This is a genomic window from Vibrio sp. T3Y01 (assembly GCF_013114525.1).
In the GTDB taxonomy this organism is placed as follows: Bacteria; Pseudomonadota; Gammaproteobacteria; order Enterobacterales; family Vibrionaceae; genus Vibrio; species Vibrio chagasii_B.
Window position 1 is genome coordinate 1 of the sequence record NZ_VTXJ01000020.1, and the last position, 57,671, is coordinate 57,671.

Here is a 57,671-nt window from a genome sequence, read left to right on the forward strand (position 1 = left end):
ATGAGTATCGATGTGTGAGGCAGTTGAACGATATGAATACTAGAATATAAAGGCATGACAGAATCGGTTGGTACTTATCCCGTCATGTTCCCTCAGTAATGACAGGTGTAGATCAACGTATGTGATCAACGTAACGCAGATCTGCCCCATTATCACTTTCGGTTATGACATTCACGTTCGTAGACAACCGGAATTTACCCAAATCATGCTCATGTACCGACAACAAGACTCATGCAGCAAAAATGATTTTCTATATCGGTAAGGTCGCTTCGGGAAAAAGCGAATTACTCCAACTATTTTAAACATTTGTGCTCCGAGATGTGTTACTACGTAGTTGGAGCAATTTTTAAACTTCAACTTTTCGCTGTACCTCTTTTAGGTTTTTTACCCTTTTTAAAACTAAGTATCTCATATATAGCATTTTATCTCCGGTGACTTATGTCACGAAACTTGAGTAGCCACTAAAGCTATCCTCTTCTAAACTTTATGCATATGAGAAAAAGAGGTGCTGGAAGGTGAATAAAACAAACGTATTGGTATGGGTAACATTAATTGTTTGGTTATTGATGGTTGCTTGCTTTTTTTATTATATTGAAAAAGAAAGCTTTATACCTGTTATCCATGAATTTCATCTGGAGGACTCAAGTGAATTATAAATACTCACAAAAGTTCAATGTTATGGAAGCTTTAATTGCGCTAGCAATAGGCATAACTCTCAGTTTTTTCTTTTCATTTAAAACTCAAAACTCCCTTCTAGAGGCCACTGAAAGCTCAATCGTTGCTCATTCTGCAAGCCTTGTCCACATGAGAAGCTATATACATTTAACTCAGAGAGAAGATGGTGACCACAAGATAAATAAACTACTTTCTGAAATACAAAAGCTAACCTCTGAGTTAAACACTTTAAAAGAAGCTAGCAACGACATTAACGTTAGATTTCCTCAAATGATTTGGGTAGGAAATCCCCTCCCTTCTGTAGTTGAGGAGTACGTAAAAACTGCGGATAAACAGTTGGTATTGCTTGATAAAATGCTTAAAGCAAAACAACAGATAGTACCAGAGGTTTCATTAATCGAATTAGAGAGGCAGGTGTTTTCAGAAGAGATGGATGAAGCAGCGGAACATGTTCATGAACGTTTGATGGATAACATCTTCTTAACCAGTAAAGCAGCCGTCTATACTTTAATACTATTCATTATTTTAATATTCTCTGCCGTTTTTCTTTATCTCAATCATTACATTATAGAGTTGAAGAAGACCAAGCTAGCATTACAGGTAGCTGTAAATAAGGCAGAGGAAGCCAACTTAGCTAAGTCTATGTTTTTAGCAACAATGAGTCATGAGATAAGAACTCCAATGAATGGTGTTATAGGAATGACACAGTTACTCATATCGGATAATAAAGATCCAAGTATTCAGACGCACTTAGATACGCTATTGGAGTCAGGTGAACACCTAATGGTGGTGATAAACGAAATTCTTGATTTTTCAAATCTAGAACAAGGAAGTTTAGTTTTTGTTCAGGAAGAATTTGAGCTAAGCAAACTATTGGTCCCTATAAAAAATTCTTTTCAACCACAGGCTTCTGAAAAAAAACTTCAGCTTATATTCGACACCAATAGCTTGCCTGAAGATCTAATTTTAGTCGGTGATAAAACTCGTATACGTCAAGTTATTTACAATTTAGTGGGTAATGCCATCAAGTTCACCTCTGATGGACAGGTTAAGGTTGTTTTAAAATATGAAAGTGATAAAAATGAGCTTTGTATTCAGGTATCTGATACCGGAATTGGCATACCATCCCATCGTTTAAAAGGCATTTTTAATGCGTTCGAACAAGCAGATGTTAGAACGATGCACGATTTTGGAGGTACAGGGTTAGGTTTATCCATCGTGAAAAAAATATGCTTATCAATGGGGGGGGATATTACTGTTACAAGTGAGTTAGGTTCAGGAAGCTGCTTTGTGGCAAAGGTGATAAGCCCAAGAGTAACCACCCTCCGAGATCAAAGAACGCTCTCAGGCGAAAAAGACTTTTCCGGTAAGTCAGTCCTTATCGTTGAGGATAACCGTGTTAATCAGCTTGTTGCTCAACGATTGTGTCAAAAGTTAGGGTTTACTACCTATATTGCATCTAATGGTATAGAAGCTGTTAAAAGGGTGCGCGAATGTTCTTTTGACGTAATCTTGATGGATCATCAAATGCCACAAATGGGGGGCATAGAAGCGACAAAATTAATACGAAATGAGCATGCTTTTCAGGGTATTATTCTTGGATGTACCGCTGATGTTACCAAAGATACAGCCATAGCATTCGTGGACGCTGGTGCCAATGGAGTAATAACAAAGCCCTTACAATTAGACTCTTTAGGGGAGTTAATAGCACGCAGCGTAACGCTGGCTTGTAATGCGAGTCGTGATCATCATGTCGTGTTGGAATAGATGTCAGTCCGACTCATATTGAATCAAGGAGTTGATTCTTTGAGTAAAAGAGATAGCCTCAATGCTAGAATGCGCTATTTTTTACGTCGTCTGTAGAGGGGAAATATCGGAACTGTTGTCTGAAGGGGGGATGCAGCTTAAATAGAATAAGGCAAAACATAGAACCTTGCCTATTAGTATTTATTCATTACTGATTTTCACATGTAGTGTGGGCTTGGCTGGTTCAGAATACATAAAGTAATGAATTGAGGGTTATTTAGACCATCGACCCTAAATGATTTCTGTCCAGAGGCTTCTCAGATTGAATTTTTTACCGTGGCACTTTCTAACATAGAAGTGCGCCATTGTGTTGTAGCTAGATTTTCAGCCGATAGTTATCGTCATCGATTCTTCATACATTTTTAATGCAAGTATTGGAAGAGAACTGAAAAAGTGTGTAAGAAATCTTGGTCGATTCAATAAGCGACTAAAGGTTTAGAAAACTAAAGTTCTAGATAAAAGAAAAGCCGTATATTCACTGAATATACGGCTTCTCGAATGTGGAGGTGGGGGGAGTTGAACCCCCGTCCAAAAATCATTCATCATTGGTACTACATGCTTAGTCGATCTTTAAATTCACCAAGTACCTGCGAACCGACACGCTAGTAAATGACTATCCTGAATTATATTTCGAACTTCATCTCTCAGGCGGGAGAATCCGATCTAGCTCGTTTGGGTTTGACTCTTTGTTGTTCCCCGTCTTACAAGCGGAAGCTAGGGCAAAGAGGCTCTCAGCAGGTTATTAAGCTGCTAGTGCGTAGTTTTCGTCGTTTGCGACTATTTTTTTGCGGCTTTTAACGTGGCCAACCGCCCCACGGCATGCACCTCAGACTTCAAAATTCCTGTCGAATCCTAAATCACCCCCGTTGTGTATAAATCGATTCGCAATTTATACGGTGCATTTTATGAATCTGAGGTTCATAAAACGACTTATTCGCTTACTAAAGTTATGAATAATATAATCATAACCAAGAATTTATGCAATGTTTTATGAAAAATACGATTACCAGATAAACTGTCGTTGAACCCTTACTCAGTAAGGCTTTTCATAAAAAGACACTAAAATTAAGACTTGATGGTAGAGTTGAACCCGCGTCCAAAAACTATTCATCATTGGTACTACATGCTTAGTCGATCTTTAAATTCACCAGCAACCTGCGAACCGACACGCTAGTTAAAGGCTAACCTGAATTATAATTCGCGCTTTTCCTCTCAGGTGGGAGAAGCCACGCTAGCTTGTTTGGGTTTGATCTCTTGTTGGTCCCCGTCTTACGAGCGGAAGCTAGGGCAAGAGAGCTCTGAGCAGGTTATTAAGCTGCTAGTGCGTAGTTTTCGTCGTTTGCGACTATTTTTTTGCGGCTTTTTACGTGGCCAACCGCCCCACGGCATGCACCTCAGACTTCAAAATTCCTGTCGAATCCTAAATCAGCCCCAAGTGTTCTCGCATAGTACCAGAAAAGCTTACTCTGTCTAGCACTGTGCGTTTAAGTGCTTAAAATTAGCGCAAATTACTCTTCATAATTCGTGCTTTATCTCTCGCCCAATCTTTTTCTTTCATATCAGTACGTTTATCGTGCAGCTTTTTACCCTTCGCTACGCCGATCTTAATCTTCGCCCAAGAGCGAGACCAGTAAAGTGCGGTTGCGACAAGTGTCATGCCTTCACGGTTAATACGACCGAATAGGTTGTCGAGCTCTTTTCTCGACATTAGGAGTTTACGGACACGTGTTGGGTTCGCCACGATATGAGTACTCGCTTGAGTAAGCGGAGTGATTGTCATACCACTAATGAATGCTTCGCCATCACGGATGTAAACGTAGCTTTCTGCGATATTCGTTTTGCCTTCACGTAGGGATTTTACTTCCCAGCCTTGTAGCTCAAGCCCCGCTTCTATCTCATCATCGATGAAATATTCGTGGCGAGCTTTCTTATTAAGCGCAATGGTATTGCTACCGGCTTTTGATTTTGATTTATTCTTTGCCATAATGGCCTCATTATACGGATTGCGCCCTAGTTGGGGAATCCTTTTTATTTGCGCTCTGGCCCAATACAATTAAAATTGCAGTTTGTGTTAATGTAACGCCGTCTTTAACAGGAGTCTATATGCCAAAGGTTACTCGTTCAGCATTAGTTTCATTTAGTGCCGACCAGATGTTTAGCTTGGTCAATGATGTTGCTCGTTATCCTGAGTTTTTGCCAGGGTGTTCTGGTTCTCGTGTGATCGAATCTTCAGATTCCGCTATGGTGGCTTCGGTTGATGTTTCTAAAGCCGGTATCAGCAAAACATTTACAACGTCTAACCGCTTAGCGGATGGCGCTGAGATCTTGATGGAGCTGGTGGACGGCCCGTTCAAGAAACTGCAAGGCGGTTGGTATTTTACCCCGTTGGATGATCAGGCCTGTAAGGTCGAGCTTAAGTTAGAGTTTGAATTCTCTAGCCGAATGATTGAAATGGCATTTGGTAAGATTTTCAATGAGCTAACGACCAACATGGTGAGCGCATTTACTCAACGAGCGAAACAGGTTTACTAAACCATGACTATTGAATCAGATATGATCCACGTAGAAGTTGTGTTTGCACTTCCGCATGAGCAGCGTGTGTTTACTTTGGTTGTGAACAAGAACGCGACCGTTGAAGAGATTATTGCGCAGTCTGGTGTTTTGGAACTTTACCTAGAGATCGACTTAGCGAAAAACAAGGTTGGCGTGTTCAGCCGCAACGTTAAGCTAGATGCAACGGTTCGTGATAAAGACCGAATTGAAATTTACCGTGCACTGCTGGCTGATCCAAAAGAGATTCGCCGTAAACGTGCCGAACAAGCAAAAGCCGCTGCTGCTAAATAGCATCGAAAAACGGATTGAATTCACAGAGAGCTCGCCACATTGGCGAGCTTTTTTATGTCTGTGAGTGAGATTCGGCGGGTTAATTTGTAAGCAAATATTAAAAAGCCTGCTCAGTGAGCAGGCTTTTAAGATTCTTACTTTGTCTACGGGTAGCTTTATCAGCTGAGAGCTTGTCTATTGAAAGCTAGCGAAGGCTTTCGAAGAACTCATCACTGGCTTCAAAATCACCGTTGATCGTAACTAGGGTGCCAGTAGCATCAAAGTTCACGACGAGGTTTTTCTGAATCGGGTCTTCATGACCTTTTTGGTGGTGGTAAATGTAGTACCACGTATCTGGGTAGCCATTTTCGATAAGCATAGGTGAGCCCATAACGTAACGAACTTGTGTTTTTGTCATGCCAAACTTGAGCTGGTCGACAGCTTCTTGTTCAACATAGTTACCCTGATTGATGTCAATTCGATAAACCAACTTCTCTAGTAGAGAGCAACCGGTCAACATTGTTAGTGCAAGTGGAACTGCAACTAACCACTTTTTAATTCGCATAGTTTGAGATCTTTCTTCGCTAAAATACTGCCTGATAATAAACAAGCTCCAGCAAGAAGTAAAAAGCTCCTTGCGCTTTGAGCTTGTTATGACTGGCAATTTTGAATTTAGTTGCAAAATTGCCAATATTTTTCGGTAAATTATCAGAAAGTTGCTGAAGATTTAATCTAAGCGGCGACTAATAACTCTTTTGCGTTGGCAAGAGTCGACTCGGTGATTTGGCTGCCACCAAGCAGTCGAGCCAGCTCTGAAACGCGCTGTTGCTCATCAAGTGTATGCATTTGAGTTTCGGTTTTACCTGATTTCGTGTTCTTTGCCACAAACAGCTGTTGGTGACCGCAACCGGCAACTTGAGGTAAGTGAGTCACACACATTACCTGAGTTGATTCACCTAGTTTACGTAGCATCTTGCCAACTACAGCGGCGGTTGGGCCACTGATACCCACATCCACTTCATCGAAAATCAGACTTGGTGTATCTACTTTTTGTGCAGTGATCACCTGAATCGCTAACGAGATACGTGATAGCTCACCACCGGACGCCACTTTAGCGATTGGCTGCATCGGTTGACCTGGGTTGGTAGAGACAATAAAGGTCACGTTATCCATACCCAATGGTGAAGGGTGAGTGTTGGTGTTGTTTACTTCAATCGCAAACTGCGCTTTTTCCATGCTCAGTTCATGCATGCTTTGCGTGATCAGCTTGTTTAGTTCTTTAGCGTAACGAACGCGAGATTTATGTAGCTTCTCAGATTTTGCTACGAATGATTGGTATTGGTTTTCAACGTCATTCGCTAACTCTTCGAGCTTCTCATCAGAGCAATCCAGCGCTTCTACTTGTTGTAGTAAGTCTTGGTGGTGTTTGTACAGCTCTTCAGGCAATACGTGATGTTTACGCGCCATCGACATCACTTTAGAGAAACGCTCTTCAACGTAAGCCATGCGAGCAGGGTCTACGTCGATGCTATCAAGGTAGGTTCTTAGCTCGCTGTTGGTCTCTTCAATCTGAATAATGGCTTCAGAAAGTAGGTTTGGTAATTCAGCAAGTCGCTCATCTAATTCTGCTAGTTGAATTAGGGAGTGATTGGCCGATTGCAGAATACCAAGCGCATTAACTTCTTCACCTTCGTAAATAAGCTCGATAGCTTGCTGGCAGGTTGAGGCCAATTCTCCGCTATTGGCGAGGCGCTTATGCTCTTGTTCGAGCTCTTCATATTCTTCCTCCCCAATAGATAACTCGTTTAACTCTTTGATTTGGTATTCAAGAAGCTGTTTTTGAGCTTGGTTTTGTTGGCTGTTTTCACGTAACTCTTTTAGGTGGTTGTCTGCTTGGCGCCAAGTTTGATAAGCGTTACGTGTCGATTTCAATAGGTTTAAATGGCCCGCGTATTGGTCAAGCATTGCCATTTGGTAGTCGCTTTTCATCAGCTGGTGATGCGCGTGCTGGCCATGAATGTTGATCAGCAGTTGTCCTAGTGATTTCAATTGTGAAAGAGGAACTGGACTACCGTTAATGAATGCACGAGAGCGACCTTCTTTAGAGATGGTTCTGCGCAGGATGCATTCCGTGCCGTCTAGAAGTTCGTTATCTTCTAACCAGCGAGTTGCGTGCAGATTGTTCTCAAGTAAAAAAGCAGCACTGACTTCGGTTTTTTCTTCACCTTGTCTAACCATTCCTGCATCGGATCTCCCTCCAAGACACAAACCCAAAGCATCGATTGCAATAGATTTACCCGCACCAGTTTCCCCGGTGATTGTTGTCATGCCTTTAGAAAGTTCTAGCTGTAAAGACTTAACAATAGCGAAATTATTAACACTTAAATGAGCCAGCATTTTATTTACCTGTATAACTGAACAATACTGTATATAAGTTCAGTATATACTGTTTCTTTATACAGTAAAGTCGACAGGTGAAAATTTTTTGTGATAGCTCTCAGAATTGTACTTGTCTGTAGATCACTGAAACCACTATAGATTCCCAACTCAGTCGTTCCTCCTTCTTGTGAATGACGATCTCAAGGGTTGGCGTGAAGGCAGAGTTGGCGGGTGTTATACAGGTAATAAAAAAGGCTGACGAATATCGTCAGCCTTTGAAGTTTTCGGTTGTTGCTAGTGCCGTTTAGTTAGAACAGCTTACTTGACCAGCCCAGTTTGTTACGTAGAACATGGTAGTAGTTGTAGTCTTTCGGGTGGATCAGTTTGAGCACATTTGGGCTTTGGTAAATGTGGATCTCGTCGCCTGGAGATACCGGTAGCGAGATTTGGCCATCGCAGCTGACTTCTTGAGTGCCGCGGTTATCAGGCGATACGATCAGCTTGATGCGGCGCTTTCCATCGACAACAAGCGGTCGGCTTGAAAGCGTGTGTGGGAACATGGGCACCAAAGAGATGGCATTTAAGCTGGATGACAAGATAGGGCCGCCGCCAGAAAGTGAGTAGGCGGTAGAACCTGTTGGTGTCGACACTATCAAACCATCAGAACGCTGCGAGAATGCGAAGCTGTCGTCGATATACACTTCAAACTCTATCATGTGCGCGACTTGCCCGGGGTGAAGTACTGCTTCGTTGAGCGCTGCATTATGGCTTTTTATTTGGCCATGACGGTGGATCTCTGTTTCAAGCAGGAAGCGTTCTTCTTCCATGAACTCGCCCTTGAGAACATCAGTTAGCGCGCTCTGGAAGTTTTCCGGGTTGAGATCGGTCAGGAAGCCAAGATTACCTCGGTTAACACCAATCACTGAGATATCGAAACGAGACAAGATTCGAGCGGCGCCGAGCATGTTTCCGTCACCACCGACTACAATGGCGAGATCGGCACGTTTACCTAAGTCGACCAGGCTAGAAAAATGTTCTTTTGGGATATCGTCTAAAATACTGGCGAGTCTGTCATCAACAAACACTTGATAACCCTCAGCACTCAACCACTGATAGAGTTCTCTATGAGTCTGAATTGCTTGCTGATCTCGAGGTTTACCAATAATGGCGATCACTTCAAATGGCTTTTTCATAAGGTTTCCAAACGAATTAGGCTTGAATCAAAATTCTTCATCCCCATAATAAAGGCAAGTTGAACGTCTATGCGAGTGTTTTATATCAATTTGAGGCGCAAACCCGCCTGTCACTTGCATTGGAAACGAATTCTGGAGATATCATGAGCAACGAAGAAAACAAAGTAACCGAAGAAGAACTAGATCAGATCATTGCTGAAGCAGAAAAAGTTGAAGAAGCTGAACTGAACGCAGACGCTGCTGATGAGCAGGAAGCAAAGATTGCTCAACTAGAAGCGGCATTGCTAGCTAGCGAAACTAAAGTGAAAGATCAGCAAGACTCTGTTCTTCGCGCTAAAGCTGAAGTTGAAAATATGCGTCGCCGTAGCGAGCAAGAAATTGATAAAGCGCGTAAATTCGCTTTGAACAAGTTTGCTGAAGGCCTACTGCCTGTTATCGACAACCTTGAGCGTGCAATGCAAGCTGCAGACGCTGAAAACGAAGTGGTTAAGCCACTATACGAAGGTGTTGAGCTTACGCACAAAACATTCGTAGACACAGTTGCTAAGTTTGGTCTTAAAGAGATCAACCCTGAAGGTGAAGCGTTCAACCCTGAATTCCACCAAGCGATGTCTATCCAAGAGAGCCCAGATCACGAATCAAACACGGTTATGTTCGTGATGCAAAAAGGCTACGAGCTAAACGGTCGTGTAGTTCGTCCTGCAATGGTAATGGTTGCTAAGTAATTGAGTGGTGCTTGCATAGTGAAAGGTTCGACTTTTTACTGATCAAGCGAACTGCAGTTACAACATAATTCACTAGTTGATGTGAAATAAGAAGAGAGGTTTATGCCTCTCTTTTTTTGTGCCTGGCATTTGAGAGTCCGCGTAAATAGTCCTTCAAAGTGCATTAAGGATGCCGTTCCTTTTATTTCATACAGAACAGCGGTTTAGAGTTTTGTGTTATGAAACTGGTTGTTAATGAGAAAATGTTTTGATGTCACACTTGTGATATTTTTGTAAACAAATGCTTTTAATTGTTATCTTTGTATGTAAAATCCACTGCCATATAGCGATATTACTCGCATATACAACTATAAAAGTACAAATTTTAAACACAACAAACTGGAGAAGAACGATGGATAAATCGCTCTCAAGTAAGATTTTTGTAGGCCTATTTGTCGGCCTGATTATTGGTACTGCTATTCAGTACCTATTCAGCGGAATCGCTATTTTTGACACTTACCTACTTGGTGCTGCGGAAGGCGCTGGTGGTATGTTCGTATCACTTATCAAGTTGTTGGTAGTGCCTCTTGTATATGTATCTATTGTTTGCGGTATCGTTGAACTAAAGGATATCCGTTCATTTGGTCGTCTTGGTGGTAAAACCTTTGGTCTTTACATTATTAACACCATCATCGCGATCTCTGCTGCTCTAACGATTGGTCTTATTTTCCAACCTGGCGCTGGTGCAAACCTAGCAGGTACGGTTTCTGAGACGATTGCACTTACAACAACAGAAACACCAGATATCTTCTCTCTTGTTGTGAACATCGTTCCTAGCAACCCAGTACAAGCATTCGCAAGCGGCGACATGCTACAAATCATCTTCATGGCGATTCTGACTGGTCTTGCTATTCAAGCGCTTGATTCTCGTGGTGGCCCTGCTATCAAGACGTTCAAGATGGCTAACGAAATCATGATGAAGCTTATCGGCCTAGTAATGAGCCTAGCGCCATACGGTGTATTCGCTCTTATGATTCAACTAGGTGCGACACTAGATGCAAACACGCTAATGTCAGTAGCTGGCTACGTAGCGCTTGTTGTTGCAATGCTTGTGTTCTGGATCTTCTTCTTCTACCCAATGATGGTGGGTTCATTCACTGGTATTTCTCCAAAGCAGTTCCTACGTGCAACTCGTGAGCAAGTTCTATTCTCACTATCTACTGCAAGTTCGAATGCAACAATCCCAGTAACAATGCGCACTCTTACTGACAAGCTAAACGTATCTAAGTCAGTAGCGGGCTTCGGTGTACCACTAGGTGCAACAATGAACATGTCTGGTGTATCTATCTACATCGCACTAGCAACTATGTTCGTAGCAAACGCATTTGGTCAGCCAATCAACACTGCTGATATCTTTACTCTAGGTCTAACTATCCTGCTACTGTCTATCGGTGCTGGTGGTGTTCCTGGTGGCGGTGTTGTGATGGTCGGTGTTCTATTGCACCAACTAGGTTTGCCACCAGAAGGTCTAGCGATTGTTGCTGCTGTTGACCGTATCTGTGACATGTTCTGTACTTCTTCAAACGTAGTGGGTGACACAGCGGTAAACACTATCGTTGCTAAATCTGAAAACGAAATTGGCGTTGAAGCAGATGAAGAAGTTGAGCTGAAGAAAGCAGAAGCTTAATTAAAAGTTCTTCCCTCCATAGACAATGTCTATGTAGAAAGCCTTGATTGAAAACGGAGCCCAAGTGGCTCCGTTTTTTATTGGGTGATAACTGTAAATCTTATTTGGAGTACTGTGGGGCAGCGCGGTTGCGTTGAGTTTTTTATTAGCGTCGATTGTTAGCCATAAGGCTTGTACAGCAACACCAGCTGTCGTCCACACAAGGTAAAACGGGGCTTTTGAATCGAATTAAGGGGGATATTAGTGTGTTAATGAGATGCATTCTTACCTAATCATTCTTTTTATTAAATTAAATGTAAAAAAATCCGTTTTTACCCTTGAAAAGGTATCGTGAGCCCTTATCTATGGTGCATACGAAAGCAAATTGTATTTGCACTTTAATTTTGTGTATTAGGGTTGAATCTCTAATTACCACCCCCACATCAGTGGGTATAGCAAAAACTTAATAGAATATATTTCGGAGATAGCCTGATGGGTAAAATCATTGGTATTGATTTAGGTACTACTAACTCTTGTGTTGCTGTTCTTGACGGCGACAAACCACGCGTAATCGAAAATGCTGAAGGCGAACGCACAACAGCATCAGTAATCGCATACACAGAAGGCGAAACGTTAGTTGGTCAACCTGCAAAACGTCAAGCTGTTACTAACCCTCAAAACACACTGTTCGCTATCAAGCGTCTAATCGGTCGTCGTTTTGAAGATGAAGAAGTTCAACGCGATATCGAAATCATGCCTTTCAACATTGTTAAGGCTGACAACGGTGATGCATGGGTAGAAGCGCAAGGCCAAAAAATGGCTGCTCCTCAAGTATCTGCTGAAGTTCTTAAGAAAATGAAGAAAACAGCTGAAGACTTCCTAGGCGAAGAAGTAACTGGCGCAGTTGTAACTGTTCCTGCTTACTTTAACGATGCTCAACGTCAAGCAACTAAAGATGCTGGCCGTATCGCTGGTCTAGATGTTAAACGTATCATCAACGAACCAACTGCTGCTGCTTTAGCTTACGGCCTAGACAAGCAAGGTGGTGATCGCACTATCGCTGTATACGACCTTGGTGGTGGTACATTCGATATCTCTATCATCGAAATCGATGAAGTAGAAGGCGAGAAGACTTTCGAAGTTCTTTCAACTAACGGTGACACTCACCTTGGTGGTGAAGATTTCGATAACCGCATGATCAACTACCTAGTAGATGAGTTCAAGAAAGAGCAAGGTATCGACCTTAAAGCTGATCCACTAGCAATGCAGCGTGTTAAAGAAGCAGCAGAAAAAGCGAAAATCGAGCTTTCTTCTACTACTCAAACTGACGTAAACCTACCTTACGTTACTGCTGATGCGACTGGTCCTAAGCACATGAACATCAAAGTGACTCGTGCGAAGCTTGAGTCTCTAGTTGAAGACCTAGTACAACGTTCTCTTGAGCCTCTAAAAGTTGCTCTAGCGGATGCTGACCTATCTGTAGGCGAAATCACTGACGTTATCCTAGTTGGTGGTCAAACTCGTATGCCTATGGTTCAAGCTAAAGTATCTGAGTTCTTCGGTAAAGAGCCACGTAAAGACGTGAACCCTGACGAAGCAGTAGCAATGGGTGCTGCAGTTCAAGGTGGTGTACTAGCTGGTGACGTTAAAGACGTACTACTTCTAGACGTTACTCCTCTATCTTTCGGTATCGAAACGATGGGCGGCGTAATGACTAAGCTAATCGAGAAAAACACAACTATCCCAACAAAAGCGGATCAAGTGTTCTCTACAGCTGAAGACAACCAAAGCGCGGTAACTATCCACGTACTACAAGGTGAGCGTAAGCAAGCGACTTACAACAAGTCTCTTGGTCAGTTCAACCTAGAAGGTATCCAACCAGCACCACGTGGCATGCCACAAATCGAAGTAACTTTCGACCTAGATGCTGACGGTATCCTAAACGTATCTGCGAAAGATAAAGCGACTGGTAAAGAGCAGAAGATCACTATCCAAGCATCAGGCGGTCTGTCTGAGGAAGAGATCGAAGCAATGGTACAAGAAGCAGAAGCTAACAAAGAAGCGGACAAGAAGTTCGAAGAGCTAGTAACTGCACGTAACCAAGCTGACCAAATGATTCACGGTACTAAGAAGCAAGTAGAAGAAGCTGGTGAAGCTCTACCTGCAGACGAGAAAGAGAAGATCGAAGCAGCTATCGCGGCACTAGAAGAAGTTAAGTCTGGTAACGACAAAGAAGCTATCGACGCTAAAGTTCAAGAACTTATGCAAGCAGCTCAGAAGCTAATGGAAATCGCTCAACAACAAGCTCAAGCACAGCAAGCTGGCGCTGAAGCGGGTGAGCAACCTAAGCAAGACGACGACGTGGTAGACGCTGAGTTCGAAGAAGTTAAAGACGACAAAAAATAATTTCGTCGCAGAGTAGCCTGATTTCGTTGTCGGAAGTGCTCACCTACTAGCGTAGGCTACGCGCTTCCTTCTAGAACTCAAGCTATCTGCTTAGAAATTTGTCTCGAAGACTTATTAATACGGGCGTCAGAGGTAACTCTCACGCCCGTAAATTTGTATTTAGACTTGTCGATCTAGATAATAGCTTTATTCGGTGATTCAGCCGGCAGAACTTTTATCTAGATTGATACACAGACTACTGAAGTTACTTTTCGGTAGTAGCAATTATTTTGGTGACCTAGAACATGTCAAAACGTGATTTTTACGAAGTATTAGGCGTAAGCCGCGATGCATCAGAGCGCGATATTAAAAAAGCGTACAAGCGCTTAGCTATGAAATTCCACCCGGACCGTAACCAGGGGGATGAGAGCGCAGCGGACAAATTTAAAGAAGTAAAAGTAGCGTACGAGATCCTAACCGATCCTCAAAAGAAAGCAGCTTATGACCAATATGGTCACGCAGCTTTTGAACAAGGCGGCATGGGTGGCGGCGGCGGTTTCGGCGGCGGTCAAGGTGACTTCGGTGATATCTTCGGTGACGTATTTGGCGACATCTTCGGCGGTGGTCGTCGTGGTGGTGGTCAACAACGTGCACAACGTGGTTCAGACCTACGTTACAACATGGAACTGACTCTTGAAGAAGCGGTTCGTGGTGTATCAAAAGAGATTGAAGTACCAACACTGGTTGAATGTGACACTTGTGATGGTAGCGGCGCGAAGAAAGGCTCTTCTGCGCAAACTTGTGGCACTTGTCATGGCCACGGCCAAGTACAAATGCGTCAAGGTTTCTTCGCGGTTCAACAGACTTGTCCTACTTGTAACGGTAAAGGCAAGATCATCAAAGACCCATGTAACTCTTGTCACGGTCAAGGCCGTAAGCAGAAGACGAAAACACTTAACGTTAAGATCCCTGCTGGTGTTGATACTGGCGACCGTATTCGTTTATCTGGCGAAGGTGAAGCGGGAGAGCAAGGTGCTCCAGCTGGCGACTTATACGTACAAGTTCACGTAAAAGAGCACAACATCTTCGAACGTGACGGCAACAACCTTTACTGCGAAGTACCAGTAAGCTTCTCTATGGCTGCTCTAGGCGGTGAAGTTGAAGTTCCAACACTGGATGGTCGTGTAAACCTTAAGGTGCCAGAAGAGACACAAACGGGCCGTATGTTCCGTATGCGTGGCAAAGGCGTGAAAGGCGTTCGTGGCGGCGGTGTGGGTGACCTAATCGTTAAACTAGTAGTTGAGACGCCAGTTAAGCTAAGCTCTCGTCAGAAAGAACTTCTACGTGAGTTTGAAGAGACATGTGGCGGCGAAGCGGCAAGCAAGCACAAGCCTAAGTCTGAAGGTTTCTTCAGTGGCGTTAAAAACTTCTTCGATGACCTGACTAAGTAATTAGGTTATTGGACTCTTAAGTTATTGATACTTTAACTTAATGATGAAAATAGAAAGCCTGCTCATGTAGCAGGTTTTTTTGTGTTTGTAGAAAACAGAAAAAGATAACAGGTAATGCATGAGATTAATTGGCTTATCTCATTACTTCCAACATGCTTCTGGTTCCGAGATCCCAGAGTGGTGTAACTCTAAAATATCAGTCGTTGAGTCTAAGCAGTCATCGTTTGTCTGTGGTGCGTGCGGCTCAGCTTGAATGATATAGGTAGTGCTGCTTGCTGAGATAGCGAGTGTGTATCGGCTTGTATCGGTATCGCAAAAGCTGCACGTCCCGGCGGAGATAATCCCCTGTGCTGCGGATTCATAGTCATCTGTATATAGGGTTTCCAGCTCTAATTGTATTTTGGTCATGTCGGCCAACGCGTTGACACGATGCGCCTTCATGACATGGTTGGTATAACTCGGGTAAGCGATAGCCCCAAGTATTCCCATGATGACGACAGCCAGCAATAACTCGATCAATGTCATCCCTCTCATGCTTATGTTGTTGCTGTTGCATATATTTTTTCGAATCATCGCGAGTAGTTTCCTTTCATAACCCAGTACATTCTTCTCCGGTGGTAGCATCGCTGCAAGATTAAATACGGTTACGCACTGAATTACATAGGAATTTGGGAAATGACTCGCGGGTTTACTTTATTAGAGCTGTTAATAACGGTATCGGTACTGTCGATACTGATAGCGACGGCTGCCCCGAGTTTTAGTTCGGTGACTCAATCCGTCAAGATGCAGCGGTTGGCAGGGGAGCTCAACGGCTTCTTAATTCAAGCTAAGTCTGAATCGGTGAAAAGGAATCAGGATCTCTGGGTGCATTTCTCTACCGCAAAAAATGAAGTGCAATCGACTGGTGATTGGACGGTATGGTTGAAGCCGACGGAAGATCTCACTGGAGAAACTTTGCTGCAGTTGTCGGGTGAACCATTTCGCGATGTCTCGTTTTCTCACAACTACACAGGGGAAAGAATCAGCTTTGAGAGTGTTAGGGGGAGGCCAGCTAGAGGCACGATCTACCTTTCTCCCAATGCATCTTCAACCGGCCGTTTATTGATTAAATTATCTAGCCCTCCTGGGCGCATAAAAGTGTGTGGTGAGTCGAATGCGCAGTATGGCTATGATGCGTGTTAAACCTGTCGTGGTAGGACTGAGCAAGCAACAAGGGACTTCATTAGTTGAGTTAATGGTGGCCTCTGTGATTGGTGTCTTCGCTATCTCGATTATCGGCAGTGTTTTTATTACAGGGCAGAGAATAGCCAAGGACAAAGGCATTGAGTTGCTGCTGCTACAAAACCTAACCAGCACCATGCAAGTGATGAAAGAAGACATTCAACGAGCGGGTTACGACGGCTCAAACGGATACTCAATCAAGTTGTCTGGTGCAAGCAATACGATTCAAGTGAGTGGAGGCGTTGCGGTCGGCTTTGTTTATTTCAGAGAGGGTTCGAGCGGCAATAAAAAACACCGCAATATTGTTTACCAAAAAAACGGCACCAAGCTGCAAATATGCGAGAAGGGCACTACGGTATCAGAGGCGATCCCCACGTTTGAAGAGGTTACTGGCTGCTATTCACTGTTTGATGACACGATTATGGATGTCGATGAGTTCAACATTACGTCTCGGGTGTTAGAGCAGAACTCAATTAAAAGCACGCTTACGGATATTAGTATTACCGCATCAATTCCAACTGCAGCGGTGACCAAGTCGGTGTCTGTTTCTATTAAGCAGAGGAATTGGCAATGAGGAGGTATGCAAAGCAGCATGGCATTGTGACTTTGTTGATTACATCGGTGCTTTTGCTTGGAGCCTTAGTTGTAACGCTAGGCTCCTATCGAAGCATTTTCCATCAGATGAAAGTGGCTCAAAATGAAGTTCAAGGTAGGCAAGCACATTGGCGATCGGAAGGTGGTTTAGAGTGCACTTACGCTTATCTGCTTGAATTAGATAAGACGGTTGCTGATATTCAAGATGCCAGTACTCGTCCAGCCGACTTTGAAGATTGGTGTTCTCCTTATCAAAATCAGCCTCAAATCGATGTATCGAGCAGTGCTAGTTCTAGTGCTTATTTGGTGACGTCTTCTTCGAACACCAACTCCCTTTATAAGACGATAAGAGAACAGTCTCAGTTAGGCACGGGAGCAATCCAGTCGACGGGGCCAATAGAGATAGTTGGTACGTTGAGTCTCAAGCCAACAGCGAAAGAAGAGCCAATCAGTGGTAATGAATATGAGTGTGTCAGTGTCTCATTCGCTGATCTGTTTACTTATCAATATGATGCGACTCATGGTGATTCAACGCAGGTGTTGGGGTTAGAAGTTAAGGATCCAGCAGCTGATGGCCCTTTTTCTGGCTTTGATGGCGTTTGTCACAGCGATTATAAAACGGCGATCCCGAAAGGTACTTCAGGCAGTACTTATTCGATCTCTGCCCCTGACTATTATCAAGGAACCAATCCACCGCCGTTCATGAAAGACTTTAATCCAGATCCTAATATGAATCCGTTTTACACCTTCTTTGGTATGGCTAGAACGGAACAAAATATTCTCGATCTGTCGCAAGATACGGACTTGTTTAAGCATGTTCAGCTATTGAACGCGACGGAGTGTGGCCCTGAGATCATGGAGCACTTTACGATAGGCCAAACCAAAGGGCTATGGATTGAAGGTAATTGTCACATCAATGCAGCGGTAGCAGCTGCAAATAACCCATCTCAACTTCTCGTGATTCAAGATGGTGTGCTCGCGCTGAATGGAGCCATGACTTACAACGGGGTGATTTATCACTTGGTTGATTATCAAAAGAGCCATGTGAAAACGAGAGTCGATAATTTCTGGAACTCACTTGTAGCTAACAACGTGTTTGCTCCCTTTATCAAAGACATCGATGAGGCTAGCGTGATTAAAAAGAGTGTCGGGATTCAATTTGCTTCTGGTTTGCCTTCTGGTGGTCTTATCTTTGATTCTCCCTCGGGAGTGACGACCATAGTGGGGGATATGGACATGGATTTTCGTGCGGATTCGAACCCAAGTGACCCGCCTTCTACGTACCAATGGCAGCGAGGCTCATGGAGTGATTTCTAAGAATTCTGGCTTCAGTTTGCTAGAGGTACTTATCTCTTTTCTGCTGATTGGCGTCGCGTCGTTAGGGTTGGTTAAATTACAGGTGTATGCGGAACAAAAGTCGGATCATGCGCTCCAGAGTGTGGAAGCTTTGCATTTTGCGGAAAGGCAGATGGAGTATTATCGAACTCGCGCGCTCAATGTTAGTGGGGCGGTAGGGCTTATTCCTTTTGAGGAACTAAATCAATCGAGCTACTGTCTCAACATTGCGAGTTCAGATCCCTTATCCGGTTTATCGGGCTCTGCGTATTCGATGACATGTGAAGTCACCAATGCGAACGGAGCCTTATCTGGCGCGCTCAAAAACATTACTGTCACAATTGCATGGCAAGATCGTATGAACCGCGCGCAAAGTATTTATCTCGAAACTATGCTTTCCAAATACAGTGAGTTTGACTGATCCCTAAGCAAACGTTTACTGCATGCCAAGGCTTACGCCACTCCTTTTACGGACAATTTTCACTCCTCGGACATTGTTTAATTACTGGTTAAATCCATGTATATGGAATGGTGTTTTTTGTGTTTTTATATTGTTGTGGTTGTATGGTATTTTTGCAAAATATGTCTCCATTTATGGAATTTAGGGTGGAATCTTGTGCTTTTTATGGGGGCTTTTAATAGAATATGTGTTGTACCAATAGGCCGTGGTAAAAACTTATATTAGGCCTAAACAAACAACATCACATATGGAGTTACAATGAGTAACCAAGCCGTAAAAAAAGCACCTTCGACTGACAAGATCAGTGGAATGGATCGCTTTCTAAACTTCATTGAACGCGCCGGCAACAAAATTCCAGATCCAGCAATCCTGTTCTTCTGGGCTCTAGTTATCGTATGGGTAGCATCTGCACTTTTGTCGAATCTTTCATTCGATCTAATCAACCCTCAAACGGGTGCTGCTCTAGAAGTAAACAACCTACTGACTGGTGAAGCGCTTGCTAGCTTCCTAGCGAATATGGTTACTACGTTCACAGGCTTCGCACCACTAGGCATCGTACTTGTTGCTATGCTAGGTGTTGGCGTTGCAGACTCTTCAGGCTTCATTACTACTGGCCTTAAGAAGATGCTGAACTTCACGCCAGCTAAGCTACTTACGCCAATGCTAATCTTGGTTGCTATCGTGTCTCACACAGCAGCTGATGCAGGTTACGTTCTAGTAATCCCTCTTGGCGGTATCATCTTCCACGCTGCGGGTCGTCACCCTCTAGCGGGTATTGCAGCAGCATTTGCTGGTGTATCAGGTGGTTTCTCTGCGAACTTCATCCCTTCAGGTATCGACCCGCTACTAGCTGGCTTCACGCAAACAGCGGCAAACGTTCTTGACCCTGAATACGTGATTAACCCTCTAGCGAACATCTTCTTTACTGGCCTATCTTCAGTTCTTATTGTTGCTATCGGTTGGTACGTAACTGAGAAGATCATCGAACCTCGCCTAGCGAACACGCCAGTTGATGAAGATGCTGAAGAAGCACCTGATCTAGGTACGTTCACTGCAATTGAATCAAAAGCATTCAAATACGCAGGTTGGGCAATGGTTGCTGGTATTGGTCTGCTTGTTGCGGCTCTAATCCCTGAGAACTCTGCACTGCGTTCTCCTGAAGGTGAGCTAACAGCATTCTCTGCACCAGTTATGAAGTCTATCGTTCCTCTGATCTTCATCCTGTTCATCATCCCAGGTATCGTTTACGGCCGTGTAGCGGGTACTTTCAAGAACAGCAATGACGTAATCAAGGCGATGTCTGAGACAATGGCTACGATGGGCGCGTACATTGTAATGTCGTTCTTCTGTGCACAGTTCCTATCGGCATTCGGTCAATCAAACATTGGTACTATGCTGGCACTTTACGGTGCTGAAGGCCTGAAAGCGATGGACCTTCCTGGTGAAGCGACAATCGTTGGTATGATTCTACTAACGGCTTCAGTTAACCTTCTTGTTGGTTCTGCATCGGCTAAGTGGGCACTTATCGGTCCAATCCTAGTTCCAATGCTAATGGTTGTAGGTATCTCTCCTGAGCTATCTCAAGCGGCTTACCGTGTTGGTGACTCAGTGTCTAACATCATCTCTCCACTAATGGTGTTCTTCCCACTGGTTGTTGTTTACTGCCAACGCTACGTTAAGTCTACAGGTATCGGTACTCTAGCTTCTCTAATGATGCCATTCTCGATTGCAATGCTAATCGGTTGGTCTATCTTCCTGCTAGCTTACTGGGCTCTTGGTATTCCACTAGGTATCCAAGCACCTTACACTTACACAATGTAAGATTGAACTAAGCAAAATTAAGCTTTATTCATTACTAAGCCCGCACCGAAATGTGCGGGCTTTTTTGTGCTATTTTTCCGCTCTATTTTCATATCCAAAAATTTTTATATCAAAAAGAAAGGTACTCAGCTTATACTCCGGATTACGGCTAATTGTTGGCCGGTAAAATTAGGAAATCCAAAACATCATGAAAATTCTGCTTCTGGTAGGGTTAATTGTTTTAAATGGTCTGTTTGCCATGTCTGAGATTGCATTGGTAGCAGCAAAAAATAGTCGGCTGAAACGCTTGGCCGAAAAGCACCGTTCTGCTCAGATCGCACTTGAGCTTAAAGAAAATCCAACTCGCTTCCTCTCAACCATTCAAATCGGTATTACCGTCATAGGCCTGCTCAGCGGCATCGTGGGTGAGGCGACGTTATCTGCACCACTAGCCGTGCAACTAGAACTGTGGGGCATGGATGCAACGCAAGCGAATGTTCTGTCTACCGCGGTCGTCGTTGTCGGTATTACTTACTTTGCGATTGTTGTTGGTGAACTCGTACCAAAACGCTTTGCTCAATCTCAAGCGGAAACCATCGCTGTGTTGGTCGCTATGCCAATCTATTGGTTGTCTAAAATCGCGACGCCGTTTGTTTTTGCTTTGTCTGCTTCAACGGAAGGTATTCTTAAGTTGATGGGCCGAGGTGGCGAAGAAGACAGTGTGACGGAAGACGATATTCATGCGCTTGTTAAAGAGGGCTCAGACTCCGGTGTGATTGAACGTGGTGAGCAAGAGATGATTCGCAATATCTTGCAGCTTGATGATCGCTTAGTGAGCTCATTGATGACGCCACGTCGAGACATCGATTTTCTGGATGTCGACCAACCTGTCGAGAACATCTTGAAGCAGCTCCGCTCATCAAAGCACAGCGTATTCCCTCTATGCCAAGACCATCTAAATAAGGTGGTAGGCACAGTGTCTGCCAAGGCTTTATTGAATCAGGCGGGTAATCTAAGTATTCAAGTGATCATGGGGCTGTCTAAATCTCCAATCTATGTACCGGAATCGATGAAGGCGCTACGCCTCCTTGGTTATTTTAAAGAGTCGGGCACTGAGATGGCATTCATTGTTGATGAGTATGGCGATGTTCAAGGCCTCGTGACTCATTACGACATTCTAGAGGCGATTGCGGGAGAGTTATCAAACAACCCGAACGACCTTTGGACTGAGTCTCTGCCAGATGGCTTGCTGGTGGATGGATTAATCCCGATTAGCGAACTGAAAAATCGCTTGGAGCTTTCAGAGTTAGAGGGTGAAAGCGAGGGCTTCCAAACTCTAAACGGACTCATCACATGGCTGCTAGGTCGCTTGCCTGAGACGGGAGAGATCGTTGAGTGTCAGCAGTGGCAGTTTGAGATTATCTCGGTTGAGAATAATCGTATTGTGAGCGTCAAAGCGACGCAAATCGTTAATGATTTGCTTGCAGCCGAAAGCTAGACTGACAGTTAATCATCCAGTCCATGGCTATTGGTGGGCATCTCTTTGTTGTCCATCATCACTAAGATTAGGTATGCTTCACCGCATACCTTTTTTGTTTCTATTGTTTCTATTGTTTGTTTTTGGAGTCCCCTTTGTCAGACCATCAATTCACCCCTCAAGATGAAATCTTCATGCGACGTGCCATCGAAGTGGCAAAAAAAGCGGAGCGTGAGGGAGAGGTGCCTGTTGGTGCCGTACTGGTAAAAGATGGTGAGATTATCTCTGAAGGGTGGAACCGTTCGATTGGCAGCCATGACGCAACAGCGCACGCTGAAGTAGAAACCTTGCGTAAAGCGGGACAGGTTCTGGAAAATTATCGACTGCTTGATACCACTTTGTATGTCACGCTTGAGCCATGCCCTATGTGTGCGGGTGCCTTGTTACACAGCCGAGTGAAGCGCATTGTTTTTGGCGCGCCAGACCTAAAAGCGGGTGCTGCAGGGACGGTGTTGAACTTGTTTGAGAGCCAAGCTTCCTATCACTATGCTGATGTTGAGCACGGGCTATTAGAGGATGAGTGTCGCGAGCAACTACAAGCGTTTTTCAAGCGTCGTCGAAAAGAGATAAAAGAGAAGCGAAAGCAAGAGCGTTTGCTAGAAGAGCAGCAGTTAGAAGCAGACAAGGCGCTTAAAAAGAAATAGCAGCAAGTTTAAGGCACTCTCATAGTAAGAGTGCCAAACCAGCTTACTTGGTTATAGAGTTTACTCGGCAATCATCTGCATGAAAGCACGGTTGCGCCAAATGATCTTCTTCTTATTATTTGAAAGCATACGCTTACGACGGTTTGCAGCAACTGTCTTATCAAGGCGTTTCGATTTCAGTTTCTTCATCATTTCAATGATTTCCTATTGGTCGTCTGACTGTGTCGTTTTGACTAACGACTTAATTATAGTGTGATTCGTCTGTTTGTTCTGTCGCGTAGAAGCTGACTTAGCAGAGCAACTCTATTCTTAAGCCTCTAACTTCGGCCAATGGTCTAGTGCAACAGAACGCTAATCTTGATTGTGGTGTGTCGTTATAAGGGGCGATTGTTACTGTAATATGACACTGCCTTTTATCCACACTACTCCTTTGTGTAAGCGATAGAAAGCGCAATAAAAAAGAGCAATACTGGAAGGTATTGCTCTTTTGGTTTCTATTTCGAAGACTCAGAACCGCTAACTGTTGACTCTGCAGCGCTGATGCTGGATTCAGCCCCAGAAGTCTCTAAAGGTGGAATAACGATCAACCCTTCAAGGCTCTCTTCTTGTTCTTTATTACGCTTATTTACATGGCCGATGATGCTTTGGTAATAACGGCGAATGTTCTCTACGTAGTTTCTAGCTTCATCACCACGGGCATAGCCATAGCGAGTTTGGCTGTAGTATTTCTTCTGTCTTAGTAGAGGCAGTCTGTCTTTTACATCACCCCAAGCATCAGGATCTCCGCCTTGCGCTTTGGTTAAGCGGCGTGCGTCCATCATGTGTCCGTAACCGACATTGTATGAAGCAAGCGCAAACCAGATCTTTTCATGTTGTGTGATTGAATCTGGTACACGGTTCACGATACGACGTAGGTATTCAACACCACCTTGTACCGACTGTTTAGGGTCAAGACGGTTGGTCACCCCAACACTCTTCGCTGTCGGTAGTGTCAGCATCATCATGCCACGAACACCCGTTGGTGATCGCGCGACCGGGTTCCAGTGAGATTCTTGATAAGCAAGTGCTGCAATCAAGCGCCAGTCAAACTCTTGCGAGTACTTCTGAAACAGCGGCGACCATTTTGGTAGCTTGCTGTCGAGCGCGCGGATAAAGGCACGAGTATCAACGTAATCAAAAGTGCCGATATGACCGATGTACTTTTCTTCTAGCGAAGCAAGTTCACCGGATTGTTTTAGGTTACCGAAGAATTCAATCAGCAATGCGTACAGGCTTTCATCTTCAGACTTCTCTAAGTACCAAGAGATAGGTTGGTCTTCAGTAAGCTCAAACGCCAATGCTACGTCTGGGTACAAACGTTGTGCTAGTGATAGTTCGATAGAATCGGCAACCGTAAATAGGCGCTCGCCCGTCGATACTTCTTTTAGCAGGTCATTGATGTCGGCATTGCCAACTGCATCGTAGATGAAGTCCTGGTGCGTGTTCTGTAATTGCTTAAGTGTTGGTTCGAAGTGCGAGTCTTTGACCACAACTAAAGAGGGCGTCAGAGTCTCGTTAGGTGACGCGTCTTCTGATTCAGCTTGCGCTTTGATGAATTCAGCCTGGCGGTCGTTTTCAAACTTGATCAGTTGGTCTAGGTTTCTTGGGCGCCATTGGCCTTTTTTATACACCACCTGTTGGCTTACATAGTAATAAGCAGGCGCTGCACGATAAGCACGTGTCAGTTTGTTGTTTTGCGTTAACCCAGTAGCGATAAGGTCGATCTCGCCTTTCTTTAGAGCAGGGAATAAGCCAGATAGACGGTAAGCCGGTTTAACCTCAAGCTTAACCCCTAGCTCTTGTGCAAACTCACGAGCCAATTCGTAATCGAGACCTGCAGGGCCATCAGGACCAATGTAGTAAGAGAGTTGGTTATTCAGAGTACCGACACGAAGCACGCCACGCTCTCGTATCTGCTCGAGGACACTTTTAGGTTCAGACTCAATCTGGCATGCGGTTAGCCCAAACAGAGCGATAACCAGCAGAAAGGACTTAGACAAAAAGATGAGAGAAAATTTAGGCATCAAAATGAAATCTCGAAAAGTGGAAGCCCCTTTATACCAAACCCCGCCAGACTGGCAAAGCAGGTTTCATTAAACAGATGTAAAAGTGGTGATAAATGCAGCAAAAACACCATTTACTCAGAAACATGAAAAAAATCACGCAAACGGTTGCTTTTGGTGTTACGTCACAAAAAAAAATGCTTTATAATGCGCTCGCATTGAAGAGGTGGAATCGGCATAGGTTTTTAAACCTTCGGGAATAGCTTCGAAGAAAACAGTTAGGTTTTTCCTTTAACCCACTGAATTTATTCCAATATCACCTTAATCAACTGCATAAGAGACCTAAGCACATGAGAATTTTGCGTGGCTCCCCAGCTCTATCTGAGTTTCGTGTTAACAAGCTTTTAGAGCTTTGTCGTGAATTAAGCTTACCTGTAACAGGTATTTACGCTGAGTTTGCCCACTTTGCTGATTTAACAGCAGACCTAGACGCGTCTGAAGTTGAGAAGCTAGAAAAGCTACTGACTTACGGTCCAACGATTGAAGAGCATGAACCTGAAGGTTTACTGCTGCTTGCTACTCCTCGTCCAGGTACTATTTCTCCTTGGTCTTCAAAATCTACTGATATCGCACATAACTGTGGTCTAGCGAAAGTATCTCGCCTAGAGCGCGGTACGGCTTTCTATATTGAAACGTCTTCTGAACTTTCTGAGCTTCAACTTGTTGAACTGAAAGCGATTCTTCACGACCGTATGATGGAAGTGGTATTCACGGACTTCGAATCAGCAGCAGCACTGTTCACCGTTGCAGAACCAGCACCTTATACGGAAGTTGATCTTCTTACTGGCGGCCGTAAAGCGCTTGAAGAAGCAAACGTTACCCTAGGTCTTGCTCTTGCAGAAGATGAGATTGATTACCTACTTGAAAGCTTTGTCACTAAGCTTGAACGTAACCCGACTGACATCGAGCTAATGATGTTCGCACAAGCGAACTCAGAGCACTGTCGTCACAAGATCTTCAACGCTGATTGGACTATCGACGGCGTTAAGCAAGAAAAATCATTGTTCAAGATGATTAAGAATACGTTTGAAGTGACACCTGATAACGTACTTTCTGCATACAAAGATAATGCAGCTGTTATGACGGGCTCTGAAGTAGGTCGCTTCTTTCCAGATCCTGAAACTCGCCAGTACAACTACCACCAAGAGAAGACACACATCTTGATGAAAGTTGAAACGCACAACCACCCAACGGCTATCTCTCCATGGCCGGGCGCATCAACAGGTTCAGGCGGTGAAATCCGTGATGAAGGCGCAACTGGTATCGGTGGTAAGCCAAAAGCAGGTCTAGTGGCGTTCTCTGTATCTAACCTTAAGATCCCGAACTTTGTTCAACCTTGGGAAACTGACTTTGGTAAGCCAAGCCGTATCGTTACTGCATTGGATATCATGCTTGAAGGTCCTCTTGGTGGCGCGGCATTCAACAACGAATTTGGTCGTCCAAACCTACTAGGTTACTTCCGTACTTACGAAGAGAAAGTAAACTCTCACGCAGGTGAAGAAGTACGTGGTTACCACAAGCCAATCATGCTGGCTGGTGGCCTAGGTAACATCCGTGACGAGCACGTTCAGAAGAAAGAGATCCCAGTAGGTGCAAGCCTAATCGTTCTAGGTGGTCCTGCGATGAACATCGGCCTTGGTGGCGGTGCAGCATCTTCAATGGATTCTGGTTCTTCTTCAGAAGATCTAGATTTCGCTTCTGTACAACGTGAAAACCCAGAAATGGAGCGTCGTTGTCAGGAAGTGATCGACCGTTGTTGGCAGCTAGGTGATGCGAACCCAATCGCATTCATCCACGATGTGGGCGCGGGCGGTATCTCGAATGCACTTCCTGAGCTAGTAGACGATGGCGAACGTGGCGGTATCTTCAACCTACGTGACGTGCCAAACGATGAGCCGGGCATGAGCCCACTTGAGATCTGGTGTAACGAATCTCAAGAGCGTTACGTAATGGCAGTTGCTGATAAAGACATGGCAACGTTCGACGCGATTTGTAAGCGTGAACGTGCACCATACGCCGTGGTTGGTAAAGCAACGGAAGAGCGTGAACTTAAACTTGAAGATTCACACTTCGACAACACGCCAATCGACATGCCGATGGACATCCTATTAGGCAAAACACCTAAGATGCACCGCGACGCGAAAACGCTAAAAGCGAACAACCCAGCGATTGACCGCTCTGGTATCGAAATGAACGAAGCGGTTGACCGTGTTCTTCGCCTACCAACAGTCGCTGAGAAAACATTCCTAATCACTATCGGTGACCGCTCGGTAACTGGCCTTGTTGCTCGTGACCAAATGGTTGGCCCATGGCAGGTTCCTGTTGCTAACTGTGCGGTAACGGCAGCAAGTTACGACTCTTACCACGGTGAAGCGATGTCTCTTGGTGAGCGTACGCCAGTAGCTCTACTAGACTTCGGTGCATCGGCTCGTCTAGCGGTTGGTGAAGCAATCACAAACATCGCAGCGACTAACATCGGTGATATCAAACACATTAAACTGTCGGCGAACTGGATGTCTCCAGCGGGTCACCCAGGTGAAGATGCAGGTCTTTACGAAGCGGTGAAAGCTGTCGGTGAAGAGCTATGTCCAGCTCTGGGTCTAACTATCCCAGTAGGTAAAGACTCAATGTCGATGAAGACGAAGTGGGAAGAGAACGGCGAGCAGAAAGAAGTAACGTCTCCGCTATCTCTTGTTATCACTGCATTTGCTCGTGTTGAAGATGTTCGTAAAACAATTACGCCGCAACTACGCACTGACAAAGGTGCTTCAAGTCTAGTTCTTATCGACTTAGGTAACGGCAAAAACCGTCTAGGTGCAACGGCACTAGCGCAAGTTTACAAGCAGCTTGGTGATAAGCCAGCAGACGTAGACAACGCAGCACAACTGAAAGGTTTCTACGAAGGTGTTCAAGCACTGGTTGCTAACGACCAAGTAGTGGCTTACCACGATAAAGGCGATGGCGGTCTATTCGTTACTCTTGCTGAAATGGCGTTTGCAGGTCACTGTGGTATTAATGCTGATATTGCTTCTTTAGGTGAAGACGCACTAGCTGCACTATTCAACGAAGAGCTAGGTGCGGTAATCCAAGTTCGTAACGATGACCTAGACGCGGTTCTTTCTACGCTTGCAGCCAACGGCCTAGAAGCGTGTTCACACGTGATTGGTTCTGTTGAGGCATCTGACGAGCTAGTGATTAAGTCCGGTGAGTCGGTTGTGATTGAACGTAACCGTACTGAACTACGTACTATCTGGGCAGAAACAACGCACAAGATGCAAGGTCTACGTGATAACCCAGCATGTGCCGACCAAGAGCACGAAGCGAAGAAAGACAACTCAGATCCAGGTCTAAACGTGAAACTGAGCTTCGATGTTAACGAAGATATCGCTGCACCTTTCATCAACACTGGCGCTAAGCCTAAGATGGCGATTCTACGTGAGCAGGGTGTTAACTCTCACGTTGAAATGGCAGCAGCATTCGACCGTGCAGGTTTCGAAGCAACTGATATTCACATGAGCGACATCCTTACTGGTCAAGCGGTACTTGATGAGTACAACGGTCTTGTGGCTTGTGGTGGCTTCTCTTACGGTGACGTACTAGGCGCTGGTGAAGGTTGGGCTAAGTCGGTTCTGTTTAACGACTCGACTCGTGAGCAATTTGAAAACTTCTTCAAGCGTGAAGATACCTTCTCTCTAGGTGTATGTAACGGTTGTCAGATGCTGTCTAACCTACGTGAACTTATTCCAGGTGCAGAGTACTGGCCACGTTTCGTTCGCAACGAATCTGAGCGTTTTGAAGCACGTTTCAGCCTAGTTGAAGTTCAGAAATCTGATTCTGTATTCTTCAATGGCATGGAAGGTTCTCGTATGCCAATCGCAGTTTCTCACGGTGAAGGCCGCGTAGAAGTGCGTGACAACGACCACCTAAATGCGATTGAAAATTCAGGTACGGTTGCTCTACGTTACGTTGATAACCACGGTAACCCGACGCAGCAATACCCGAATAACCCGAACGGTTCGCCAAACGCTATCACAGGTTTAACCACGACGGATGGCCGCGTGACTATCATGATGCCTCACCCAGAGCGTGTATTCCGTACAGTAGCTAACTCTTGGTCTCCAGAAGGTTGGGGCGAGAATGGTGCTTGGATGCGTATGTTCCAAAACGCACGTAAGAACGTGGGTTAATCATGCCGCGTTAATCTAGATTAGATTAAGCAAAAATCAAAAGCGCAGATCGAAAGGTCTGCGCTTTTTTTTGTGAATTTTTTTGGAACCAGAGTGATAAATTGAGGTTTGCAGTTTGCTGTTCTAAAAATCTCCACTACGCTAAATGTTATGGAATCAATTTGTTAGGCGAATAATGTCTGTTTTTACGCAGAGTCATATTCGTTCGTCTGTGCAAAAACTGAATCAATCATCGTGGCATAAGAGGGAACTATGAAAACAACAATCACAAAAGCCGTTGCAGTGGCAGCGATTGTCATGTCGTTAGCTGGGTGTGTAGGTAGTAACGCTGTTACTGGGAAATTAATGAAGTTTAACGTCGAGGTAGTGGATAACCGTTACGCTCGTGCGGGCGTCAACTTCTTGCTTGCTCCGGTTTACGCATTGACTACTGCAGCCGATTACATTGTATTTAACTCGATTGAATTCTGGGCTGGTAAAAACCCACTTACTGGTGCGCCTCACATCTTCGATAGCAAAGTCGATACCATGATCGATGTGAATGACAGTCTAGACGATTCACTAAAAGAAGCACCACTAGGCTTCAACAATCGCCAGATCGAATGGGGTGAAATGCAGCAAATCGATGAAAACACGATTCGCATGGATATCACTTACAACGATGGTCAGAAAGCAGTACTACTGGGTGTTCGCGATGGCGATAAGGTCAGCTACTACATGGATGGCACATTGGTATCTGAAACCTCTATCCAGGCTCTAGAGCAGTTAGCCGCAGAGAAAGTGTAACGTCTTTCATTATCTATAGATAAAAGAAAAGCCGCTGGATTTAACCCCAGCGGCTTCGTATTTTCTAGCATCTAGCATCTAGCATCTAGCATCTAGCATCTAGCATCTAGCATCTAGCGCTTAGATTAGTTGTTGCTGTGTAGCTCGCTGTTCAGCTCAACAGCAGACTTGTTCGCTAGACACTCAATTTGACCTGTGATCGAGTTGCGACGGAACAGCAGATCAGAAACACCAGCTAGGTCGCGAGCTTTAATGATTTCTACCTCGTTGCCTTCTTTATCTAGCATGCGAACTTTTGTACCAGCCGTTACATATAGACCAGACTCAACAGTGCAGCGGTCGCCCATTGGGAAGCCAAGACCTGCGTTTGCGCCTAGTAGGCAGTTTTCGCCGATAGAGATAACCATAGTACCGCCACCAGACAGAGTACCCATGATAGAAGCGCCGCCACCGATGTCTGAACCGTTACCTACAACAACACCTGCAGAGATACGACCTTCAACCATGCTTACGCCTGTTGTACCCGCGTTGAAGTTGATGAAACCTTCGTGCATTACCGTTGTGCCTTCACCCACATGTGCGCCAAGACGAACACGAGAAGTATCAGCAATACGAATACCTGTTGGTACCACGTAATCCACCATTTTAGGGAATTTGTCTACGCAATCTACAGACAGAGAGCGACCAGCTAGGCGAGCTTCGATTTGACGATCCGCTAGTTCAGGAAGGTCGATTGGGCCTTCGTTTGTCCATGCGATGTTGTGCAGTAGACCGAAGATGCCGTCTAGTACCGTACCGTGTGGTTGAACTAGGCGGTTAGAGATAAGTTGTAGCTTTAGGAAGCCTTCAGCAACAGATGCTGGCTTCTCGTCAGTCGCAAGAACAACAAGAACCAATGGTTGATCAGATGCTGCTGCTTTTTCTGCGAAAGATGCGTTTGCTGCATCGTCGTTTGCTGCGAATGCTTTCGCTAGTTCTGCGCTTTGTGCAGCAGAGATTTCGATAGCTTGGTTGCCTTCAGTGTAACCTGCTACTTCACCTACAGCCGCTACTAGAGCGTCGCTTGGGTTTAGAAGTGGGCTAGGGAAGAACGCTTCAATGATTTTATTGTCGCGGTTTTTGGTTGCCGTACCGAAGGCTAGTGAAAAGAAAGCCATGTTGAATCTCCATGTGTTGAGTCTTGATTTTGCTATTTCTTAACAGCAGCTCGAATAACCAGTGCTGTCGTTAGCAAAGTTAATTTAATTGCGTTCATCATAAAGAGAGCGCCCTCGTTATGAAAGGGCGCATCGGGATAAAGTCTGTAAAATGATATTGCTTGTCTTTTTAGCGATAGTTTTCATTATCCGGATATCACACCACGTTCTTAATGTTGCAGTGTTTAATTAAACTATGCAGCATAATTTGATTTCCATATTCGCTACTCATACCTAACCCACCTTGTTGTTAGCTATATCAATAGGATGAGTCACACTTCCTTTATAAATCTATGTTTATTATCAGAATTATTCGACTTCTGTTGATTAATCGCTTGTGCCTACAGTCCGAGTAAATACTCAAGTTTTCAGCTGCGTAATTAAGATGAAGATCACTATAACCCTATATTAATTAAGTATATTTCCAGCCATAACGACATTAAAACGATTAATAAAGGATCTTCTATGAATTTTACTAAGTCTTTACTGGTGCTCTCTATCGGCGTAGCGATGGTTGGCTGTGGCTCGGACAGCAATGATACCGCAGTGACATGTGACACTGCTGCTTCTTGTACCAAGTTTACTGTTTTACATACCAACGATAACCACGGTCGTTTTTGGGAGAACAGTAAGGGTGAGTACGGAATGGCTGCTCGCAAGACTTTGATCGATAGCATTCGTGCTGAAGTCACCCAAAACGGTGGTGAAACCATTCTATTGTCTGGTGGTGATATTAATACAGGTGTGCCTGAGTCTGACATGCAGAACGCAGTACCGGATTTTGTTGGTATGAACCTTCTTGGTTACGACGCAATGGCATTAGGTAATCATGAGTTCGACAACAGCTTAGATGTGCTAGAGATGCAGGCTGAACTGGCTGATTTCCCGATGCTTGCAGCGAATATTTATATCAAAGATGGAGATACAGTTACTGATGAACGCCTTTTCTCTCCATACAAAGTATTCACTATTAATGGGTTAAAAATAGCTGTTATTGGCCTGACAACCAAAGATACGGCGAAATTGGTTAACCCTGATAATGTCGCGACGATTCATTTTGCGGACCCGCAAGTAGAAATCAAAAAAGCCATAAAAGAAATCGAGGCCAATGAAACGGTTGACCTGATTTTTGCTACCACGCATATGGGGCACTACGCCGATGGTCAACATGGTAGTGAAGCTCCTGGTGATGTGTTACTTGCTCGTTCACTGGAGGAAGGGCAATTAGATGCCATTATTGGCGGGCACTCCCAAAACCCAGTTTGTATGGAAGGTAATGAATACGCAGACTTTAATCCGGGAGATGATTGTAAGCCAGATCAGCAGAATGGGACTTACATCATGCAAGCACATGAATGGGGCAAGTATGTAGGTCGAGCTGACTTTGAGTTTTATGAAGGCAAACTGCATTTAGCGAAGTACGATCTGGTTCCTGTGAACTTGAAAGAGAAAGACGAAAATGGTGATTATCAGTTTATCCAAACTGAGATTGAACCAGACTCAACAGTGATTGCGACGCTTTCTGCGTATCAGCAACAAGGCCAAGAGTTGCTTGATGAAGTGATCTCAAATACAGATGCGAAGCTTGAAGGTGATCGTAATGTGGTTCGCTCTGAGCAGACTAACCTTGGTCACTTATTAGGCCACGCTTACCGAACTTACGACTTAGTGAATGCTGATTTCGGCGTGATGAATTCTGGTGGTGTACGTGATTCGATTCAAGTGGGGGATGTGACGTATCGTGATGTGTTGACGGTTCAACCTTTTGGTAATTTCGTAACCAAAGCTACGATGACAGGAGCTGAAGTAAAAGAGTATTTAGACGTTGTTGCTACGATGACGGCAGGTTCTGGCGCTTATGCTCAGCTGGATAATATTAGCTTGACTGTAAATTGCGACTCGAGTGATGTGACCATACGTGACATTAACAATAAAGGTTTCAGCTTAACTGATACTTATACCTTTTCTGTGATCAGCTTTAGTGCAGCTGGTGGTGATGATTATCCGGTAATTGATGTTGAATCGACGCAGCTGGCGGATGCCTTTGTACTTCGTGAATTCTTTGTGAAGCATCCTAATATAACAGCTGCAGATTATGCGCCAGAAGCTGGTAAGTTAATCTATATGAGTAATGGCTTGGAAGTGAAAGGTTGTCCTGCTAGCTAATTTATAACTCATAAACAAAAACGACAAAGAAAATAGCCAGCGAATCGCTGGCTATTTTTGTATAAAACTTAGTGGAGTTAGAGGCTAGACAAACAGTGCTTTATGAGCTTGCTCGATACCTTCAATCAACATCTGCATACCGATAACAGCCAGTATCAAACCCATCATTCGAGTAATCACGTTCAGTGCGCTTGGCCCTACCGCTTTCACGAAGCGTTCGCCAAACACAAACAATACGTAAGTTAAGGTACACAACAGACCAAACGCGATGATGGTGATGACGGTTTCATAGATGCCCTCGGTGCTAGCAAAGTTCATCGCGGTGGCAATTGTCCCCGGACCTGCCAGTATCGGCATGGCCAGTGGTGATACTGCGATACTTAGCGCCGCGTCTTGTTGGGCATCTGAGTTAACCTTCTCTTTCGCCTTCGAGTGTGTCGATTCACCTTGTAGCATGTGAAAGCCAATCAAGAAGACCAAAATACCGCCTGTGATGCGCAGGGCATAAAGCGTGATACCAAAAAGGTCGAAGATCAGCTTGCCTGAAATGGCAAACGTACTGACGATGATGAATGCGATAAACACTGAGCGAAACGCGATTGACTTAACTGTCTCTCTGTCGTTGTCGCCTGTTAAACCAAGAAAGATTGGCGTGTTAGCGATAGGGTTCATGATGGCGAAAAAGCCCATGAACACTGTGATGGTATGAATGATGAGCTCTTTCATATTATTCCTTTAAAAAGATGCAGTTAAATACACATATTGAATAAGAATAGATACTAGAGCAAGTATGAATAAAAAACAGCCAGCATAGGGCTGGCTGTATAGTTTTAGTGATGGGAGTAGAGTTTTGATTGTGTGTTGGTGTCGATTTTTCAACTAACGCCTCGGCTTGAGGCGCTAAATGCTGACAATCACTTCTATCATTATGCGTTTTGAGATTCGCTTACCGCGACAGCCAGTGCAACCGTAGCACCGACCATTGGGTTGTTACCCATGCCAATGAAACCCATCATAGCAACGTGAGCAGGAACTGAAGAGCTACCTGCAAACTGAGCGTCTGCGTGCATTCTGCCCATGGTATCTGTCATGCCGTAAGACGCAGGGCCTGCCGCTACGTTGTCTGGGTGCAATGTACGACCTGTACCACCGCCTGAAGCAACTGAGAAGTAAGGCAGACCTTGGCGAGTACGCTCTGCTTTGTAGATACCCGCAACAGGATGTTGGAAGCGTGTTGGGTTGGTTGAATTACCCGTAATGCTCACATCCACCTCTTCTCTGTGCATGATTGCTACCCCTTCACGAACATCATCAGCGCCGTAACACAAGATCTCTCCGCGAGGGCCATTTGAGAAACGGCGACGTTCTGTTTCAACGAGTTCACCGGTTTGGTAGTCGTATTGAGTGCGCACGTAAGTGAAGCCATTGATGCGTGAGATTAAGTACGCCGCATCTTTACCTAAACCATTTAGGATAACTTTTAATGGATTTTTACGTGATTTATTGACGTTCAGTGCGATTTTAATTGCGCCCTCAGCGGCAGCAAAAGACTCGTGACCTGCAAGAAAAGCAAAGCAATGACTCTCTTCATTCAGAAGACGAGCAGCAAGCGCACCATGACCAATACCTACTTGACGTTGCTCGGCAACACTACCGGGTTTTGTGAATGCTTGGAGGCCTTCACCGATGATGTTGGCTGCTTGTTCAGCGTTGCTCGCTTTACGGAATAGAGCCATGGCTGTACCTAAAGTATATGCATCGGCTGCGCTTTCAAAAGCAATTGGTTGAGTGTCCATCACCAAGGTTTTTGGGTCTACATTGTGGGCTTTACAGTATTGCTCAGCTTGCGCCAAAGAGTCGAAGTTCATTTCTGCCAAAGCGCGAGTTACTGATTCATTAAGTTGAGTGTTCATAATATCTTTCCTCTAAATTGGCAAAAATTACTGTTGGCGTGGGTTAATGGTGGTCACGGCTTCGTCGAAGCGACCATAAGTCCCTGTAGCAAGATCGGCCGCTTCATTGGCTGGCACACCTTGATTAATCGCCTTCATCATTTTTCCGAGGTTGAGATACTCGTAGCCAATCACTTCGCTGTGGTCATCAAGTGCAAGCTTGGTCACATAGCCCTCTGCGAGTTCTAGGTAACGGACGCCTTTTGCTGCGGTTGAGTAGCTGGTACCAACTTGGCTGCGCTGGGTTTGACCTAAATCTTCTAATGCAGCACCGATTTCTAGGCCATCTTCAGAGAAAGCAGATTGAGTTCGACCGTAAACAAACTGCAGGAAGATTTCGCGCATCGCGACGTTAATCGCGTCACACACTAAGTCAGTATTGAGCGCTTCTAGGATAGTTTTTCCGGTGAGGATTTCAGCGGCCATCGCGGCAGATTGCGTCATGCCTGAGCAGCCGATAGTCTCGATGAGTGCTTCTTCGATGATGCCGTTTTTTACGTTAAGAGTCAGTTTGGCTGCACCTTGTTGTGGTGCACAAGTGCCTACGCCATGGCTTAAGCCAGAAATAGCGATGACATCTTTTGGACTAACCATGGCGCCTTCAACTGGAATTGGAGCCGAGTTGTGAAGATCACCCCTTTGAATAGGGCACATGGATTGAATTTCTGAAGAGTAATGCATATTGTTTTCTCACTAATAAAGTCGTATTGACCTAGGGCGTTGAGAAAACAGGACGTGTTGGAAGAGGTGCGGCTAGTTCACTACAGATCTTGAGTATCGATAATCCAAAGGAGTCATGGGATTTGGTCCTAATAGACGCAGCCCATTTCAAAGTGGAGGAGTAGCGATACATCCAACAGTATTACCTGTTTTCGATTCTGTAGGAGTCATTAGCACGGTTCAAAAGAACGGGCGGTTGAAGCAAAAGCTTAGGTGGAACCCCATCACCTGATGGCTATAGATTAGATCTTTATCACACTTTTGTGCAAGCGAATGTTTAGAGCGATTTCGACTATAAACAAGCATCATTATATTTCGATAAGTATAAAAAAACGCCAATAACTGACTCTGATTAGAGGTGTCATTGGCGTTTTTTAGAAAACTTCAGCTAGTTAAGCCGCATCTTCTTCTGCGTCTTCAACAGCTTCAAGCTTCTTCGCTTTTTTCGGAGCTGGCTTACGCTTCGCACCTAATGCGTAAAGAACTTCTTCTTTGTTCTTCGCTAGGTACATTGCAAGTTCTTCTTGCTTGCCTTCATCTTCAACTAAATCGCTTTTGCCTAACAGTTCAAAAAGCTCATCAGCCATATCCAGCATTTTGTCGTATGCGTCAGCTTCGGCTTTAGAGGTAAAAGTCATTTTCTCTTCTCCGTTGCGTTCCACCACGTACTTGACGATAACAGCCATGGTTAATCCTCTAAGTTTGATAAATTTTACTGGCTTTTTATACAGTTTCTGATGTTAAAAGTCCAGTTGGAGCCCGAACTATGCGGCCTCAATCTTGATGTGTCGCCCAGTCTTCACAATAACTCATGAAAGATTTCAGCAATGGGCTTTGGTACTTGTCTTTGTGGACCAGCATCCAGAACCGACGTTTCATATCAAGTGGCACATTAAGCGCTTTTACACGGCCTGAATCGATCGCTCGCTGAGCAGCTAAACGAGACAAACAGGCAAAGCCAAGACCGGCAGAAACAGAGTTGATGATTGCTTCTGTGGTGTTGAGCTCAAAAGACTCATACCAATGCTCGATGCGTGGTGCGACGGCTCGTAGGAAAAACTCACGCGTTCCTGAACCGGATTCGCGCAATATCCAATGGCTGTCTTCTAAATCTCGCAACGCGATTTTGTCTTTTGCCACTAAAGGATGTTGATTACTAACGATAATACACATTTCATCGCTACTAAACTGGCTAGAGATCAACTCCGGATGGAGTGTTTTTCCTTCAATTAACGCGATATCCAGTTCATAATCCACCAACTTTTGACAGATCAGGGCACTGTTTGAGATGAACAAACTCTGGTCTTGGTGCTGAGTTTTTTCTCGAAAGCCAGACAAAATAAAAGGCGCAACCTGATTACCGATCGTGTCACTCGCGCCAACCTTGAGATTGCCACTTAAGGGCTGGTCGTCACGGAACAGAACATCGATGCCTGCTGCCCGGTGAAGAATCTCATCAGCCAAGGGAAGCAGTTTATGTCCTTCTTGATTGAGAATTAATCGGTTGTTGACCCGGTCAAATAGAGAGTGCCCTAGCTGTTTTTCCATTTCACCGAGTGCCATGCTAACCGCGGCTTTAGAGAGAAACAGAGCTTCCGATGCGGCGGTAAGTGTCGAATGCTGGGTAATGGTGACAAACACTTTGAGCTGTTTGATTGAGATATTAGCCATCAGGTTCCTACTTTTACGCTGCTGGTGGAATTGGTTGTTCAGTATTGATGAACGCTTGTTATATATAATTGGATATAACTTAACGAAGTGCAAGCGTATTATGGCTTCAACAAGCTGATGAGTTCACAAGTTTTGTGAATTAAGTTCAAGAGAGGCTCACATGATTCAACGTATTAAATATAGATTAACAGGAGCTCCAACACCCATGGCAGGGTTAGCACTAGCAATCGCAAGTTTAGGCTGGTGCTGGGATGGCGTTTTAGTCGCACAAGGTATTTTACACACTCCTGGTTTAGTGCAGTGGACCAGTGCGGGTGTCGCGGCGGTATTACTTCTTGTTTTAGCTGTGAAATTTTTGATTCATGGTCATTTATTGCGTGAAGATCTTGCTCACCCTGTAGTGGGTAGTGTAGTACCAACATTTGCGATGGGCAGCATGGTGGTGTCAGCATCTTTAGCGCCGATTTCTCAATTTTTACAAGAAGCGATGTGGCTTGCAGCGGTTGCTCTACACGTTATCTTCTTAGTGAGCTTTTTGTACCACAGAGCTAAAAACTTTGAGATTCACCATATGGTGCCAAGCTGGTTCGTACCGCCAATCGGTATCATTGTGGCAGATGTATCTTTCTCGGGTAATCCAGTTTTAGAGCCTGTAGCGAACGCGACTTTGGTATTCGGCTTATTAGTTTACGCTGTGATGCTACCACTGATGGTTTACCGTTTGATCTTCTCTCACGAAGTGCCAGATGCAGCAAAACCAACCATTGCTATTATGGCAGCACCAGCAAGCCTATCTTTGGCGGGATACCTAACAGTGACAGCAAGCCCTTCACCAGTGATCATTGGTTTGTTATTTGGTATTGCAGTGTTGATGACGTTCATTATCTACATGGCGTTTTTCAAACTACTTCGTCTGCCATTTAGCCCTGGCTATGCAGCGTTTACCTTCCCAATTGTGATTGGTGCAACAGCCTTGTTTAAATTGGCTGCGTGGATGGAAGCACAAGATATTGAAGCGCATTACATTAACCAAGTGTTTAACCTAGCTTATTTAGAGCTGATTGTTGCGACGTTGGTGGTAGGTTATGTCGCTGTTCGTTACTACATGAACTACAAACCTCACCGTGTTTTAAGTGCGGTAGCGGGCAGATTGTAAAGGGCAATAGTTCAAAAGATAAACGGACCTTAAGCTTTCGGTATTTCATAAGCTTATATTCCTCATCCAAACTCAGCACTTATGCTAATCTGGCAGTATATTGTGGCAAGATTAGCGTGAGTGCACTTTGTTTACTGTTTACCATTCCAATAAAGTTGATACTTTAAAAATTCTTCTCGTTCACTTAATCAAAAGTGACCCTTTAGCCAATCCTTTCGAAAAAGAGCAGATCTTGGTTCAGAGCCCGGGTATGTCTCAATGGCTTAAGATGGAACTCGCCAAAGAGTTTGGTGTAGCAGCAAATATCGATTTTCCTCTTCCAGCGACCTTCATTTGGGATATGTTTACCCAAGTGCTTCCTGACGTACCGAAACGCAGTGCTTTTAACAAAGAAGCGATGACGTGGAAGCTAATGAGTTTGCTACCTGCGAAGCTTGACCACCCTGATTTCTTACCCCTACAGCGCTATCTTGAAAACGACGAAGACGGCTCTAAGTTGTATCAATTAGCCGAGAAAATTGCCGATATCTTCGATGGCTACTTAGTATATCGCCCTGAGTGGATGGCGATGTGGGAAGCGGGAGAACCCGTTGCTGAATTGATTGATAGTGAAGGACAACAAGAGCACCCTTGGCAGCCGATTTTGTGGAAGGCACTCTACGAGCAAACGCTCTCTCAAGGCCAATCGAAATATCACCGTGGTAACTTGTATCACGACTTCATTGAAGCGTTAGCTAATCAACAAGGCCAGTTACAACACCTGCCGAAACGTCTGTTTGTGTTTGGTATTTCGTCACTGCCTCCTCGCTACATGGATGCCTTGAAGGCTCTGGGTGAGCAGATTGATGTGCACTTGATGTTCACCAACCCAAGTAAGCCTTATTGGGGAGACATCAAAAGCCTCAAAGATTTAGCAAGGTTTGAGGCTAAGCAACGTAAAAAACTCGCTTTGTCTAACAATATGCTCTCATCAGCTGGCTCGTCTTCCCTAATGGAAGGGGGGAAATATGAAGTGCATGATGAACTACATATTGATAATGCCATTGGAAATAACTTATTAGCTTCGATGGGAAAATTAGGACGAGATAACTTACTTTTGCTTTCTGAGGGAGATACTGAGGAGTATCAATTTTTTATTGATGTAGAGCGAGATGGCTTACTGCATCAAATTCAAAGAGATATCCTTGAATTGGAAGAGCATCGCAATGATGAAATTTTAGACTCCAGCAACCATAAACAAGTGGTTGAGCTGGGCGATCGTTCATTGACGGTACATGCTTGTCACAGCCCAATGCGTGAGGTTGAAGTTCTTCATGATCAGTTGTTAGCAATGTTTGACGCTGACCCGACATTAAAGCCACGCGATATCATCGTGATGGTGGCAGATATCAATGCCTACAGCCCTGCGATTCAGGCGGTATTTGGTAATGCTCCGGGTGAGCGTTATATCCCTTACTCGATCTCGGATAGAACGGCAGACCAAGAGAGCCCAATTCTGACCGCGTTCATGCAGTTGGTCGCGCTACCGAACACGCGTTGTCTAGCTTCTGAACTTCTAGAGCTATTAGAAATCCCAGCGATGATGGCACGCTTCGGTATTGATGAATTTCAATTTGAACAAGCTAAGCAGTGGGTTGAAGAAGCGGGTATCCGTTGGGGTGTTGACTCTTCTACCGCAACGGAATTTGATCTACCTGCAACCGAGCAAAATACTTGGCTATTTGGTATTCAGCGCATGCTCTTAGGTTATGCGATGTCGGATTCTGCAGGTTTGTTTGAAACTGAACACTCTCCGATTGCTGCTTATAACGAAGTTCAAGGCATTAACGCCGAACTTGCTGGTAAGTTAGCGCACTTTATTGATCGTATTGCCCATTACCGTCAACGCCTTGCTGAGACGCAATCCATCGATATGTGGCGTGAAACCTTGCTGCAAATGATTGATGATTTCTTCGCCGTTGAGCTAGAAGGCGAGGTGGTGCTTAAGTCGATTCGTGATGCACTTTCTCAACTCAATGAACAGCTTGATGATGCCTTGTACGAACAAGAGCTATCGCCAAGCATTATCTATCAGTACTTGAATAATAAACTGTCGGGCGCGCGTATCAGTCAGCGTTTCTTAGCGGGGCAAGTGAACTTCTGTACCCTGATGCCGATGCGTTCCATCCCGTTCAAAACTGTTTGTCTGTTAGGCATGAATGACGGTGTTTACCCACGCTCAATGCCGCCAGAAGGTTTTGACCTAATGAACGGACGCACTCGTCCCGGTGACCGTTCTCGTCGTGATGATGACCGTTACCTATTCTTAGAGGCGATGTTGTCGGCGCAAGAGTGTTTATACATCAGTTATGTCGGACGCTCGATTCAAGATAATACTGAGCGAGTACCGTCGGTATTGGTTTCTGAGTTGATTGAGTACTGCCACCAGAACTACTGCCTAAGTGCAGATCAAGCGTTACCAAGTGATGATTCTGGTATCAATCTGACTCAAGCGATCAGCTTTGAGCACACCATGACTCCGTTCAGCCCGGCAGCTTTTACACAAGGTGATGAAAGCCATGTATTGAGCTACGCCAAAGAGTGGCTTCCTGCGGCTAACCGTTCTGGTGAACGCAGTGGTGAATTCAATCGCGCGTTGGATGACTACTTGCTTGGCGCGACTTATCCGTTAGAACTCGATTTGGTTGAGCTACAGCGTTTCTGGCGCTTGCCAGTGCAATACTTCTTTAATCGCCGCTTAAAGGTAGTGTTTGAGCCACCGCTTCCGGTAATGGAAGACGACGAGCCGTTCGTGCTTAATGGCTTAGAAAGCTTCCAGCTTAAAGATGCGCTGCTGCAGGTACTGTTGGATCACCCAGAAGGAGCAGATGAAGCGGTTCGCTTGTTTGTTTCTGAGCAAAAAGCCCAAGGTCGATTGCCGGTTGGTGCTTTTGGTGATATCGAGTTTGAAACCAACCGTGTTCAAGCAGAAGACTTAGCCAAAGAGATTCGATTTGTAAGTGGGCAGCCACAGCAAGATCTTGAGGTAAATATTGAATTTGACGTGCTAGGTGAAGGCAAACCGGTTCGTTTGATGGGCTGGCTTACTCAAAACTATCAATCGGGTTTAGTGCGTTTTCGTAGTGGCAAAATACGCTCTCAAGATTACTTGGCCGCGTGGATCGATCACTTGTGTTGCGCAGTGATGGGCCACGGCAAAACGACTCATATTATTGGCTATGACAGAAAAGAAGGCGTGGTTCACCAAACGCTACAGCCTATTGGCGATGCGCAGCAGGCGAAGAGTTTGTTGGCGGAGTTAGTACGACTGTTCTATCAAGGTATGACTGCACCACTGCCTTACTTCCCAAAAACCGCATTGGCCGGCGTTGAAGCGGGCTTTAGCCGTGGTAAATGGGTCGATGATGAAGAGAAGTCACTTAAGAAAATGGCCGATACTTTTAATGACAGCTTCGCTTTCACTGGCGAGGGTCGAGATACCTACATCTCGCGTATTTGGCCTAAATGGGACGATGAGCTGGCTGCTGAGTCGCGAATGTATTCGACGCTTGTGTTACAGGCGGCAAGGTTGGCGGCTGCCGATCTGGAAGATCAGGAGTAAGTGGCTGTGATCGACAAGATCAATCGCGGGTTCGCTGAATTAATGAATGACAGAAGAGAGTCGCTGGTAAGCGTTTGGAGTGTCTGCTTTCCTGGAGAAAGGAAGCAAGGTACAGGAAATAAAGTGGCCGCCAGTAAATCATTATTAGTGTAGGGCGTTCGCTGTACGGCCACAGGTCAGAGGGACCATTATTCTGTGGTTCTAAGTAGGCAATGAGTATAAAACTCGAATCGCGCTCCTGAACTCGTGGGCGAATAGTAGCGAGGCGATCCGAATTGATCCGTGAGAGAGATCGCACTAACTATTAACAAATCAGCGTAGGACGTAAATTGAATGACGTTTTCCACGCTAGGTCACATTTGTAACAACATATTTATCAGAAGGCAGTAAGGCATGACGACCACAAGCAGTGTTCAGGTAATTGCTCCACAAACACTCAACACCATGACGTTTCCACTTCATGGTGCGCGTTTAATTGAAGCATCGGCGGGTACAGGTAAAACATTTACCATCGCTGGCTTGTACTTACGCCTACTGCTCGGACACGGCACGGCAGCACCACAAGGTGAGCTCGCGGAAGCTACCCGACATCACGAGCCGCTCACTGTAGATCAAATCCTGGTCGTGACTTTTACCGAAGCGGCAACCGCAGAGCTACGAGATCGTATCCGTGCTCGAATCCATGATGCGCGCATTGCGTTTGCTCGTGGGCAAAGTGATGACCCAGTGATTGCTCCTTTGCTGCAAGCAATCGAAGACCACGCTGGCGCTGCGAAAACACTGCTCAATGCCGAAAGGCAAATGGACGAAGCCGCGGTATACACCATTCACGGCTTCTGTCAGCGTATGTTGACTCAAAATGCCTTCGAGTCTGGCAGCCGCTTTGATAATGAGTTTGTGACTGATGAAAGCCATCTTAAAGCGCAAGTGGTAGCCGACTACTGGCGTAAGCAGTTTTACCCGTTACCTATTCAACTGGCTGGTGAGGTTCGTAATATCTGGGGTTCACCGGCTGCATTATTAGCAGACGTCAATCGTTATCTGACGGGCTCTCCATTGAAGCTAACCGTCGACGCGATGTCGGGGGATTTGCAAACTCTGCACAACCAAAACCTAGATAAAGTGAAGCAACTTAAAGCGCTGTGGTGTGAGTCTGAAGCGGACTTTTTGGCTTTGATCTCTGCTTCGGATGTGAACAAACGTAGCTACACCAAGAAGTCTCTGCCGACATGGTTAGAAGCGGTGACAGCATGGGCGCAGAGCGACACTCATGATTATCAATATCCAGACAAGTTAGAAAAGTTCTCTCAAGCTACGTTAATCGAAAAAACACCGAAAGGTACCGCACCTCAGCATGCAGTTTTCGAAGCGATTGAGGATTTCTTAAATCACCCGGCTGACTTGAAAGCTCCGTTATTAGCGCATGCGATTACTCATTGTCGAACTATGCTAGCCAAGGCAAAACAGCAGAAGCAGTGGTTATCATTTGATGATCTACTGACTCAGTTATCTGCGTCGATCGATGTCGATGAGCAGTCATTGCTGGTGGAAAGAATTCGCACCTTATACCCAGTGGCGATGATCGATGAATTCCAAGATACCGATCCGCTGCAGTACAGTATTTTTAGCCGAATCTACCTCGATAACCCGCAGTGTGGTCTGTTTATGATCGGTGACCCGAAGCAGGCTATCTACGGTTTCCGTGGCGCGGATATCTTTACCTACATTAAGGCAAGAAACCAAGTTAGTGCTCACTATACGTTAGGGACTAACTGGCGTTCGAGTGCAGATATGGTCAGCGCAGTAAACCAAGTGTTTATGAATTCGGATAGCCCGTTTATCTACGATCAAGACATTCCATTTTTGCCCGTTGCTGCCAGTCCATCTGCTGACAAGCGCCAATGGGTGATGAATGGCCAGACTCAACATGCACTGACCTTTTGGCTGCAAGAGGCTGAAGACAAGCCATTGCCGAAAGGTGAATATCACAAGGCAATGGCAGAAGCGACAGCGAGTCAAATTCAAACTATTCTGACCGCTTCTCAAAATCAACAAGCCTATTTTGATAATGGCAAAAAACAGCATGCCGTGAATGCGGGTGATATTGCTGTCTTGGTTCGAACCGGCAGTGAAGGTCGTCTGATCAAGAACGCGCTGTCTGAGCAAGGCATTGCAAGTGTGTATTTGTCTAACAGAGACAGTGTATTAACCAGCTTGGTTGCGCAAGATATTCAACGCCTTCTGCAAGCGGTGCTGACACCAGAAAACGACCGAGCATTGCGCGCGAGTCTAGCCTCCGAGTTATTTGCTCTAGATGCGGCTTCATTGGATGAACTCAACAACGATGAAGTGGTGTGGGAAAACGTGGTTAACGAGTTTCGTGAGTATCGTAAGTTGTGGCTACAGCGTGGCGTGCTACCAATGCTTCGTAGCGTGATCAGCAAGCGACATCTCGCGGAACGCTTGCTGGAAGAAGAAAATGGTGAGCGCTCACTTACCGATTTAATGCACATTGGCGAATTGCTGCAACAAGCAAGGCAGGAGCTCGATAGTGATTATGGTTTGTTGCGTTGGTTGGCAGAAGCGATTTCCGATGCTCAAAATGGTTTAGGCGGCAGTGAGGATGACATTCAGCGTCTTGAGTCAGAGAGAAACTTGGTTCAAATCGTTACCATTCATAAGTCGAAAGGTTTGGAATATGACTTAGTATTCCTACCATTTGTTACGAGTTACCGAGAAGCGAGCGAAGGCAAATTCTACGATCATGATTCAGATACCACGGTACTGGATATTACAGGTGGTGATAGTGCCTTAGCCCAAGCCGATAAAGAACGATTAGCGGAAGACTTGCGTTTGATTTATGTAGCGCTGACTCGTGCGGTTTATGGCTGTTTCATTGGTATGGCGCCACTGCGTAAAGGGCGTTCAACCAAAGAGCCTACCGGCGTGCATTTGAGTGCGATGGGCTATTTGGTTCAAAACGGTCAAGAGCAAGGTATTACCGAATTGCATCAGGCTCTTGCAGCCATTGAGGGCAAGAACTCAAGTGTGCTGCTAGCCGAAACACCAACCGCCCACGATCAAGTGTTTGTACAAACCGAGCAAGTGAGTGAAGACTTACATGCGAACGAGCTAAAGGCCTCAATCGACAGGGCTTGGCGTATCACCAGTTACTCAGGGCTTGTAAAGCAAGGCAGTCACGGTGCGAGTCATGACGCGACCATTGAGGTGTCTGGCTTTGATATTGATTCGGCTGATGAGCAGGATGAGTCTGAGTTGATTGAGCCTGAACGCTCTATCTTTACGTTCCCTCGTGGTGCTCGCCCAGGTACTTTCTTGCACACCTTGTTTGAGGAGGTTGAATTTACCGAGCCAGCAACCAGTGAACATAACACGCAAGTAATCACTCACTTATTAGAATCAGAGCAATATGAATTAGAGTGGCTACCTGTGCTTCAGCAACTGGTCGATACCGTTCTTAACACCGCGTTGGATGGAAAAAACTTAAAACTAAGTGAGAAGGACTCAACACAACGATTAGTTGAGATGGAGTTCCTACTGCCGATCGAAGTGTTGGCTGCATCTGAACTGAATCAAACCATTCAATATCATGATCCATTGTCAGCCAAAGCGGGCGACCTAGGTTTTCAAACCGTGCAAGGTATGCTGAAAGGCTTCATCGATTTGGTGTTCGAGCATCAAGGTAAATACTATGTTCTTGACTGGAAATCGAATCATTTAGGTGATGATGTTGCCGTCTACCATGGCGAGGCATTGAAATCGGCGATGGCTGACCACCGTTATGATCTGCAATATCAGATCTATGCATTGGCGCTGCACCGTTTTTTGCGTAGTCGTGTTGCCAATTACAGCTACGAACAACATTTTGGCGGCGTGTACTACTTGTTCTTACGAGGAATGGACGGTCAATCTCAGCAAGGTATTTTCTCGGCGAAACCAACACTGGCGTTACTTGATGAAATGGATCAATTGATTGACGGTAAAGTGATAGACAGACGTTCAGCACAATTGAATGACGATGAAACTGGACAGATGGGGCTTTTATAATGACAACAACGACCACTAATACCAGCATAGAAACAGCGAACACAACGAAGCCAGTTTCACTTATTCCTGAGCAACTTATGGATGTACTCAAGTTTCTTGCAGATAAGGGTTCGATTCGTCAGTTGGATTACCAGTTTGCCCGTTTTATTGCTCAGCAAGCCACGAGTTACTCTCAAGAGATCGGCTTTCTCGCTGGGGTAGTGAGCCATGAATTAGGCAAAGGACACATTTGTACTCAGCTTATACAGCAGCATACGATAGGCCCTGCACAAACGGCAGATATAGCCCAGTTACTTGGGTTGTACGGTGAAACGGCGCTGCAATTGAATCAAAAGCTATTAGGTATTGATTGGGTGACTGTTTTGCAATCATCTAACCTCGTTGGCGCAACTAATGACTGTGTTAAGCCTCTGATGTTTGATGGACAGCGCGTCTACTTACAGCGTTACTGGAACTATGAGGTTGTGCTGGCTGACACCTTAAATCGTTTAAGTAAGCCGGTAGAGTTCAATATTGAACAGAAAAAGGCGCTGACGGAAACACTCAATCAGCTTTTCGCACGTAGTTATCACTTTCTGTTTAACGCCTTAGCCAAGGCTGAAACAAATCAGCAGACGTCTCAGGTACTGCGCCAACAGTTGGTGTGTGATCATCTTGATATTGTCGATGAGCAATCTTTGAATTGGGGCGCAATTGACCAAGCGATTGTTCAAGCCAAGCAGGTAACGGACTTAGATGTTCTAGACAGCTTGGTACCACTATCGGCATGTTTAAACTGGCAAAAAGTGGCAGCAGCAGTAGCTCTAAGTCGTCGCTTTGCAGTGATCTCTGGTGGGCCGGGTACTGGTAAAACAACCACGGTAACCAAATTACTGTCAGCGATGGTCGAGCAATCACTAAGCCAAGGTAAAACGCCAACGATAAAGCTCGTGGCACCAACGGGTAAAGCGGCGGCGCGTTTAACTGAATCGATCGGTAAAGCGATTGAACAGTTACCATTAGCGCCTGAAGTGAAGGCCAACATACCGACTGAATCGAGTACTTTACATCGATTACTCGGCGCGATTCCTAATCGAGCGGAATTTAGACATAACCGACGCAATCCACTTCACCTTGATATATTGGTAGTGGATGAAGCTTCGATGGTTGATTTATCGATGATGTATAAGCTGGTGGATGCGCTCCCTGAACACGCAAGGCTGATTCTGCTTGGGGATAAAGACCAACTGGCTTCCGTTGAGGCCGGTGCAGTTTTAGGTGATATCTGTTCATTTAACTCTACAGGTTACAGCTGCGCGCAAGGCAACTTGATTGCGGAGATGACTGGCTTTGATGCGATAGCTAAGACACCACAAGCAAAAGCGGGAGCCGTTAATCCTCCGGCGATTGCTGACAGCCTATGTATGCTGCAGAAGAGTTACCGTTTCGATGCGCGCTCAGGTATTGGGCAGTTGGCAAAAGCAATCAATAACGGCTCTGCGAATCAAGTAGACCAAGTGTTTGCCAAAGGGTTTGGCGATATCGAAAATCATCCTCTATCGAGCGATAGCTATAACTTGATGCTGCGTACCTTGGTTAATGAGTATGGTGCGTATCTCAATCGAATGAATGTACCGTTGGAAGAGTTAGAAACTCAAGAAGCGAGAGCCAAATCGGTACTCGATTTGTTCAGCCAATGTCGACTGCTGTGTTCTATTCGTGAAGGCGATTTTGGTGTTAAAGGCCTCAACCATCGTATTGAGAGGGCGCTTGCCGCAAGACGTTTAGTGAATCCACACAACGATGAGCTGTGGTATCACGGGCGACCTGTAATGGTAACGCGTAACGATCATGGCTTGGGTTTATACAATGGTGATATTGGTATCTGCATGCTTGAATCGGATTCAAGCCACTCTGACTCTGCACCTAGATTGAAGGTTTATTTTGAGTTGCCCGATGGCAGCGTAAAGGCGGTGCTACCAAGCCGAGTACCAGATCATGAAACGGCTTATGCGATGACGATTCACAAATCGCAGGGCAGTGAATTTGATCTGACCTTAATGATCCTGCCGCCAGATTTCAGCCCAATTTTGACGCGAGAGCTTATATACACAGGTATTACGCGTGCGAAGAAACGACTGATGATGTTCAGTGATACTAACGTATTAAAGCGTGGAATTAAGGTGAAAACAGAGCGAGTGAGTGGTTTAGGAAGCCGCTTAACTAGCTAAAGGTGATAGAGGTACATGTACAAAGCAACCATCCCTGGTTGCTTTGAGCGTGCTAGGAATCAGTGCCTAAAAACGCTCGAGTAAACGATATGTGGTTTATCTTGTATTTTGCTTGGCAATTCAAAATAAACTCTTTTAGATTCTCGCTCACAGGGAATACGCAGTGTACGTCTAGCCCTTCTAAGAATTGGTTATCAGCCATATCCCAAAAACTTTGCAGCGAGTTACAAACAATGGTTCTCATATCAATGTTGCTCTTTTTGCTGTTTATATCAACGACCAGACATCAATCGCCTGCTGATCATTAACGGGTATAGCAATCCGTGCAGTAACCACTTCGATTCGCTCAAATGATTTGTGTCATAGGGCGGTCGATGTGGTCATTCCAATAAAAACATTTGTTATTTTGTTAAAGCGACCAAATTCTATACAATTTTGTTTGTGAGTTAAAGTGCATACCTAATAAATCTCATATAGAAAACGATTACATTTGCAATTATTTTTCCTTTGAAGTGAGATTTTAGTCCAAAACTTTATTTACACATTTAACGCTAAGATTTTTGAGTTACGTTGATAGTTGTACAGCCCCTGTTTTTCCATCGGTAGATCATCAACTCCGATCTCGTAAAATCCTTGTTCACGGAACCAATGCAGGCTATGTGTGGTTAAAACGAAAATTTGGTCGATATCACGAGACTTCGATTGATGACGCATGTAGTCCAGTAATATTTGACCACGGTTTCCATCACGATAATCAGGATGAATAGCCACACAAGCCATCTCCGCCATATGATCTTCCGGGTATGCGTAAAGTGCTGCGCAACCGATAATCAACCCATCTTTTTCAATAATGGTAAATCGGTGGATCTCTTGCTCTAGCTGTTCTCGAGAGCGGCGCACTAAGATGCCTTGTTCTTCAAGTGGACGAATGAGGTCAAAGATGCCGCCAATGTCGTCGATCTGAGCTTGTCTTACTTGCTCGGCGCTCGCCATCACTACTTGGGTTCCAATACCATCGAAAGAGAACAGCTCTTGGATCAGGGCGCCATCCACTTTGTAGCTGATTAAGTGGCAACGAGGCACGCCTGCACGACAAGCGGAAATTGCTCCTTTTAGGAAGCGCATGGTCCCGGTGCTCATGTCTTCAACTGGATTCTGATCTTCGGTTAAGCGTGCAAGAATCTGTTTAGCATCTTTAGGAAAGAGCTCGGCGAGCACATTGCCGTTTTGATCTGTCACCCCTTGTTCAGAGCAGAAACCAATGAGCTTGTCGGCTTTTAAACGAATTGCTACTTGGGTTGCGACCTCTTCAGAGAGTAGGTTAAAGCTTTCGCCAGTAACGGAGCTGGCAATAGGGCCAAGCAACACGATAGAACCTTGGTCGAGTGTGCGATTAATCCCTTCGATATCGATTCGACGAATACGTCCGCTATGGCAATAGTCGGTGCCATCATCAACCCCTAGCGGCTGTGCCGTAATGAAGTTACCACTCATCACATTGAGTTGAGTGCCTGCCATCGGAGTATTGTTCAAACTCATCGAAAGTCGAGCAGTGATGGCAAGTTGAAGCTGTCCAGCAGCCTGCATAGCGACGCCCAAAGAATATTCATCAGTGACCCTAATATTCTTGTGATAAGGCGTATGGCAATCTTGCTTGGCGAGCAATTGGTTGATCTGCGGTCTTGCCCCGTGAACGAGAACAATTTTTACTCCAAGGCTGTGGAGCAAGGCTATATCACTAATAATGTTACCAAAGTTCCTGTCGGCAACGGCTTCGCCTCCCAACATAATGACCATGGTTTTGCCACGGTGAGCATTTACGTAAGGGGTTGATTGTCTGAAACCTTTTACTAGCGCTGTACTTCTTAATTTCACAGAACAAGTCCATTTGTTTATTTATTCGATAATTTAGCATTTAAATTCAAATTTAAACAACACCTTTTTGGAATAAAGCGCAAACTATTCTCATCTAAGCTTCATTATATAAAGTGTCTCAGTGTAGAATGCGCACAGCATCTTCATGAGTAGTAACCGAATGCCACAAGCTTCCGCACAAAAGAATAAAATCGATGAGATAACCAAAGGCCTTTACAGTGAGGCTGAGCAGCGCAACCAATCTCCATTGAAGCGTAAGATCATAGAGCGTTGCCTGATGGTATTGGCTCTGGTTGGTTCGTTTGCTGTCGTATCGCTATTTGGTGATGTCATCACACGGCTACAAGATGCAGCAACGCCAAATCATTTGTTGTATGGCACTTGGATTGAGCAAGATGTGGCTCATTATGCGACGGATGAGTTTGTGTTGAATGCCAATGGAGTGTCTGTTGCCGGATCGATTATCGCGACCAGTTTTGAATTCGATGGCAACTACTTCGAGTATAAAGCGGGAGAGCAGACGTACCGCTTCCGTATGACCAATTCTGACAACACAGAAATGACGCTGGATTCAGAGAGCCATTACAACCCAGTATTTCGCCTTAAAGGTCATATCGATCACTCAGTTCGATAGGTTATCTTCTTGTAAACTCTTACAAACTAAGATTGTGTTATCGGACCGTTTTTGTCATCCTCGATTCATAGAATTTTTAGGATGACTCTTGTGATTAAAAAATGGCTTCCCCTTGTCGCTGCCTCTGTCTTATTTGGCTGTGCTCAACCCACCGATCTCGCTCAACAACACCTTGATGATGAATTTCCTCGCACCTTAAACAAGGTCGATCAGGTTGAATCCAATAAACCAAGAGACTACACCGCATTTGCTGAGCAGGCTGAAATGGTGGTGTCTAAATCTCCTTCGATGGCGAAAATCTACGAGCCGCTATACAAGCAACTTAATGAGTGGGCGATGCTAAGTGGTGACCCAAGTGAACTCGCAAACTTTGGTGTTCAAACAGCTCAACTTGGTGGTGGTGATAAGCAGGGCAATGTGCTTTTCACCGGTTATTTCTCTCCAGTAATGGAACTGCGCCATGAAGCGAATGAAGAGTACCGTTACCCGGTATATGGCCTTCCTGAATGCGATAAAGAGTGTCCAACCCGTGAAGAGATCTACAATGGCGCATTAGAAGGTCAAGGTCTTGAACTTGGCTACGCTGCCAACCGTATCGACCCGTTCATGATGGAAGTACAAGGCAGTGGCTTTGTACACTTTGGTGATGATGATACCTTGCAGTATTTTGCTTACGCAGGAAAAAACAACAAAGCTTACGTGAGTATTGGCCGTGTGTTGATCGAGCGAGACTTGGTTCCCCGCGAGAAGATGTCATTGAAAGCGATCAAAGAGTGGGTGTTGGCGAATGATCCTGAAGTGGTCAAAGAGCTGTTAGAACAAAACCCATCTTTCGTTTTCTTTGAAGCAAGAGATGACCTATCGGTAATGGGTAGCGCGGGAATCCCTCTTTTACCAATGGCTGCAGTCGCAGGTGATCGCTCTATCTTACCAATGGGAACGCCGATTCTTGCAGAAGTACCACTGTTAAATGCCGACGGTACTTGGAGCGGAGCACACCAATTAAGATTGTTACTGGTTCTAGATACGGGCGGCGCGGTTAAGCAAAACCACTTGGATCTTTACCACGGTATGGGACCACGCGCAGGTACTGAAGCGGGTCACTACAAACATTTTGGCCGAGTGTGGAAATTGGGTTTAGACGGTAGTGCGACTGAAGCGCCTTGGGCTTTACCACCTGAAAAGGTCGAGTAAACGACAATAAAATAGGGCATTGAAAGCGAATCGCTAATCCCCTAGACTTTTTATTCAAGAGTGCGTATAAAACGCACTCTTTTCTTTTTCTCAGAAATAAATTGGCGGCAACAATGCGTGAATTGACCACTCCAGCTTCAGAAAACTATGACCAACGATTCGGTGGCACTCGTCGCCTGTATGGTAATAGTGAAGTCGATATACTTAGAGCGGCACATGTGTGTGTGATCGGTATTGGTGGCGTCGGTTCATGGGCGGTTGAAGCGCTTGCGCGTACTGGCGTGGGTGAGCTGACATTGATCGATATGGATGATGTGTGTGTGACGAACATCAACCGTCAGATTCACGCAATGTCGGGCACGGTCGGCAAGAGCAAAATCGAAGTGATGGCCGAGCGTGTTAAGCTGATTAACCCTGAGTGTAAAGTTAACCTGATTGACGACTTTATTGGTCCTGATAACCAGGCTGAATACCTGTCGAAAGAGTTCGATTTTGTGCTGGATGCGATCGATAGCATGAAAGCTAAAGCTTCGTTATTGGCGTATTGCCGCAGTAATAAAATCAAAGTGATCACCACTGGTGGCGCGGGTGGTCAAATCGACCCAACGCAAATTAAAGTGGCCGATTTGACTAAAACGATTCAAGATCCATTAGCGAAGAAACTGAAAGATACGCTGCGTCGTCATCATAACTTCCCTAAGAATCCTGCGCGTAAGTTTGGCATCGATTGTGTATTCTCGACTGAGCAGCTTAAATATCCTCAAGCGGATGGCAGTGTATGTGCTGCGAAAGCGACAGCCGAAGGTCCAAAACGTATGGATTGCGCGACCGGTTTTGGCGCTGCAACTGTAGTAACGGCGACGTTTGGCTTTGTTGCTGTTTCGCGCATAGTAGAAAAGATTATTCAAAAGCACAGTAAGTAACTCGCTACTGTATGCCTAATAAGAATTTACTGGATATTAAAATGATATCATTCCCGAGCTCTCCATTTGGCAAAGAAATTACTAGTGATGATATTGTCGCAAAAATGCAGGCTTTCAACGGTTGGGAAGACCGTTATCGTCAAGTGATTCAATGGGGTAAGAAACTGCCAGTAATGCCTGATGAGCTGAAAAGTGAGCAGGTTTTGGTGTCTGGTTGTGAGAGTCAAGTGTGGTTAGTTTCGCAGAACATCGACGGTGTTTGGTACTTTTGTGCTGATTCTGATGCTCGTATCGTTCGCGGTCTGATTGCATTAGTGATGGCTGCGTATGATGGAAAAACATCAGAGCAGGTTCAAGCGTTCGACATTGATGGCTATTTCGACAAGATTGGCTTGATTACGCATTTGAGCCCTTCCAGAGGAAACGGACTTAAAGCGATTGTTGAGCAAATTAAGAACCTCGCTAGCTCGTAATTGTTTCACACCTTTTCATCGTTGCGCTTTAAAGAGATTCCAGATACTTCGTTCCTCAGTTCTGGAATGACGAATTCTAACTGTGTTTCGTCATTCCCTAAAGCGACGAAGGAGCGTAATAGGGAATCTCGTTTGGATAGTATTGCTATTAGAGATTCCAAATACTTCGTTCCTCAGTTCTGGAATGACGAATTCTAACTGTGTTTCGTTATTCCCTAAAGCGATGAAGGAGCGTAATAGGGAATCTCATTTGGATTATATTGCTATTAGAGATTCCAGATACTTCGTTCCTCAGTTTTGGAATGACGATTTCTAACTGTGTTTCGTCATTCCCTAAAGCGACGAAGGAGCGTAATAGGGAATCTCGTTTGGATGGTTTGCTATTTGAGGTTCCAGATACTTCGTTCCTTAGCTCTGGAATGATGACTGCTAATTGAGTCTCGCCATCCCCTAAAGCATATCAACGGCTTTTTCTATCGCCGCTACGAGTTTTTCAACATCATCCATGTTGTTGTAAATACCAAATGAAATACGAACTGTTCCTTTCACATTAAGTGCATCCATTAATGGGTGAGCGCAATGATGCCCTGCACGTACCGCGATACCTTGCTGATCCAACAGCGTGGCAATGTCTTGATGGTGAACGCCATCCATCACAAAAGTAATTACGCTCGAATTTGGCTTGTAACCGAGTATCTGGATGTCATCCAATTGACTGAGTGCTTGATAGGTTTTGTGTTGTAGCTGGTGGATGTGATCTTCCACGTCTTGTTGTTCAAACTGATGTAACCACTCGATTGCTGAACTTAAAGCGATGGCTCCTGCTACGTTTGGTGTGCCTGCTTCGAACTTACCAGGCAGTTCAGAAAACGTGGTGCCAGAAAAAGAGACGCGTTCAACCATTTTGCCACCGCCATGCCACGGCGGCATCGCTTCGAGCAATTCTAGTTTGCCGTAAAGCACACCAATCCCTGCAGGGGCGTAGAGTTTGTGTCCTGAGAATACGTAAAAGTCTGCGCCCAAAGTGGTAACATCGACTGGCTCATGGACAATGCCTTGTGCGCCATCGACGACGACAACGGCATTCATCTCATGTGCCTTTTCGATAACTTGCTCAAGCGGTTGGCGAGAACCCGTTACATTGGTTATCTGAGCCAGAGCTACGATCTTGGTTCGTTCAGTCAACAGTGCATCAAAAGCAGCAAGGTCGAATTCGCAGTCAGATGTCATTGGGATTTTGATGATCTTAGCACCGGTTTGTTCTGCCACAATTTGCCAAGGGACTATGTTGGCGTGGTGCTCCATTTCGCTCACCAGGATTTCATCGCCCGGTTGGAGGGTACTTCTAGCGTAGGTTTGAGCTATAAGGTTGAGTGCCTCGGTGGCACCGCGAGTCCAGATAATCTCTTTCGATGATGTTGCGCCAATAAACTGAGCGACCTTGCCTCTAGCTTCTTCAAATTGGCTGGTGGCGTGCGCGGTTAAGCTGTGACTACCACGATGAACATTGGCATTCTGCTTGGAGTAATATTGGCTAATGGCATCAATAACTACCTGAGGTTTTTGTGTCGTTGCCGCGCTGTCTAAGTAAATCAATGGTTGTTGATTGATGGTTTGGGATAGCGCAGGAAACTGCTCTCGGATGTGATTGATATCAAGCATCTATTCTTACCTAAATCTTGGAAATTGGTGCCAGCGTAATGCTAAGCGGTATCATTATTTTATCGCGACTTGTTAAGCGTTGCTGACTAATCTTGATGATTCCAGCTATTTTCTTGCTCTTTGACCTGATCGAACAGCTTTTGGTTAACTGGAACTTCTATCTGATGCTTATTTGCTGTTTTTATCAGGTGTCCAGTGATGAAGTCGATCTCAGTCTTTCTTTGATAAAGCATATCTTGCTTCATTGAAGAGTTGTTCTGTGCTGTGGCGTGAATAACCTTGTTGACGCTCGCTTCTAACTCTTCGATCGAACAATCAATACCTTCTGCCTGCATAACTTTTGTGAGCTCTTCAACGATAGAGATTAAAGTATCTCCAAACTTTTGGTCTGCAAGTTCGCCATTCTTGACTTGCTCTAACCCAGTCAGTGGGTTGATAGCACAGTTGATGGCGAGTTTAGTCCAAAGCGCGATTTTTATTTGTGGGTTCCAACTCACAGCCGGGAGAGCATTATCCAATACATCAACTAAAAAAGTGCACTGTTGCCCATTGAGGTTAAAAGCACCCAGTTGAGTTTGACCAAGTCCAGTGTGAGATACACTATTACGATCAGGTTTGAATGCTGCTTGGGTGGTGGTTGCCAATACTATCGGGTGAGCATCAATCTGAGTGGCTATCTCATCTACTGCTCCCATTCCGTTGTGCATGAACATAAGAATGGTATCAGGGTCGAGATATTGAAGTAACGGAGTGGTGGCTTCTTTTACTTGCCAAGCCTTGACCGTGAAAATCACTAGGTCACTCGCTGATAGCTTTTCGATATTGTTGTTACTGAAGTGAAGTGAAGTTTGCTCATCAAGTGATAGGTCAATAGAGGTTTCAGGGGAGCGGCTCCACAAAGAGACATTATGACCAGCTTGAAGCAATTTAATCGCCCATAAAGAGCCAATTGCTCCAGGTCCAACAATCGTGATATTCACAGCAATACCGAGATAAGAAAGTGATGCTGCAAGGATAGCGAGGCATTAAATGAAAGCAATAAAAAATGGCACCCGAGGGTGCCATTTTGGAAACTTTCTTAGAAGTTCGATTAGAACTTGTAAGTTACTGCGAAGTAGTGACCAAAGCCTGTTGACTTGAATCCATCAGTATCTTTAATGCCGTAGATGTCTTTGTAACCTTTTAAGCCGTAACCAACAGCGAAACGATCTGAGTGCCAGTAGATACCGTTGTACATTGCACCACCGTTACTTGCAGAAGAGTACTTGTCTTCCAGACCAAATTGGTAATCGATGTAACCTTGGTAAGAGATGAATGAACCGTTCTCGAAGAAGTAGAAAGGTTTGAACCAGTTTGCAGAAACTTGGTAACCGTTCCAATCTTTGTTGTTTGAATCGTATGTACCGTATAGGTTTAGGCCAACTTTACCAAACCAAGGAACCATTACATCAGAACCAAGGCCAACTTTTTGAGTGTTAACACCAGAGTTGCCGCCCCATTCCATAAGAGTAGCTACGTAAAGCTCTTGAACTGGACCGAAAGACAGATCTTTACCAGTTAGACCGTCAAGAGACATACGAGGTGCGAATTTCATGAACATTTTTTCAGCATCAGCTTTATCGCTACCTGGATCTGAAGTTAGGTTGAATACATCAACGTAACCGTAAAGATCGAAGATACCAGAGCGGCCGCCGAATTCCATTTCTAGGTAATCATGAGATGACTCTCCTGGAAGCTCATCGATTGCAGCCATAAGGTTGAACTGCATCCACTTGTAGTCGTTCTTATGGATGTCGCCGTCAGAATAATCTGCTGCCATTACTGGAGCAGAAGTTGCTGCAAGTAGGCCAAGAGTTAAAAGTGATTTACGCATAATGGAACTCTCTATGTTTGAAATAAGTAACCCGCTAATCCGTGCGTGTTTATATGTCCGAATGCCGAGCATCATAGCGATTTTGTTCTCAAATAAAAGTGAGACAGAGTGAAAATTGCAATTATTAAAGTGAGATCGATCACACTAATGATCTAAATGATGGAACTTTAACGCAGTAATGCATCTTGATGCACCTCTAATTCTATTGATTTTGTGAAATTAGATTATTTTGTAGATAAATCGGTGAATAACCGCTCTAAGCAAACGATTATACTAAATAGAGTGATATGCATATCAAAATCAACAGTATTCCTTTCTATGTAATTTCACCTCCTAAAACGACTAAGTCTCTCCACGGTTGGCTCGTCCCTTTGATCTATTTTTAACCAACTTCGTAATGGTGGTGGAATCAATTGATGAACAATCGGTGTGACGAGCAGCAGCCTTCAAAATTTTTGGTTTTGCTCAGAGCATCGAGAATAATAAAACGGTTCCCTGCACGAAACACCGACAGAGTGTGTTTTAAGATTTTTACTGAGCGTATCTTTT

42 protein-coding genes, 2 other RNA genes, 1 pseudogene and 1 riboswitch are annotated in these 57,671 nt (G+C 44.9%); of the genes and pseudogenes, 25 read left to right on the forward strand and 20 right to left on the reverse strand.

Going from position 1 to position 57,671, the window contains the following annotated elements; all coding sequences use genetic code 11:
• Positions 1-621: 621 nt before the first annotated feature.
• The gene (locus F0232_RS18715) at positions 622-2,442 is read left to right on the forward strand and encodes an ATP-binding protein (protein WP_004735155.1); all 1,821 of its coding nucleotides are present in this window, start codon (positions 622-624) and stop codon (positions 2,440-2,442) included.
• A 537-nt stretch (positions 2,443-2,979) separates the two neighbouring features.
• Here the strand turns inward: F0232_RS18715 and ssrA (F0232_RS18720) are convergent.
• From ssrA (F0232_RS18720) to smpB, 3 genes are all read right to left on the reverse strand, one after another.
• Positions 2,980-3,346: a transfer-messenger RNA gene (ssrA, locus tag F0232_RS18720) on the reverse strand.
• Between the two features lie 211 nt (positions 3,347-3,557).
• Positions 3,558-3,914: a transfer-messenger RNA gene (ssrA, locus tag F0232_RS18725) on the reverse strand.
• Positions 3,915-3,979: 65 nt separating this feature from the next.
• The gene (gene smpB, locus F0232_RS18730) at positions 3,980-4,465 is read right to left on the reverse strand and encodes an SsrA-binding protein SmpB (protein ID WP_004737567.1); all 486 of its coding nucleotides are present in this window, start codon (positions 4,463-4,465) and stop codon (positions 3,980-3,982) included.
• Between the two features lie 119 nt (positions 4,466-4,584).
• Between smpB and F0232_RS18735 the strand changes: the two genes are divergently transcribed.
• Positions 4,585-5,013, forward strand: a complete 429-nt coding sequence (locus F0232_RS18735) for an SRPBCC family protein (protein ID WP_008223363.1) — start codon at positions 4,585-4,587, stop codon at positions 5,011-5,013.
• 3 nt (positions 5,014-5,016) lie between these two features.
• Positions 5,017-5,325 (forward strand): RnfH family protein, encoded by a 309-nt coding sequence (locus F0232_RS18740; protein WP_105059104.1) that lies wholly within the window; start codon positions 5,017-5,019, stop codon positions 5,323-5,325.
• Between the two features lie 184 nt (positions 5,326-5,509).
• Here F0232_RS18740 and bamE read toward each other — a convergent pair whose 3' ends face one another.
• From bamE to nadK, 3 genes are all read right to left on the reverse strand, one after another.
• Positions 5,510-5,869 carry an outer membrane protein assembly factor BamE gene (gene bamE / locus F0232_RS18745; protein WP_004735159.1) on the reverse strand — a complete coding sequence of 120 codons (360 nt, stop codon included), beginning with the start codon at positions 5,867-5,869 and terminating at the stop codon, positions 5,510-5,512.
• Positions 5,870-6,036: 167 nt separating this feature from the next.
• Positions 6,037-7,701, reverse strand: coding sequence for a DNA repair protein RecN (gene recN, locus F0232_RS18750; protein WP_061033261.1), 1,665 nt, complete (start codon positions 7,699-7,701; stop codon positions 6,037-6,039).
• Positions 7,702-7,991: 290 nt separating this feature from the next.
• Positions 7,992-8,876 (reverse strand): NAD(+) kinase, encoded by an 885-nt coding sequence (nadK, locus tag F0232_RS18755; RefSeq protein ID WP_061033260.1) that lies wholly within the window; start codon positions 8,874-8,876, stop codon positions 7,992-7,994.
• Between the two features lie 143 nt (positions 8,877-9,019).
• Here nadK and grpE point away from each other — a divergent pair, with 143 nt between their 5' ends.
• The 4 genes from grpE to dnaJ all read left to right on the forward strand — a co-directional run bounded on the left by grpE (position 9,020) and on the right by dnaJ (position 15,082).
• The gene (gene grpE / locus F0232_RS18760; RefSeq protein ID WP_105059105.1) at positions 9,020-9,601 is read left to right on the forward strand and encodes a nucleotide exchange factor GrpE; all 582 of its coding nucleotides are present in this window, start codon (positions 9,020-9,022) and stop codon (positions 9,599-9,601) included.
• Positions 9,602-9,992: 391 nt separating this feature from the next.
• Positions 9,993-11,267 (forward strand): dicarboxylate/amino acid:cation symporter, encoded by a 1,275-nt coding sequence (locus F0232_RS18765; protein WP_004737574.1) that lies wholly within the window; start codon positions 9,993-9,995, stop codon positions 11,265-11,267.
• Between the two features lie 471 nt (positions 11,268-11,738).
• On the forward strand, positions 11,739-13,652 hold the full coding sequence (dnaK, locus tag F0232_RS18770) for a molecular chaperone DnaK (protein WP_061033258.1): 1,914 nt from the start codon (positions 11,739-11,741) through the stop codon (positions 13,650-13,652).
• Between the two features lie 284 nt (positions 13,653-13,936).
• Positions 13,937-15,082: a molecular chaperone DnaJ gene (gene dnaJ, locus F0232_RS18775; RefSeq protein ID WP_008224495.1), complete on the forward strand. Its 1,146-nt coding sequence runs from the start codon at positions 13,937-13,939 to the stop codon at positions 15,080-15,082.
• 141 nt (positions 15,083-15,223) lie between these two features.
• On the opposite strand, the gene F0232_RS18780 is transcribed toward dnaJ, so the two are convergent.
• Entirely contained in the window at positions 15,224-15,655 is a 432-nt protein-coding gene (locus F0232_RS18780; RefSeq protein WP_105059106.1) for a type IV pilin protein, read from the reverse strand.
• Between the two features lie 102 nt (positions 15,656-15,757).
• Between F0232_RS18780 and F0232_RS18785 the strand changes: the two genes are divergently transcribed.
• From F0232_RS18785 to tadA, 7 genes and pseudogenes are all read left to right on the forward strand, one after another.
• Positions 15,758-16,264, forward strand: a complete 507-nt coding sequence (locus F0232_RS18785) for a GspH/FimT family pseudopilin (RefSeq protein ID WP_105059107.1) — start codon at positions 15,758-15,760, stop codon at positions 16,262-16,264.
• A complete protein-coding gene (locus tag F0232_RS18790; RefSeq protein WP_105059108.1) occupies positions 16,245-16,877 on the forward strand; it encodes a PilW family protein in 633 nt (210 codons plus the stop codon). Before F0232_RS18785 ends, F0232_RS18790 begins: the two co-directional genes overlap by 20 nt.
• On the forward strand, positions 16,874-18,214 hold the full coding sequence (locus F0232_RS18795; RefSeq protein ID WP_105059109.1) for a hypothetical protein: 1,341 nt from the start codon (positions 16,874-16,876) through the stop codon (positions 18,212-18,214). Before F0232_RS18790 ends, F0232_RS18795 begins: the two co-directional genes overlap by 4 nt.
• Positions 18,204-18,653 carry a prepilin-type N-terminal cleavage/methylation domain-containing protein gene (locus F0232_RS18800; RefSeq protein WP_061033253.1) on the forward strand — a complete coding sequence of 150 codons (450 nt, stop codon included), beginning with the start codon at positions 18,204-18,206 and terminating at the stop codon, positions 18,651-18,653. The genes F0232_RS18795 and F0232_RS18800 overlap by 11 nt, the downstream gene beginning before the upstream one ends.
• Before the next feature lie 297 nt (positions 18,654-18,950).
• Complete coding sequence (locus F0232_RS18805; protein ID WP_061033252.1) at positions 18,951-20,513, forward strand: AbgT family transporter; 1,563 nt, start codon at positions 18,951-18,953, stop codon at positions 20,511-20,513.
• A gap of 187 nt (positions 20,514-20,700) precedes the next feature.
• On the forward strand, positions 20,701-21,990 hold the full coding sequence (locus F0232_RS18810; protein ID WP_061033251.1) for a hemolysin family protein: 1,290 nt from the start codon (positions 20,701-20,703) through the stop codon (positions 21,988-21,990).
• Positions 21,991-22,063: 73 nt separating this feature from the next.
• Positions 22,064-22,673: pseudogene (gene tadA, locus F0232_RS18815) on the forward strand (tRNA adenosine(34) deaminase TadA).
• A 60-nt stretch (positions 22,674-22,733) separates the two neighbouring features.
• On the opposite strand, the gene F0232_RS25205 reads toward tadA, so the two are convergent.
• On the reverse strand, positions 22,734-22,865 hold the full coding sequence (locus tag F0232_RS25205; protein WP_017059878.1) for a hypothetical protein: 132 nt from the start codon (positions 22,863-22,865) through the stop codon (positions 22,734-22,736).
• A 302-nt stretch (positions 22,866-23,167) separates the two neighbouring features.
• Positions 23,168-24,736, reverse strand: a complete 1,569-nt coding sequence (gene mltF, locus F0232_RS18820) for a membrane-bound lytic murein transglycosylase MltF (RefSeq protein WP_105059110.1) — start codon at positions 24,734-24,736, stop codon at positions 23,168-23,170.
• Between the two features lie 329 nt (positions 24,737-25,065).
• Here mltF and purL point away from each other — a divergent pair, with 329 nt between their 5' ends.
• A complete protein-coding gene (purL, locus tag F0232_RS18825) occupies positions 25,066-28,962 on the forward strand; it encodes a phosphoribosylformylglycinamidine synthase (protein WP_105059111.1) in 3,897 nt (1,298 codons plus the stop codon).
• A gap of 252 nt (positions 28,963-29,214) precedes the next feature.
• Entirely contained in the window at positions 29,215-29,748 is a 534-nt protein-coding gene (locus F0232_RS18830; protein WP_019823893.1) for a DUF3332 domain-containing protein, read from the forward strand.
• A gap of 125 nt (positions 29,749-29,873) precedes the next feature.
• Here F0232_RS18830 and dapD read toward each other — a convergent pair whose 3' ends face one another.
• Positions 29,874-30,905, reverse strand: coding sequence for a 2,3,4,5-tetrahydropyridine-2,6-dicarboxylate N-succinyltransferase (gene dapD, locus F0232_RS18835; RefSeq protein ID WP_105059112.1), 1,032 nt, complete (start codon positions 30,903-30,905; stop codon positions 29,874-29,876).
• Between the two features lie 504 nt (positions 30,906-31,409).
• Here dapD and ushA point away from each other — a divergent pair.
• Positions 31,410-33,110 carry a bifunctional UDP-sugar hydrolase/5'-nucleotidase UshA gene (gene ushA / locus F0232_RS18840; protein ID WP_105059113.1) on the forward strand — a complete coding sequence of 567 codons (1,701 nt, stop codon included), beginning with the start codon at positions 31,410-31,412 and terminating at the stop codon, positions 33,108-33,110.
• An 84-nt stretch (positions 33,111-33,194) separates the two neighbouring features.
• Here the strand turns inward: ushA and F0232_RS18845 are convergent, their stop codons facing one another.
• From F0232_RS18845 to F0232_RS18865, 5 genes are all read right to left on the reverse strand, one after another.
• On the reverse strand, positions 33,195-33,836 hold the full coding sequence (locus F0232_RS18845; protein WP_004737591.1) for a MarC family protein: 642 nt from the start codon (positions 33,834-33,836) through the stop codon (positions 33,195-33,197).
• 200 nt (positions 33,837-34,036) lie between these two features.
• Positions 34,037-35,026, reverse strand: coding sequence for a GGGtGRT protein (locus F0232_RS18850; protein ID WP_105024423.1), 990 nt, complete (start codon positions 35,024-35,026; stop codon positions 34,037-34,039).
• A 24-nt stretch (positions 35,027-35,050) separates the two neighbouring features.
• Positions 35,051-35,743, reverse strand: coding sequence for an iron-sulfur cluster assembly scaffold protein (locus tag F0232_RS18855; RefSeq protein WP_105059114.1), 693 nt, complete (start codon positions 35,741-35,743; stop codon positions 35,051-35,053).
• Positions 35,744-35,936: 193 nt separating this feature from the next.
• A riboswitch (Fluoride riboswitch) is annotated at positions 35,937-36,020 on the reverse strand.
• 154 nt (positions 36,021-36,174) lie between these two features.
• A complete protein-coding gene (locus F0232_RS18860; protein ID WP_008223840.1) occupies positions 36,175-36,468 on the reverse strand; it encodes a YebG family protein in 294 nt (97 codons plus the stop codon).
• Positions 36,469-36,556: 88 nt separating this feature from the next.
• The gene (locus tag F0232_RS18865) at positions 36,557-37,453 is read right to left on the reverse strand and encodes a LysR family transcriptional regulator (RefSeq protein ID WP_019823882.1); all 897 of its coding nucleotides are present in this window, start codon (positions 37,451-37,453) and stop codon (positions 36,557-36,559) included.
• Positions 37,454-37,658: 205 nt separating this feature from the next.
• On the opposite strand from F0232_RS18865, the gene F0232_RS18870 reads away from it, so the two are divergent.
• The 4 genes from F0232_RS18870 (at position 37,659) to recD (ending at position 48,488) form a co-directional block, all read left to right on the forward strand.
• Positions 37,659-38,609, forward strand: coding sequence for a TDT family transporter (locus F0232_RS18870; RefSeq protein WP_171750957.1), 951 nt, complete (start codon positions 37,659-37,661; stop codon positions 38,607-38,609).
• Positions 38,610-38,736: 127 nt separating this feature from the next.
• Positions 38,737-42,210 carry an exodeoxyribonuclease V subunit gamma gene (gene recC / locus F0232_RS18875; protein ID WP_105059115.1) on the forward strand — a complete coding sequence of 1,158 codons (3,474 nt, stop codon included), beginning with the start codon at positions 38,737-38,739 and terminating at the stop codon, positions 42,208-42,210.
• Positions 42,211-42,603: 393 nt separating this feature from the next.
• Positions 42,604-46,278, forward strand: coding sequence for an exodeoxyribonuclease V subunit beta (recB, locus tag F0232_RS18880; protein WP_171750955.1), 3,675 nt, complete (start codon positions 42,604-42,606; stop codon positions 46,276-46,278).
• Positions 46,278-48,488, forward strand: a complete 2,211-nt coding sequence (recD, locus tag F0232_RS18885) for an exodeoxyribonuclease V subunit alpha (RefSeq protein WP_105059117.1) — start codon at positions 46,278-46,280, stop codon at positions 48,486-48,488. The genes recB and recD overlap by 1 nt, the downstream gene beginning before the upstream one ends.
• Positions 48,489-48,540: 52 nt before the next feature.
• Here recD and F0232_RS18890 read toward each other — a convergent pair whose 3' ends face one another.
• Positions 48,541-48,732, reverse strand: a complete 192-nt coding sequence (locus F0232_RS18890) for a hypothetical protein (protein ID WP_008223046.1) — start codon at positions 48,730-48,732, stop codon at positions 48,541-48,543.
• 293 nt (positions 48,733-49,025) lie between these two features.
• Complete coding sequence (argA, locus tag F0232_RS18895) at positions 49,026-50,363, reverse strand: amino-acid N-acetyltransferase (RefSeq protein WP_105059118.1); 1,338 nt, start codon at positions 50,361-50,363, stop codon at positions 49,026-49,028.
• A 160-nt stretch (positions 50,364-50,523) separates the two neighbouring features.
• Here argA and F0232_RS18900 point away from each other — a divergent pair, with 160 nt between their 5' ends.
• The 4 genes from F0232_RS18900 (at position 50,524) to csdE (ending at position 53,587) form a co-directional block, all read left to right on the forward strand.
• Positions 50,524-50,997 (forward strand): DUF2850 domain-containing protein, encoded by a 474-nt coding sequence (locus F0232_RS18900; RefSeq protein ID WP_029405557.1) that lies wholly within the window; start codon positions 50,524-50,526, stop codon positions 50,995-50,997.
• An 81-nt stretch (positions 50,998-51,078) separates the two neighbouring features.
• Positions 51,079-52,191, forward strand: coding sequence for a murein transglycosylase A (gene mltA, locus F0232_RS18905; RefSeq protein ID WP_061033239.1), 1,113 nt, complete (start codon positions 51,079-51,081; stop codon positions 52,189-52,191).
• Positions 52,192-52,304: 113 nt separating this feature from the next.
• Positions 52,305-53,114, forward strand: coding sequence for a tRNA cyclic N6-threonylcarbamoyladenosine(37) synthase TcdA (tcdA, locus tag F0232_RS18910; protein WP_004737606.1), 810 nt, complete (start codon positions 52,305-52,307; stop codon positions 53,112-53,114).
• 41 nt (positions 53,115-53,155) lie between these two features.
• On the forward strand, positions 53,156-53,587 hold the full coding sequence (gene csdE / locus F0232_RS18915; RefSeq protein ID WP_105059119.1) for a cysteine desulfurase sulfur acceptor subunit CsdE: 432 nt from the start codon (positions 53,156-53,158) through the stop codon (positions 53,585-53,587).
• Between the two features lie 450 nt (positions 53,588-54,037).
• On the opposite strand, the gene csdA is transcribed toward csdE, so the two are convergent.
• The 3 genes from csdA to F0232_RS18930 all read right to left on the reverse strand — a co-directional run bounded on the left by csdA (position 54,038) and on the right by F0232_RS18930 (position 57,122).
• A complete protein-coding gene (csdA, locus tag F0232_RS18920; RefSeq protein WP_105059120.1) occupies positions 54,038-55,249 on the reverse strand; it encodes a cysteine desulfurase CsdA in 1,212 nt (403 codons plus the stop codon).
• Positions 55,250-55,335: 86 nt separating this feature from the next.
• Entirely contained in the window at positions 55,336-56,229 is an 894-nt protein-coding gene (gene panE / locus F0232_RS18925; protein WP_061033236.1) for a 2-dehydropantoate 2-reductase, read from the reverse strand.
• Positions 56,230-56,339: 110 nt separating this feature from the next.
• Positions 56,340-57,122 carry an outer membrane protein OmpK gene (locus F0232_RS18930; RefSeq protein ID WP_061033235.1) on the reverse strand — a complete coding sequence of 261 codons (783 nt, stop codon included), beginning with the start codon at positions 57,120-57,122 and terminating at the stop codon, positions 56,340-56,342.
• Between the last annotated feature and the right edge of the window lie 549 nt (positions 57,123-57,671).

Coding starts and splice junctions, on each gene's coding strand:
- F0232_RS18715 (WP_004735155.1), top strand. CDS start 622: ATGAATTTCATCTGGAGGACTCAAGTGAATTATAAATACTCACAAAAG.
- smpB (WP_004737567.1), bottom strand. CDS start 4,465: ATGGCAAAGAATAAATCAAAATCAAAAGCCGGTAGCAATACCATTGCG.
- F0232_RS18735 (WP_008223363.1), top strand. CDS start 4,585: ATGCCAAAGGTTACTCGTTCAGCATTAGTTTCATTTAGTGCCGACCAG.
- F0232_RS18740 (WP_105059104.1), top strand. CDS start 5,017: ATGACTATTGAATCAGATATGATCCACGTAGAAGTTGTGTTTGCACTT.
- bamE (WP_004735159.1), bottom strand. CDS start 5,869: ATGCGAATTAAAAAGTGGTTAGTTGCAGTTCCACTTGCACTAACAATG.
- recN (WP_061033261.1), bottom strand. CDS start 7,701: ATGCTGGCTCATTTAAGTGTTAATAATTTCGCTATTGTTAAGTCTTTA.
- nadK (WP_061033260.1), bottom strand. CDS start 8,876: ATGAAAAAGCCATTTGAAGTGATCGCCATTATTGGTAAACCTCGAGAT.
- grpE (WP_105059105.1), top strand. CDS start 9,020: ATGAGCAACGAAGAAAACAAAGTAACCGAAGAAGAACTAGATCAGATC.
- F0232_RS18765 (WP_004737574.1), top strand. CDS start 9,993: ATGGATAAATCGCTCTCAAGTAAGATTTTTGTAGGCCTATTTGTCGGC.
- dnaK (WP_061033258.1), top strand. CDS start 11,739: ATGGGTAAAATCATTGGTATTGATTTAGGTACTACTAACTCTTGTGTT.
- dnaJ (WP_008224495.1), top strand. CDS start 13,937: ATGTCAAAACGTGATTTTTACGAAGTATTAGGCGTAAGCCGCGATGCA.
- F0232_RS18780 (WP_105059106.1), bottom strand. CDS start 15,655: ATGATTCGAAAAAATATATGCAACAGCAACAACATAAGCATGAGAGGG.
- F0232_RS18785 (WP_105059107.1), top strand. CDS start 15,758: ATGACTCGCGGGTTTACTTTATTAGAGCTGTTAATAACGGTATCGGTA.
- F0232_RS18790 (WP_105059108.1), top strand. CDS start 16,245: ATGGCTATGATGCGTGTTAAACCTGTCGTGGTAGGACTGAGCAAGCAA.
- F0232_RS18795 (WP_105059109.1), top strand. CDS start 16,874: ATGAGGAGGTATGCAAAGCAGCATGGCATTGTGACTTTGTTGATTACA.
- F0232_RS18805 (WP_061033252.1), top strand. CDS start 18,951: ATGAGTAACCAAGCCGTAAAAAAAGCACCTTCGACTGACAAGATCAGT.
- F0232_RS18810 (WP_061033251.1), top strand. CDS start 20,701: ATGAAAATTCTGCTTCTGGTAGGGTTAATTGTTTTAAATGGTCTGTTT.
- F0232_RS25205 (WP_017059878.1), bottom strand. CDS start 22,865: ATGATGAAGAAACTGAAATCGAAACGCCTTGATAAGACAGTTGCTGCA.
- mltF (WP_105059110.1), bottom strand. CDS start 24,736: ATGCCTAAATTTTCTCTCATCTTTTTGTCTAAGTCCTTTCTGCTGGTT.
- purL (WP_105059111.1), top strand. CDS start 25,066: ATGAGAATTTTGCGTGGCTCCCCAGCTCTATCTGAGTTTCGTGTTAAC.
- F0232_RS18830 (WP_019823893.1), top strand. CDS start 29,215: ATGAAAACAACAATCACAAAAGCCGTTGCAGTGGCAGCGATTGTCATG.
- dapD (WP_105059112.1), bottom strand. CDS start 30,905: ATGGCTTTCTTTTCACTAGCCTTCGGTACGGCAACCAAAAACCGCGAC.
- ushA (WP_105059113.1), top strand. CDS start 31,410: ATGAATTTTACTAAGTCTTTACTGGTGCTCTCTATCGGCGTAGCGATG.
- F0232_RS18845 (WP_004737591.1), bottom strand. CDS start 33,836: ATGAAAGAGCTCATCATTCATACCATCACAGTGTTCATGGGCTTTTTC.
- F0232_RS18855 (WP_105059114.1), bottom strand. CDS start 35,743: ATGCATTACTCTTCAGAAATTCAATCCATGTGCCCTATTCAAAGGGGT.
- F0232_RS18860 (WP_008223840.1), bottom strand. CDS start 36,468: ATGGCTGTTATCGTCAAGTACGTGGTGGAACGCAACGGAGAAGAGAAA.
- F0232_RS18865 (WP_019823882.1), bottom strand. CDS start 37,453: ATGGCTAATATCTCAATCAAACAGCTCAAAGTGTTTGTCACCATTACC.
- F0232_RS18870 (WP_171750957.1), top strand. CDS start 37,659: ATGGCAGGGTTAGCACTAGCAATCGCAAGTTTAGGCTGGTGCTGGGAT.
- recB (WP_171750955.1), top strand. CDS start 42,604: ATGACGACCACAAGCAGTGTTCAGGTAATTGCTCCACAAACACTCAAC.
- recD (WP_105059117.1), top strand. CDS start 46,278: ATGACAACAACGACCACTAATACCAGCATAGAAACAGCGAACACAACG.
- F0232_RS18890 (WP_008223046.1), bottom strand. CDS start 48,732: ATGAGAACCATTGTTTGTAACTCGCTGCAAAGTTTTTGGGATATGGCT.
- F0232_RS18900 (WP_029405557.1), top strand. CDS start 50,524: ATGCCACAAGCTTCCGCACAAAAGAATAAAATCGATGAGATAACCAAA.
- mltA (WP_061033239.1), top strand. CDS start 51,079: ATGACTCTTGTGATTAAAAAATGGCTTCCCCTTGTCGCTGCCTCTGTC.
- tcdA (WP_004737606.1), top strand. CDS start 52,305: ATGCGTGAATTGACCACTCCAGCTTCAGAAAACTATGACCAACGATTC.
- csdE (WP_105059119.1), top strand. CDS start 53,156: ATGATATCATTCCCGAGCTCTCCATTTGGCAAAGAAATTACTAGTGAT.
- csdA (WP_105059120.1), bottom strand. CDS start 55,249: ATGCTTGATATCAATCACATCCGAGAGCAGTTTCCTGCGCTATCCCAA.
- F0232_RS18930 (WP_061033235.1), bottom strand. CDS start 57,122: ATGCGTAAATCACTTTTAACTCTTGGCCTACTTGCAGCAACTTCTGCT.